The sequence below is a fragment of the Wolbachia endosymbiont of Aedes aegypti genome, assembly GCF_021496215.1.
In the GTDB taxonomy this organism is placed as follows: domain Bacteria; phylum Pseudomonadota; class Alphaproteobacteria; order Rickettsiales; family Anaplasmataceae; genus Wolbachia; species Wolbachia pipientis.
Window position 1 is genome coordinate 1 of the sequence record NZ_CP090902.1, and the last position, 57671, is coordinate 57671.

Genomic DNA, 57671 nt, shown 5'->3' on the forward strand with positions numbered 1-57671 from the left:
TGATCAATTTTAATGTTTTTATACCCTTTACAACCCATCAAAAAATCACCATAATTTTTAGTATGTATTAAGTAGTATTAGCTTTTCATTTTGCAGCAAGCTATTGATTATCTTATATTTTTCTAATTATTGCTTTTTTCTTGGTGTGGTATATGAACTTAACTAGCCCTAAGGTTTCTACTATGTTTTTTGATCAGATTATTACAGTAACGGATCACAATGTTACTTGGGAAAAAATCCAAAATTGTCTTTATAATCTTTATGGAGAAGCAACATATAATAGCTGGCTGAGTTCACTAAAATTTGTCAGTAGCAGAAATGGGGAAGTTCTTTTATCCGTGTCAACAAGGTTTATAAAAGAGTGGATTACAGTTCATTACATGAAAAAAATATTATCATTATGGCAAAGCGAAGATAAAAGTATACGTTCTATTGATATTCAAGTAATTGAGGAGAGGAATTCAAATTTTAATGTTATACTAAAAAACAGAGAGGAAAGTAATCATAATCTTGGTTCGCCGCTGGATCCAAGGTTCACCTTTGATAATTTTGTAGTGGGAAAGCCAAATGAATTAGCATTTACGGCGGCAAAGCGTGTGGCAGAATCTATAGATCCAATATTAGGCAGCAATCCTTTGTTTCTATATGGTGGAGTGGGACTTGGTAAAACACATCTAATGCATGCTATAGCTTGGCACATAGTCAATTCCCCATCAGCAAAAAGAAAAGTGGTGTATTTATCAGCAGAGAAATTCATGTACCAATATATTACAGCGCTGCGAAGCAAAGATATTATGTTATTTAAAGAGCAATTTAGATCAGTAGATGTATTGATGGTAGATGATGTGCAATTTATCAGTGGTAAAGATAGTACACAAGAAGAATTTTTTCACACTTTCAATGCATTGATAGACCAAAATAAACAATTGGTTATATCAGCTGATAGGTCTCCTAGTGATCTTGATGGAGTGGAAGAAAGAATAAAATCACGACTCGGTTGGGGGTTGGTGGCAGATATTAATGAAACAACTTTTGAATTAAGGCTTGGTATATTGCAGGCAAAAGTGGAGCAGATGAATATGTATGTTCCGAAAGATGTCCTAGAGTTTTTAGCAAGGAACATAAAATCTAATATAAGAGAATTAGAAGGAGCATTAAATAAGGTTACCCATACCTCATTAATTGGAAGAAGTATGACGGTAGAATCAGCTAGTGAAACCCTAATCGATCTTCTTAGGTCAAATCATAGGTCAGTCACAATAGAAGAAATACAAAAGAAAGTAGCTGAATTTTTCAATATAAAGGTTGCAGATATGCAATCCAATAGAAGGCTTCGCAGTCTTGCAAGGCCAAGACAAATAGCTATGTATTTTGCCAAAAAATTTACGCAAAAAAGCCTACCAGATATTGGGAGAAACTTTGGTGGCAGAGACCATGCTACTGTTATACATGCAGTAAAACAAGTAGAAAATTTTATAAAGACCGACTCAAAATTTGCTGATGAAATCAATCGATTAAAAAAAATGTTTAAGTAGCGTTTTTAAAATAGCTAATAACAAATCCTAAAATGAATCGACTATAGTTTTAATCCGTTTAAGTTTAAAATCTTCTGTTAGCTTCGCAGAATACATTTCCTTATTGTGTTGATTATAGAAGGTAAATTCGTGATCATCTAAATTTAGTATTGCAAAGCCAAAGCCAAAAAAGTTTCTAACCTCGTGTGCTAAGTAGTTTTTACCATTTGAATAGTCAAATTCTACATTTTGATAAACAGATTCTTGATCTTGAGCGTGTAATGATGCACCACCGTTTCCAACTATAATTTGGTCTGGAACATTATCCATTAATAAAATCTGGGCTATATGAATGTGGCCAGAAACTATGGTAGTAACATTGCTTGGAAATTTATCTCCAAAAGCTTCGATTTGTGTAAGATTACCATGGCTTTTTAATGTCAAAAATTCTTTTTTTGGAGATCTCCAAAGCGGTTTATGAGTTAAAAACCACATGGGCTTGTCAGAACTATTTTGTATCAATTTATCAAATTGCCTCTCAAAAGCATCAATTGTGCTTTGGGTTGTAAAAATATCCTCACCGGATGAAGAGTCGAAGATAAAAAATTTCATCGGTCCAGCATCTAAGGACCAACTAGAAACGAAGTTTCCACATTTTTCAGACGAAAAGGGGTATGAATCTAGATACCTGAACCATCCTTCATAAGCTCTATCACAACTCTCATGGTTTCCACGAACAAAAAGGAAAGGGGATTGTGATAAAATATCCTTTGCAGGCTCAAACCAATCAGCGTACCAAACTTCTTTATTATATCCATAAATATCGCCACACTTTTTTGTATTTCTACATTTTGTTTGTCTATAATGATAATCACCAACATGGATAATTAAATCTGGTTTATGAAGGGCGATTGAATCTAAATTTTTTTTTAAAGGCCAGCTATCTACCGAATTACATTCCTGCTGAAATAACATATTTATTCTACAGCCCGTGTCACCAATGAAAGCAATTTTATTAACCTTTTTTGGTAATATAGGAACCCGTAGATCCTCAATACTAATGTTTTTGGCACTTGTTTGTACTGTCAGTTCACAAACTGTTTCGTTATGACCACCATTGTTAATTGAGCTGCGATTCAGCATTTCTGTTTCCTCGCCATCAACATAAACAATGGGACACATGTCATTGTCCGTAATTGCGCGTATGCTTAGTTTATTTTCTGGGATAACTTGAGACCATGTGTATAATATTTGTGCATGGACGAAATGAAAGCTAGTTATAAGAGAGAGAGCTAAAAAAATAAAGATATTAGCTATATTCATTTGTATAAAAACCTAAGTTAAAAATTAGTAGTAAGGTTATCTTAAATGATTAAAATTTATAATCACAAAATTCATAATCAAATTATACAAACAATTTCTAAATTATTCTAGTATCAGATTGACACTCTAGATGAAAAATTCTAAAATGATTAAGTAATTTAAAATAATTATATAAAAACTAGAATATAGTGCGGCCGTGGTGGAATTGGTAGACACGCAGCGTTGAGGTCGCTGTGGCTCATAAGGCCTTGGAAGTTCAAGTCTTCTCGGCCGCACCAGTTTTTATCGCTGTTTAATATGGGTAAAAATGTTTATAGGAAATCAGAGTAGCAATAAGGTAGAAAGAGCTATCAGCGAAATCAGGCGCGGTCGGCCAATTGTAATATATGATGAAAGTAATTACCTATTGTTTGCTGCTGCTGAGGCTTTAGAAAGAGATTTATTTAATCAATACAAGCTTACATCAAGTAATGTATATGTTACTTTAACTTCAAGTAAGGTAAAATACATATCTCAGAATAAAGAACATAACAGCAAACGTCTGTTGGTGAATAATTTTGATGAACTGCTCTATTTAATAAACTGTTCAAAGGAAGATTGCATAAAAGAGTTGCAATGCTCAAAGACAATAGATGAATGTGCTATTGCCTTGCTTAAGTTCTCAGAATTATTGCCATACGCGTTAGTGGCTGATATGACTTTTGAGAATAACCATGAAATGCGAAATTGGTGCGAGAAAAATGACGTTATTGCACTGGACACGTCATTCATAAATAATTTTCAAGAAAATCAGGATGTATATGAAGTGTGCAAAACATCATTATTTTTAAAACAGACTCAAGAAGTAAATATCATATCTTATAGAACCGAAAGTGGTGGAAGAGAACATCATGCAATTATCATTGGCAATCCAGATAAAGATGACGAACCATTAGTGAGAATTCATTCTTCGTGCTATACGGGTGACTTGTTAGATAGCTTGTCATGCGATTGCAGAAGTCAGTTACATCAAGCAATTCAAATGATAGCTGACTCTGGAAGTGGTATTATATTGTATTTGATGCAAGATGGAAGAGGCATTGGTTTAACTAATAAGTTAAGAGCGTACAGTATGCAAAGAGGACATAATCTTGATACTGTTGATGCAAATAGAATATTGGGTTTTGAAGATGATGAAAGGAGTTTTGCTGTTGCAGCTAAAATGCTTAAGAAATTGAACATTAACAAAATCCAATTACTTACAAACAATGATAGGAAATTGTCAGAATTGGAAAGTAGTGGTATAGGAGTTACAAAGTGTCTACCACTTATTGTGGAACGTAATAAATATAACGATTCATATATGGAGACAAAGTTTGGTAAATTAGGCCATAGATTAAGAGTTTTTTAGCTTTTTTGCTGTAACTACTTTGTTAATTTGCTATGTTTATTAACATAAGTTAAGATTTTTAGGAATACTAAAATGCTAAGATTTTTTAAGCGAGAAAAAAATACTGAATCCTTAGATAAGGATATAAATTGGAATTCAAACCGCTACAGCACAGTTATTGCTCAAAGGAATATTCTACTTTTATTTGCATTAATATTATTAGCAACGATCTCTATCAGCATATTAGTCATATTTAAAATTAGCACAAGTAGCACTATTGAGCCATTTGTTATAGAAATTGACAAGAAATCAGGAATAGTGCAATTGGTTGATCCTGTCACAGTAAAACAGTATTCTGCAGATGAAGCGCTAAACGATTATTTTATTTCAGAGTATATAAAAGCAAGGGAGGTTTTTGATCCATATCATTATAATTATAACTATTATACAAAGGTGAGGTTGTTTTCCTCACCTGATGTGTATAATGAATTTAGAAATTATGTAGGATCGCAGAATATGGATGATCTTTTTAATTTATATTCAGATACCAAAAGTGAATTTAAAATTCGCTCAATTCAAAAGTTGGGTAACGATGCTCTTCAGGTGAGATTTTTTGTGGAATTTACACGGAAAGATGGAAGTTCTACGAGAAAAAATAAGATAGTTATTATGTCATATAGATATGCATCGCTTGAAATGGATAATCAGCAAAGATATATTAACCCATTAGGATTTCAAGTTATTTCATATAGAGTAGATGATGAATATGTATAGGATATTATTAGTTTTAGCTTTACTTGTAAGTGGCAATTTAAACGCATCCATTAATTATAATGAGCCTATTTCTATAGATAGTAGAATAAAGACTTTTGTGTATAGCCCTAATGAAGTATTTACGGTGGTTTTTAGTCAGGGTTACTATTCTTATATTGAATTTGCGGAAGGAGAAAAAGTTAAAAATATCGCTGTTGGTGATGCATCAAGTTGGAAAATTAATCCTTATGACAATAAATTGCTTATCATGCCATTTGAAGTTAGTAGTCGCACCAACATGATTATTACGACAACTAAAAAAAGAAATTACATTTTTGATTTAATCTCAAGGCCAAACTACGATAAATACCCGGATACTGATGCTAAGAAAGTAGATCACGATTATTCTGCTGAAAAGGATATATCTTACGTAGTACGTTTTTATTATCCTCAAGAAGAAGGTGAATTTGATGTTGATTTAGATGAGGTTTCTTTACCTACTCAAATGCAATATACTACAGACAAGCTAGAAAAAATAATACAAGAAAATGATACGAAGTACAATTATACATATATTGATGAAGGTGGTAATGCGGATATAGTTCCGATCGAGTTATTTGATGATGGTTATTTAACCTATTTAAAATTTAGAAATAATAATAAAATACCTCAGGTTTTTGTAGAAGGGGAGGATAAACCTTGTAAAAGGCTGTTATTTGGTGATTATGTTATAATAAAAGGAGTACATAAAAAGCTATTTATGCGTTATGAAGATGGTGAAGTTGAAATTATAAATAGGTCACTTTAGCTGTGGTACATGCAATATGAATAAAGAAAGGCGTAACAATTCAGAAGATGAATCAGAAATAGAGAATAAGGTAGTAACAGTTGGCTCTAATCAAGGTCATAGGGCATTGATGGTCATTATTTTAGTGCTTCTGGCTGGTGGAGTGTATTATCTCTATTTTAGTCCTTCTCCTAAAGAGGGTTCAGAAGTTATTAAAAAAGAGGAAACAAAGCAAAACGTTCAAGAATTGAAAGGAAAGTTGGAACAAGTTCCAGATAATGTAATGGTTCCTGAAAGAATAATAACTGATCCCTTACCACCCTTACCTCCTCTTCCTACACCACTAATCATACCAGAAATAAAACAAATTAGAAAAGAAGAAGTGATGAAAAAAGAAGAAGAGAAACCAAAAGAAACTCCTGTGTCAAATATACCTATTTTGCCAAAGCAAAATTTTCCTTCTAGTAATGTTATGGGCAATTTACCTACCTCGTTTCCTACAATAGGGGGTGGCGGTTATCCTAGAGACAGACGTAGTGCACAGATGTTGACAATTTCAGGTGGTAGTGGAGAGAACAAGGCTGCTGATGCTATTTTATCCGACACTTCAGCACAATCGAGCAAAGCTACCAGAGTGGGAAAGCTTGGTTTAATGATTACTCAAGGTAAAATTATTGATGCTGTTCTTGAAACTGCAATAAACTCTGATCTGCAAGGAATGCTGCGTGCTATGGTGAGTAGAGATGTTTATGCAGAAACTGGTGATACAGTTTTAATACCTAAAGGCTCAAGATTGATAGGCAGTTATTCATTTGACTCGAATGTTGCTAAATCTCGTGTAAATATAAACTGGAATAGAGTGATTCTGCCACATGGAATAGATATTGCAATCTCATCACTTAGTACTGACGAGCTTGGTAGAGCAGGAATAGCAGGAATAGTTGATAACAAAATAGTAAGTGCGTTATTCTCTTCGGTGACACTTGCTGGTGTTTCGATTGGTTCTGCTGTTATAGGGCAAAAGGCTTCTAATCTTGTTGATACGCTAACTGTCAGAGATGCAGTAAAGTCTATCACTGCAACCGAAATAGATTTTTCTTCTCTCCAACTCATTATTGACCCAGAAAAGAAGATATCTAGTGACAAATGGAAATTAGGCCTTGGGGCTATCGGAAGAATTCGGAGTGCCAAAAGCAGACAAGATTTACTAAAAATAATGAAAGAGGAAATAGCAAAAGCACTAGGAATTGAAGAAGACGAGGTAAATATAAGCCTGGAAATTGTAAATCAACTGTTAGAACAAATTCAAAGAAAAAGCAAGTCTGTTTATGATGAAGCAATCGGGAAATCAATCGAGGATTTTTCTAAAGATATGCGGGATGTAGTGGGCAGATATACAGATAAAAAACCAACTATTTATGTTGATCAAGGCACTGCATTGAAAGTATTTGTTAACCAAGATATAGTATTTCCTCCACAGGCAATATTAAATCAATGAAATGAACTATGCTGCACTTGATACATATTTGGAGCCATTACAAGGCATATTTCAAGAAGAAGGCGTAAATGAAATATCAATAAATAAGCCAAAGGAAGTATGGATTGAAAATCGCGGTGAAATAAGGTGTGAAAAATTAGAAGTATTCGATCTTAACCATTTGAAATCTCTTGGCAGACTGATTGCTCAAGCTACAGAACAAAAACTTAGCGAAGAAGCGCCGTTACTTTCGGCAACATTACCAAATGGTTATCGTATACAGATAGTATTTCCGCCAGCATGTGAACCTGATAAAGTAGTCATGTCGATTCGTAAGCCTTCTAGCATGCAGTTAGCACTCGATGATTACGAAAAAATGGGGGCTTTTTCTGAAACTGTTACAGAAGCAACTGATAATCCAGTTGACCGTCATTTGGATTTATTGTTAAGGCAAAAAAAAATAAAAGAGTTTTTAGAATACGCTGTAATAAGTAAGAAAAATATTATAATTAGTGGTGGAACTTCCACTGGTAAGACTACTTTTACTAATGCTACTTTGCGTGCTATTCCAGATGAGGAAAGAATTATTACTGTTGAGGATGCAAGGGAAATCGTTTTGAACGATCATCCCAATAAAGTCCATCTAATTGCCTCTAAAGGAGGGCAGGGCAGAGCAAAAGTAACCACTCAAGATTTGATAGAAGCGTGCTTACGTTTAAGGCCAGACAGAATAATAGTTGGTGAGCTCCGTGGAGCGGAAGCTTTTAGTTTTCTTAGGGCGATAAATACTGGTCACCCTGGATCAATATCAACCCTTCATGCGGATAGTCCAACAATGGCCCTTGAGCAAATAAAACTGATGGTTATGCAAGCAAACCTTGGCATTCCTCCAGACCAAATTATACCATACATTAGAAATGTGATTGATATTGTTATTCAGCTAAAAAGAACCGGTGGGGGCAAAAGAAGCATTTCTGAGATATTATTTACTAGATCTGCGAGTGAAAATGCTTAAATTTATACATAAGTTAAGGAAGAGTAGTTTATGAGTAATAGAAATCACCTACGTAATATTCTCATAGGAGGTGTAGTAGCTTTTAGCGTACTTGAGTTTTGCTTCTATCTATCTGGTATATTGTTTGTTCTGTTTGCTGATGGTCCGGATGCTGTGGATTTTAAGGCAATTAATCCTAGTTTGACGCCTTTCCCTCAAGCTCTTTGGCCAACGATTTTTAATCATATACAATATTGTTGGCATCATCCAGAGTTATATAGCCTTGAGCTCAAAATCACATTAATTATATCTTCTGCACTGCCTATCATTGTTTTAATGATTATCTTATGGAATTTAAGAGAAAGGATAATTGAGTGGCGACCATTTAAAAAGAAGGAATCACTTCATGGAGATTCGCAGTGGGCATCAGAGAAAGACATACGAAAAGCAGGATTAAGAAGCAAAAAGGGATTATTGCTTGGTAAAGATAAAAGAGGATACTTCATTTCTGATAGGTTTCAGCATGCATTGTTATTTGCACCTACAGGTTCTGGTAAGGGTGTTGGCTTTGTAATTCCTAATTTATTATTTTGGACTGACTCGGTAATTGTACACGACATAAAATTAGAAAACTATGAAATAACAAGTGGTTGGCGAGAACGACAAGGACAAAAAGTATACGTATGGAATCCAGCGCAGCCAGATGGAATAAGTCACTGTTACAATCCATTACAATGGATTAGTGAAAAACCTGGGCAGATGGTTGACGATGTGCAGAAAATAGCTAACCTAATCATGCCTGAACAAGACTTTTGGCAGAATGAAGCAAGAAGCTTATTTGTTGGAGTGGTATTATACTTACTTGCTGCACCAGAGAAAGTTAAATCTTTTGGTGAAGTTGTGCGTACGATGCGTAGTGATGACGTGGTTTATAATCTTGCTGTTGCTCTTGATACAATGGGTAAAATACTACACCCTGTAGCATATATGAATATTGCAGCTTTTTTACAAAAAGCTGATAAAGAAAGGTCAGGTGTTGTATCAACCATGAACTCATCACTTGAATTGTGGGTAAACCCATTGATTGATACTGCAACTGCGTCAAGTGATTTTAATATTCTAGATTTTAAAAAGAAGAAAATTACAGTTTATGTTGGTTTAACTCCTGACAACTTGACTAGGCTCAGGCCTTTAATGCAGGTTTTTTACCAACAGGCAACTGAGTTTTTATGTAGAAAATTGCCATCGGATGACGAGCCTTATGGCGTATTGTTTTTAATGGATGAGTTTCCTACACTTGGAAAAATGGAGCAATTTCAAACAGGTATTGCATATTTTCGTGGTTATCGAGTTAGGTTATTCTTAATTGTTCAAGATACTGAGCAGCTCAAAGGAATATACGAAGAAGCAGGGATGAACTCCTTTTTGTCAAACTCGACTTACAGAATAACTTTTGCAGCCAATAATATTGAAACAGCTAATTTAATATCGCAACTTATAGGAAACAAAACTGTACAACAAGAATCGTTGAATAAGCCTAAATTTTTAGATTTAAATCCTGCTTCAAGGTCATTACATATCTCTGAAATACAGAGAGCATTGCTATTGCCTCAAGAAGTTATTATGTTGCCACGTGACGATCAGATAATTTTAATAGAGTCGACTTACCCAATTAAATCAAAGAAAATTTTGTACTACAGTGATACCACCTTCACAAGAAGGCTGCTCAAACAAACTCGTGTGCCTACACAAGAACCATATGACCCAAATAAAGTTCTTTCTGCCGCTGCGAGCAAAGATAAGGTTAATAACGAGGGGAATAATGTTCTTGAGGGACCTAATTCAGTTGATTATCCTGCTGAAACTAAAACCGAAGATGCAGTATATGATGAATCAGATGAATTTGCAGACGAAGATATTGATGATGAAGATATCGACGATAAGTTTGAAGATGATGACGAGGAAGATGAGGATAAATTAAAAAATGACGAGAAGTAAGGTTAACTTTGCCTATTTTTAGCTCAGAAAAGTGCAAGTTATGCAAATAATTAGGTTTTTCATATTAAGCCATTTTTAATTAATTAGTATTAGATTAGCTATTTTAACTAGGGGAGTAGTAATGATTAGTAAAAAAACATTAGCGGTTACAGCATTTGCTTTATTGTTGTCACAACAATCTTTTGCAAGTGAAACAGAAGGGTTTTACTTTGGTAGTGGGTATTACGGTCAATATTTAAATAACACAAGCGTACTAAAAACAAGCACTACAGGTATCAAAAATTTGTCTATAAATGACAGGGGTGCTCAGAACACAGAAGGTCAGTCACTAAGTGAGTATAAAGGAGATTATAATCCACCTTTTGCTGCAAATGTGGCATTTGGTTACACAGGGGAATTGGGTAACAACAGCTATAGGGCTGAATTGGAAGGGATGTATTCTTCTGTAAAAGTGGATAATATTGGTTTAACAAGTAGCCAAATAACTGTTTCATACCTAAAGGAGACTGGTGAGGATCCTGATAAAGAAACTTATCTCTATAGTGCTGCAGTTAGTCATGACCAAATTGAGAACATATCTGTAATGGCAAATGTTTATCATCATTGGAAAAGTGACCGTTTCTCTTTTTCTCCTTACGTTGGTATTGGGATCGGTGCAACAAGAATGACGATGTTTGAAAAACCGTCAATAAGACCCGCAGGTCAATTAAAAGCTGGCTTTGACTATCGCATAAACGAAGATGTAAATATGCATATCGGATATAGAGGTTTTGGTGCTATTGGTAGCGATATTAAGCTTACAGCAAAAAGGTTAGGACAAGTGGTAGACGACCCTAATAATGATAAAAAAAAGAAGCTTAATCCTAGCTCAGGTAGCAAAGTAACTGAGGAAATAAATATAGGTAATCAACTATTTCACACACACGGTATAGAGGCTGGTCTTACTTTCCATTTTGCCAGCAAAGCTTAAACATGTTGCCCTTTAAAAAATGCATAAAACCGTTCCTGTCGTCCTATGGCTTGACCATAGGATCTAGTTAAATATAGATCCAAGTAGTCACGCTACTTGGATGACTAGGTAGAGGGTACTGGGATGATATAGGATAATATGGGATGAAGGCAAAAAAACATTAGCTATGTTCTTTTCACAACAATGCATCTCTTCATTCCCGCTAAGTCATATACATATTCCTGAAAAGCTAATTCGTATGAGGGGATTATTTTGTCAATATTGCTTTGATCTTCACCTATCTCCAATATCGCAAACCCATTTTTTTTAAGGCACTTTCTCAATATTGGAAAAATGCTCAAGTAACAGCTCAAACCATCAATACCACCATCAAGGGCAATTCTTGGTTCCTTTTGCACTTCAGCTTGCAAGTCTTTCAATTTGCTTCTTTTAATATATGGAGGATTACTGATTATAAGATCGAATGAACCTCTGCACTCTGTCCACGAACTTGGAAATATTTTGGCTCTGCTGAGAAGATCATGTTTTTTTGTGTTCTGATAGGCAACTTTATATGCTTCCAAGCTTTTTTCAAAACCGACGCCAACAGCATATTCATACTCACTAAGTACGGATATCAATAAACAACCTGTGCCTGTACCAAAATCTGCAATTTTTAGTTTCTGTTTTTTGTTTGGGTAATATTTTAACACTGCTAGGATTATTGTTTCACTATCTGGCCTTGGATCTAAAACATGCTGGTTAACTATAAAATTTTTACTCCAGAATTCACGATTACCTATTATTTGCGATATTGGATATCTTTCCGCTCTTTTTTTTGTTAATTTCCAAAATAAAAGTTCTTTCTCCATCGGCACTTGATCAGCATGGTTCACAATTATAAATGATCTTTCCACTCCAAGTACGTGCTGCATGATGATTTCACAATCTAAATGTGGTGATTCAACTTTATGTGACGATAATAACTCCGATCCTTCTTGAATTAAAGTGCTGATTGTTTTCATTATTCTAAAAATATGTTTCTTTCAGCCAAAAATAGCAAGATGAGCTTCCAGTTTAGGGTAGCTGCACTAAATCCCAGTGTCAAGCACGCAGCTGTACGAACATTGCAATTTGCAGATCCAAGTAGCTTGACTACTTGGATCCAGCTAAGTTGGTGAGCATAAAAGTATAGCTAATGCGAGCTTTACGTCATACCGTCACGGTATCTCTAGATTCCGCTAACACGTAGCGGGACGACGAGGTCAGGGTGTCATCCTAGTACCTTCTCCTGTCATCCCAGTGCCCTGACTACTTGGATCCAGGAAAAAGAATGGTGTCATCCAAGTAGCCTCCCTCCCCTGTCATCCCAGTGCCCAGACACTGAGATCCAGAAAAGTTTGCTTGTAAGCAAGCAAACTAGCACAGAAAGTGGTTACAACATTTTCGATGAGATTATATGGAAAATTGGATTCCAGTGTCAAGCACTGGAATGACACCTTCCTGCCCAGTTCATGTTGCCATAAATATTAAGAAATTTACCAAGCAAAAAAAAGGCAAAAGAAGCCCTAGTCATTGTCTATTTTCAGTATTGGCGTTTTTTAAGTCTTAAACACTGCAATTTAGCTGCTTTTAAATGCAACTCACCTTAGTTTAAATGTTTAAGAAATTTACTAAGCAAAAAAAAGGCAAAAGATATCCCGTATTAGCTAGTTGTCACTCTCTAATCCTGCAAATTGGCGTACTATACTGTCTTAAACGCTTTATAAGCGCGTTTCAGCTTATATAGGTAAAAACCCAGAAACGTTGTGAAGAAGTAAAGTGTGCATAGTGCAAAAAATTAAAAATAAGACGCCAATTACGTAATACTGTTGTCATTTAATCTGCACAGATTGAAGATAAATAAATACCTTCAGTACCATGATAATGGGGCTGGCGAAGGGTGTCAAGTAAGTTTTTTCGTTTCTACTGAATGACAGTTGTGGCTTGGGAGGTAGTGCAAGAAGTCTACTGATGGCTTTCAAGGCAGTTGAGCTTAATTATTAGAGTAGTAATGTTTATTTTTATATTGACTATTGAGGTTTATTATTTTATAACTAAAAACTTAGTTATTTTAATGAGCTTGAGTTTATAACATATGCCTACGATAAATCAATTAATACGTAAGGGTAGATTAGGATTGACCCATAAGAAAAAGGTACCAGCTTTGGGAGAAAGCAACCCTCAAAGGAGAGGTGTTTGCACTAAGGTGTATACTACAACTCCTAGAAAGCCTAACTCAGCACTCCGTAAAGTAGCCAGAGTAAAAATTAGTGGGTATGGTGAAGTGACGGCTTATATACCTGGTGAAGGTCATAATTTACAAGAACACTCTGTTGTTTTGATACGTGGTGGGCGGGTTAAAGATTTGCCAGGTGTGCGTTATCACATAATAAGAGGTGCCCTTGATCTGCGTGGTGTGCAAAATCGAAAGAAAGCTCGTTCAAAATATGGTGTAAAGAAATCTGGTTAAAGTTTATGGCTCGTCGGAATAAAGCAAAAAAAAGAGAAATAAGTCCTGATTCGCGTTACGGCAGTGTTTTGCTGATGCGTTTCATTAATACAATCATGAAATGTGGTAAAAAATCTACTGCAGAAAAGATTATCTATGACGCTTTGTCTTTAGCTGAAAAGAAAATAGGCGAAGGTGGGTTATCAATTTTTGAGACAGCAGTAGGAAATGTTACTCCTTCTATAGAAGTGCGTTCTCGACGCATTGGTGGTGCAACTTATCAAGTACCTGTTGAAGTTCGACAAGATAGAGCGGTTTCTTTAGCGTTAAGGTGGATTGCTAAAGCAACTTCTGCTGCTCGAAAAAAGAGTGGAAAAACCACTGTTGATTGTTTGCAATCTGAAATACTGGATGCTTATAATAAACGCGGTGGTGCGTTTAAGATGTGCGAAGAAAAATATAAAATGGCTGAAGCTAATAAGGCATTTTCTCATCTTCGTTTTTAATGTTAGCTAATTAATTGTGATATGGAAATTGGAATATCTAAATACAGAAATATAGGGATAATGGCTCACATAGATGCTGGTAAGACTACCACAACAGAGCGTATTTTATTTTATACTGGTAAGCAAAATAGAATTGGTGAAGTGCACGATGGTGCAGCTTCTATGGATTGGATGGAGCAGGAAAAAGAGCGTGGTATTACAATCACATCTGCTGCAACAACATGTTTTTGGAATGATCATAGGGTCAATATAATAGACACTCCTGGTCACGTTGATTTCACTATTGAAGTTGAGAGATCTTTAAGGGTTTTGGATGGTGCAGTTGCTGTATTTGATGGAGTTGCTGGAGTTGAACCTCAATCTGAGACAGTGTGGCGTCAAGCTGATAAATATAGCGTTCCTCGTATCTGCTTTGTTAATAAGATGGATAGAATAGGGGCAAATTTTTATCGATGTGTTGATATGATAAAGACGAAGCTTGGTGCAGCACCTTTAGTTATTCATTTACCAATAGGGAGTGAGAAAGATTTCAAAGGTATAATTGACCTTATTTCTATGAAAGCCATTATATGGCAAGAAGAAACGTTGGGCGCTAAATTTTCTTATGAAGATATTCCTTCTGATTTGCTTGATAAGGCTCAAGAATATCGAAATCTTTTATTAGATGCTGCAGCTGAGATGGATGATGAAGCGATGAATACTTACTTTGAGTCTAATGATCTGCCAGTGGATTTACTGAAAAAATGCGTGAGAAATGGGACCATTAAAGGAAAATTTGTTCCTGTGTTATGTGGATCAGCTTTTAAAAATAAAGGCGTACAACCACTTTTAGATGGTGTGGTTGACTTTTTACCTTCTCCTATTGATGTTGATGTAATTGTTGGAATTGATCCTAAAGATTCAGAAAAGAAAATTGAGGTCAAACCTTCAGAAAAAGAGAAATTTGTTGCTCTTGCATTTAAAGTGATGACGGATAAATTTGTAGGCAGCTTGACGTTTATCCGTATTTATTCTGGTAAATTAAAGTCTAAATCTACCGTTTCAAATGCGTTAAAAAACGAAACTGAAGGGATTGGCAGAATGTTACTTATGCATGCAAATAACCGAGAAGATATAACTGAGGCTAGGGCTGGAGATATAGTTGCTTTAGTTGGGCTAAAGAAAACAACCACCGGAGATACTTTATGTTCTGTTGATTTTCCTATATTATTGGAGCGTATGGAATTTCCTGAGCCTGTTATTGAAATTGCTGTAGAACCTAAAACCACTTCAGATCAGGAAAAATTAGGTATTGCTCTAAATAGGTTGGTTGCAGAAGATCCTTCTTTGAGAATGTCAGTAAATGCGGAAAGTGGCCAGACTATATTGAAAGGCATGGGTGAGCTCCATCTTGAGATTATTGTTGATAGAATGAAGCGCGAATTTAACGTTGAGGCTAACGTCGGTGCTCCTCAGGTTGCATATCGTGAAACTATCACTAAATCTGTTGAAATTGATTACACTCATAAAAAACAATCTGGTGGAGCTGGTCAGTTTGCTAAGGTTAAAATAAAATTTGAACCTCTTGAGCCTGGTTCTGGATTTCAATTTGAAAGTAAAATTGTAGGTGGTGCTATTCCAAAAGAGTATATTCCTGGGGTAGAAAATGGCTTGGAGTTGATAAAAGAAGGTGGTATAATTTCGGGATTTCCGTTGATTGATTTTAAGGCTACCCTTCTTGATGGTGCTTTTCATGAGGTTGATTCTAGTCCTTTAGCTTTTGAACTTGCTGCTAAAGGTGCTTTTAAAGAGATGGCAAATAAAGCTGGTCCAAAAATGCTGGAGCCTATAATGAAAGTTGAAATCATTACTCCTGAAGAATATATGGGTGATGTTATGGGTGATATAAATAGTAGAAGAGGAAATGTTGCTGATATGCTCGATTTAGGTAATAATAGTAAAATAATTACTGCTTCGGTACCTCTTGCAAATATGTTTGGTTATATCAACGTTTTGCGTTCTATGTCTCAGGGAAGGGCGCAGTATAGTATGCATTTTTCTTGTTATGAGCAAGTGCCACAATATGTGGTTGATGAGTTAAAGTTAGAGTATAATTAAGGGTAATAATTATGACAGCAGTAGTGGAAGCATTTGGAAAGCCGCATGTAAATGTGGGAACAATAGGGCATGTGGATCATGGGAAGACGACGTTAACAGCGGCGATAACGAAGCATTATGGAAATTTTGTAGCGTACGATCAGATAGATAAAGCGCCAGAAGAAAGGAAGAGGGGGATAACGATAGCAACAGCGCATGTTGAGTATCAGACGGAAAAAAGGCATTATGCACACGTTGATTGTCCTGGACACGCTGACTATGTAAAGAACATGATAGTAGGTGCAGCACAGATGGATGCGGCGATATTGGTAGTGTCGGGGGTTGATGGGCCAATGCCACAAACGAGAGAGCATATATTGCTGGCGAAGCAGGTAGGTGTTGGATATATCGTGGTGTATATAAATAAAGCTGATGTTGCTGATGCTGATATGATAGATTTAGTAGAAATGGAAGTGAGGGAATTACTGAGTAAATACGGATTTCCAGGGGATGAAGTGCCTGTGGTGGTTGGTTCAGCGCTCAAGGCGCTGGAGGATGACAGCAGCGAATATGGAAAGAAATCAATAGATAAATTGATGGAAAAGTTAGATGAATATGTAGCGGTTCCACCAAGGCCTGTGGATTTACCATTTTTATTGCCAATCGAAGATGTATTTTCGATATCGGGGCGAGGAACAGTGGTAACAGGAAGAATAGAGAAGGGAGAGATAAAGACGGGAGAAGAGATAGAGATAATAGGTCTGAAAGCGACGCAAAAGACGATATGCACAGGTGTTGAGATGTTTAAGAAGTTGCTGGATAAGGGAAGTGCAGGACTCAATGTAGGAATATTGTTAAGAGGAACAAAAAGAGAAGAAGTGGAGAGAGGGCAAGTATTAGCGAAACCGGGGACGATAACACCGCATAGAAAGTTTAAGGCGGAGGTTTATATATTAAAGAAAGAGGAAGGAGGAAGGCATACACCATTTTTTGCGAATTACCAGCCACAGTTTTATTTAAGGACAACGGATGTAACTGGGAGCATAAAATTGCTAGATGGGAAGGAGATGGTAATGCCAGGAGATAATGTGAGTGTAGAAGTAGAATTGCAAGTACCGATAGCAATGGATAAGGGATTGCGTTTTGCGATAAGAGAAGGCGGTAGAACTGTTGGTTCTGGTGTTGTTTCTGAAATTTTGGAGTGAGAGTTTGAGTTATAGGAGTGTAGCTCAATTGGTAGAGCGCTGGTCTCCAAAACCAGAGGTTGTAGGTTCAATTCCTATCGCTCCTGCATTAATGTTGTGGTGGAAATGTTAAAAAGTTTGTGTGGTTTTTTCTGTGATATAAAGCAAGAAATACGAAGAATTGCTTGGGTAAAGAAACAGGAGGTGTTGTCATCTCTATTTGTTGTAATGATTGTTATATTATGCTTTTCGATTTTCTTCTGTTTTGTGGATTTTATGTCTCTTTACGTAATTAAGGCTTTATTTGGAATTATTTATGGAATGTGAATATAAATGGTATATCATTAAAGTTGATTATGGATATGAGCAAAACATACGCGAATTGGTAAGTAATGCTGTTTATTTTAAGGAAGTGTTTATTCCTTATCAAACGGTATGTAATTCAAAGTCTGATATAAAAGAATTATGTGAAGTGTATGTATATATGCATCTGTGTGATGAAAGCAAAAATATTTTGAATCAAACGCCTGGATTCTGCAGTGGCGAATCTGGTGATTTTGAGATGATTTCAGATGATGAGATAAGTTTAAAGTGTAAAGAATTTAATAGATATAAATGGTATATCTTGAGAGTTGCTTCCAATTGTGAAGAGAAAGTGCGCCAACATATATTGGAAAATTCTATGAGATTGGGTGTTAATGATTACTTTAAGGAAGTTTTTATTCCATATGAAGAGCTAAGTGAAGTAGAGTTGAAATCTAAGAAAATTGCTACACGAAGGAAATGCTTTCCTGGTTATGTCTTTTTATACGTGAATTTATGCGATGAAGTATTGAATTTTATCAATAATATACCAAAATCTCTTAAGGTTTATGGATTTTTGAAAAACGGTAATATTCCAAAGGTGATTTTGGATGATGAGATTCACTCAATGTGTAATGCACTTTATAATGCTCAAGAGACAAGGAAGTTAGGTTATGGTTATGAAAAAGGTGAAAAAGTGAAAATTAATGATGGTCTTTTTCAAAATTTTACTGGTAAGGTAAATATGGTAAACGATGAGAAAAAAATTATTAATGTGGAAGTATCGATTTTAGGTAAGCCGACAATAATAGAGCTTGATCTGGCTCAAGTAGAGAAAATAGAGGATTAATTATGAGTGTTATAGTTGCTAAGATTAACTTACTTATGGAAGCTGGGAAAGCAGTTCCAGGACCGAAAATTGCTTCAGTACTTGGTCCACGTGGTATACCTGTTCCTAAGTTTTGTGAAGCTTTTAATAAAGTTACTAGTGCTGCTAACGCTAATTATAAAGTAGGCGATTTAGTAACAGTGCGAATTTCCATAAAGGATGATCGCTCTCATGATTTTACTGTCAGCGGTCCGCCTGTGGCTTATTTACTTAAGCAGGAGGCTAAATTAAGTAAAAGTTCTGGTAATCCTGGTAAAGAATTAGTGGCTAAATTACCTATGTCTGCTATAATTAAAGTAGCAAAGTGCAAGATGGTTGATATGAAAGTGGATAATGAAGATTCAGCAGTGAAAATGGTTGTAGGCACTGCAAAATCTATGGGTATAGAAGTTGTGGAAGGTTAGGTAAATGAATACATATAATGATAATCCTAAGCAGTGTTTGAAGAAGATTGTTGAGTCTGCTTCAGCAAAATTTAATGAATCAGTTGATATTGCGGTCAATTTAGGCGTAGATTCACGTAAATCTGAAGAGCAGGTACGTGGTACAGTAGTTTTGCCTAAAGGTATCGGGAAGAATATTAAAGTAGCTGTTTTCGCTCAAGATAAACATTTATTAGAAGCTGAAAAAGCTGGTGCTGATATTGCAGGAGGAGAGGATTTAGTTGAAGAAATAAAAAAAGGTAGAAAGTTAGATGTTGATTGGTGCATTACTACTCCTGATTTTATGGCAAAAATCACTCCTATTGCAAAAGTATTGGGTGTTAAAGGGCTGATGCCTAACCCTAAATTTGGTACTGTGACTTCTAACATTGCAGAAGCTATTAAAACCATTAAGTCTGGTCAGGTAAAATTTGGAACAGATAAAAATGGTGTTATTCATGGTAAATTAGGAAATATTAAATTTGATATTGATGACTTGCTAGAAAATTTAAAAGCCTTTCTTAAAGTAATTAAAGATAATAAACCTATTTCTGCGAAAGGAATTTACTTTAAGGGTGTTTTTTTAAATTCAACTATGGGTAAAGCTTATAAGATAGGCAAAGTGGAAGATATAATTTAAGGGAGTGATACCGTGAAGCGTAAAGATAAGGATGAATTTATACAGAGCACAATAAACGTATTTGTAAATAATGATTTCTTGATATTAGTAAATTTTAAATCTATAAATGCTAATGATTCATTAACTCTGAGGAATAGTCTGAAGTCTATAGCAGGTGGGGTATTAGTAGTTAAAAACACTCTAGCGCGCTTGGCTTTGGAAAGGACTGGTAAATTCTCTTATTTATCAGGCAAATTTTCCGGTCCTGTTGCTATTATATACTCTAGTGGCATAGTAGAAGCTGCAAAATTAATAGTTGATTTTACTAATGCTAACAAAGAAAAAATGTCTGTGATTTGCGCAGCTCATTTAAATGAATTGTTAACAGTGGAAGATGTTAATAAACTGGCTAAGTTGCCTTCTCTGGATGAATTGCGTGTTAAAATTATGCGTTTAATATCTTATGATATTCCTGCTCGGTTAGCGTTGTCTATTAATTCATCTTCTATGAGGCTTATGAGAGTTTTGGATTATTATAGTTCTAAAAAATAAATTTGTTGTTAAGTAAGGTGGTAATTATGAGTAATGTAACAAGTGATTTGGTTGATAAAATATTATCTTTAAACCTATTAGAGGCTTCTGAACTTGTAAAAGTTTTAGAAGAGAAAATAGGGTTGCCTGCTGGTTCTTTTCTTGGTGGAGCTGTTGGTGCTGGGGCGCCTATTGGTGATAATGCTGCTGCTCCTGCTGCTCAAGAAAAAGCTGAGTATAAAGTTGTGATTAAAGAAATTGATGCGAGTAAAAAAATAGGAGTTATTAAAGCTGTGAGAGAGGTTAATTCTACATTGGGTTTAAAAGAAGCAAAAGAGTTGGTTGAATCTTTACCTAAAGATTTGACTGCTAATGTTCCTAAAGACGAAGCAGAAAAAATCAAGCAAAAACTTATTGAAGCAGGAGCAACTAAAGTGGAGCTTGAATAATATTTAATGTATTAATTTTATATTGATATAGCTCTTTTAATTAGTTTGGGGTATTTTAATGGTTGATTCTTCTTATATGTACGCTTCTGGTGCTTTTGTTCCTAGAGTTTCTTATTCTAGGTCGATTGATTTAAAAGATTCTTTATTGGATTTGGTTAAGGTTCAAAAAGAATCATATGATTCTTTTACTCCTAAGAATAAGGGTAATGAAAGACTTGAAGTTATCTTTCATACAATCTTTCCAATAAATGATCCTTTGCGTAGGGCTACTATTGAGTTTATAAGTTGTAGGGTAGATGATCCTAAGTATGATGAATCTGAGTGTATAAAGCGTGGTGTAACTTTTTCTGCTCAGGTTATTGCTTCTATACGTCTTGTTGTTATGCAGGATGGTATTTCTCTTGATGAATATAAATCGATTAAAGAGAGTGGAGATCATTCTAAACTTGCAACCGTTGTAAAATCTATAGAAGAGCAGAAAGTCCACTTTTGTGGGTTGCCTATGATGACTGATAAGGGCACTTTCATCATTAATGGTGTGGAAAAAGTTATCGTCTCACAAATGCATAGGTCTCCTGGTGTATTTTTTGATAGCGATAAGGGAAAAACTTACAATTCTGGTAAATTGATCTATTCTGCTAGAATTATTCCTTATAGGGGTTCTTGGCTTGATATTGAATTTGATGTTAAAGACCATTTGTATTTTCGTGTTGATAGAAAAAGAAAATTGCCAATTTCAGTTTTATTAAAGGCGTTGGGTCTATCAAATAATGATATACTCGATAGATTTTATGAGAAAATAAAGTATGTAAAACATAAAGATGGTTGGAAAGTGCCTTTTGTTCCTGATAAATTTAAAGGAGTGAGGCTGCCTTTCGACTTAATGGATATTGAAGGTAATGTGCTGCTTAAAGCTAACGTTCGTATTACCTCAAGACTAGCTAAAAAGCTATATGATAATGAATTGAAAGAGTATCTGGTTCCGTTTAATTCTATATGTGGTTTATTCCTCGCAGAAGATTTAATGGATAGTGCTAGCTCTACGAAAATTTTATCTGCTGGTGAATCTATAAAGCTGGAAGACATAAAGAAGCTTGAGTTATTATCTGTAGATGAAATATCAGTGTTGAACATAGATAATTTGTTTGTTGGACCTTATATATTAAATACGCTTTTCTTAGATGAAAACATGTCTTATCAGGATGCACTATATGAAATATATAGAGTTTTGCGTCCTGGTGAAGTTCCTGTTTTAGAGATAGTAGAAGAGTTTTTCCGTAATCTTTTCTTCAGTCCGGAATATTATGATTTGTCTAACATTGGTAGGTTGAAGCTTAACTCTTACCTTGGATTAAATTATGATGAGGATTTAACTGTTTTAACGCATGAAGATATTATTGAAATTGTGAAAAAAATAGTATTGTTACGTGACGGTCAAGGATCTGTAGATGATATTGATCATTTAGGAAACAGAAGAGTAAGATCAGTTGGAGAGTTTATAGAAAATCAATTTAGAACTGGGTTGTTGAAATTGGAACGCGCAATAGTTGATTCTATGTCCACTTCTAGTTTAGATAAAGTTTCTCCATCTGATTTTATTAATCCAAAAGTGTTAACTAATGTCTTAAGAGATTTCTTCAATTCTTCTCAATTATCTCAATTTATGGATCAGACTAATCCGTTATCTGAAATAACACATAAAAGAAGGTTATCCGCGTTAGGTCCTGGCGGTTTAACAAGAGAACGGGCAGGATTTGAGGTGCGTGATGTTCATCCAACTCATTATGGAAGAATTTGCCCTATTGAGACTCCTGAAGGGCAAAATATAGGGTTAATCAACAGCTTAGCTATATACGCGCGTATTAATAAATATGGTTTCATTGAAAGCCCTTATAGAAAAGTAGTCAATAGGGTTGTTACTGATCAAATTGAGTATCTTTCTGCTATAGACGAAGGCTCACATCATATAGCTGACACTAGCGTAAAGCTTGATGAAAATAATTGCTTTGTTGATGACATGCTATACTGTAGATATGCTGGTAGCTTCGTCATGGTAAGTAGCGACCAAGTTAGTTACATTGACGTATCTCCTAAGCAGGTAATATCAGTTGCAGCTTCCTTGATTCCATTTTTAGAAAATGATGATGCTAATAGAGCATTAATGGGCTCAAATATGCAACGTCAGGCCGTACCTTTATTGAAGCCTACCGCTCCTCTGGTTGCTACTGGTATGGAGTCTTTTGTAGCTTCTGGCTCTGGTGCTGTAGTTTTAGCAAAACGCGATGGCATAGTTGATAGTTCTGATAGTAACTCTATAGTTATACGTGCTTTTGATAAAGAAAGGGTTAACTACTTGGACGTAGATATTTATCATCTAAGGAAATTTCAGCGTTCTAACCATAATACTTGTATTAATCAAAGACCGCTAGTGTGCGTAGGTGATTATGTTAAAAAGGGTGATGTAATAGCTGATGGTCCTGCAATTAACAGTGGTGAGTTGGCGCTTGGTAAAAATTTGCTAGTCGCTTTTATGTCTTGGCAAGGTTATAATTTTGAAGACTCTATTATTATTTCTAGTGAAGTTGTTAAAAAAGATCTCTTTACTTCTATTCATATAGAAGAATTTGACTGTGTTGTACATGATACCCCTTTAGGATCAGAAAAAATAACTCGTGCTATACCTGGTGTTAATGAAGAAAATCTATATCACTTGGATGATAGTGGTATAGTGAAAATTGGTACAAGAGTTGGTCCAGGCTATATTCTGGTAGGTAAAGTTACACCTAAACCTTCTCTTTCATTGCCTCCTGAAACGAAGTTATTAATGACAATTTTTGGTGAAAAGTCATTCGATTGTGCGGATTCCTCTTTATATACATCTCCAGATGTTGAAGGGACAGTAATTGATGTACAAGTCTTTACACGCAGGGGGGTTGAAGAAAATGAAAGGGCATTACTCATCAAACAAAAAGAGATAAATGACTTTGAGGAAGAGCGAGATTATATAATCAATGTTACTAGTGAATATTTCTATGATGAACTGAAGAAACTTCTTATTAATTCTGGTTCTCAAGATCGAGAAAAATTTGACTCTATTGAACGTGAGCAATGGTGGGGTATAGGATTAAAAAACCAATCCATTTCTGAGCAAGTTAAGAGCTTAAAAAAAGATTTTGATGAAAAAGTATCACATGCAATAGCACAGTTTAAGCGAAAAGTAGAAAAATTACATGAAGGTTATGACCTGCCTCAAGGTGTGTCGATGTCAGTAAAAGTTTTCATTGCTGTGAAACATAGTCTGCAACCAGGGGATAAAATGGCTGGTAGACATGGAAATAAAGGTGTGATTTCTCGAGTTGTGCCAGTGGAAGATATGCCTTATTTGGAAGATGGTACTCCTGTTGATATTATTCTTAACCCTCTTGGTGTTCCTTCACGAATGAATGTAGGGCAAATACTGGAAACGCATGTAGGTTGGGCTTGTAGAAAATTAGGGGAAAAGGTAAGTAATATTCTCGATGAGATCAATAAGATCAAAAGTGCTTTTTGCAAGGGAATTAGGTCCCTTAACGATGATAATTTTACACAATTTGCAGTAGCATACCTTGATAATAAAAAAATTGAAAATATTGATGATGATGAAATAACGGCTTCTGTTTTAAATACACCTAATAAGAATGCACTAAATGACGAGTTGAATGAGTTAGTAGAGAACTATTTGAACTCTTGTAAAAGTTCATACAGCAATTTACGTAACTTCCTGATTGAGGTTTATAGCTATGGCAGTAACGTATCTATCTGTAATGATATTCGTAATATTAGTGATAATAATCTCATTGAATTTGCACGCAAATTACGTGATGGCGTTCCTGTTGCTGCACCTGTATTTGAGGGTCCAAAAGATGAACAAATAGCAAAATTATTTGAACTTGCTGGTTTAGATAACTCTGGACAAGCTGTATTATATGACGGTTGCAGTGGTGAAAAATTCGACCGCAAGGTTACAGTTGGTTACATGTACATGCTTAAGTTGCACCACTTGGTTGATGGTAAAATTCATGCGCGTTCAGTAGGGCCTTATAGTTTGGTTACTCAACAACCTCTTGGAGGAAAATCTCATTTTGGTGGTCAGCGTTTTGGTGAAATGGAATGTTGGGCATTACAAGCCTATGGTGCTGCTTATACTTTGCAGGAAATGTTAACTGTGAAGTCTGATGATATTAATGGTAGAGTTAAGATTTATGAATCGATAATAAAAGGTGACAGTAATTTTGAATGTGGAATTCCTGAATCCTTTAATGTGATGATAAAAGAACTACGTTCTTTATGTTTAAATGTAGATTTAAAGCAAAATGATGTAGTGATTGAAGATATATCTCACACTAACATTGCACAACCTTTTAATGAGGTTAGCATATCGATTGCTAGTCCTGAAAGTATTAAGCGTATATCTTGTGGTGAGATAGAAGATGTTTTAACTGCAAATTATCGTACGTTCAAAGTTGAGAAAGGTGGATTATTTTGCCCTAAGGTTTTTGGCCCTGTCAATGACGATGAATGTTTATGTGGAAAATACAAAAAAAGAAGACACAGAGGTCGCATATGCGAAAAATGCGGAGTAGAAGTTACATCTTCTAAAGTAAGAAGAGAAAGGATGGGTCATATAGAGCTTGCATCTCCTGTTGCTCATATATGGTTTTTGAAATCGCTTCCTTCAAGAATTGGAGCATTATTGGATATGTCTCTCAGAGATATTGAGAATATTTTATATAGCGATAATTATATCGTAATAGATCCTCTTGTTTCGCCTTTTGAAAAAGGTGAGATTATTAGTGAAAAAGCTTATAATGAAGCTAAAGATAGCTATGGGATCGATAGTTTTGTAGCTATGCAAGGTGTTGAAGCTATAAGAGAGTTGCTAACGCGCCTTGATTTACATGAAATTAGGAAGGATTTAAGACTAGAATTGGAATCTGTTGCTTCTGAGATAAGAAGAAAGAAAATTATAAAGAGATTGCGTATTGTTGAAAACTTCATTAAATCTGGAAATAGGCCTGAGTGGATGATACTTACAACTATACCTATTTTACCACCTGATTTGCGTCCTTTGGTATCGCTTGAGAGTGGTCGTCCTGCAGTTTCTGATCTGAATCATCATTATAGGACTATTATTAATAGAAATAACAGGTTGAGAAAATTGTTGAGCTTAAATCCTCCTGAGATTATGATTCGTAATGAAAAAAGGATGTTACAAGAAGCAGTTGATTCTCTTTTTGATAATAGTCGTCGTAATACTTTGGTAAATAAAGCTGGTGCTGTTGGATATAAAAAGTCCATTAGTGATATGTTAAAAGGAAAACAGGGTCGTTTTCGCCAGAACCTCTTAGGAAAAAGGGTAGACTACTCTGGACGTTCTGTAATAGTTGTTGGTCCAACTTTGAAACTAAATCAGTGTGGATTACCAAAAAGAATGGCTCTTGAACTATTCAAACCTTTTGTTTACTCAAAGCTTAAGATGTATGGTATGGCTCCAACTATTAAGTTTGCTAGTAAGTTGATAAGAGCAGAAAAACCAGAAGTTTGGGATATGCTTGAAGAGGTAATAAAAGAGCATCCTGTTTTGTTGAATAGAGCGCCTACGCTACATAGACTTGGTATTCAGGCTTTTGAGCCAATCCTTATTGAAGGCAAAGCAATACAGCTTCATCCGCTTGTCTGTACGGCGTTTAATGCTGATTTTGATGGTGATCAAATGGCAGTGCATGTGCCAATTTCATTGGAAGCTCAGCTTGAAGCTAGGGTGTTGATGATGTCCACTAATAACGTTTTAAGTCCTTCTAATGGCAGACCGATTATAGTTCCTAGTAAAGATATAGTACTTGGTATATATTATCTGACTTTACAAGAACCTAAGGAAGATAATTTACCATCTTTTGGTGCTTTTTGTGAAGTTGAGCATTCCTTGAGTGATGGTATTTTACATATTCATTCTAGTATAAAGTATAGGATGGAGTATATTAATAGCAGCGGTGAAACTCACTATAAAACTGTTTGTACAACTCCTGGCCGTTTAATATTATGGCAAATTTTTCCTAAGCATGAGAATCTAGGCTTCGATCTAATAAATCAGATATTAACAGTCAAGGAAATAACTGGTATAGTTGATTTGGTATATCGTAACTGTGGTCAAAGTGCTACAGTGGCATTTTCTGATAAATTAATGGTACTTGGCTTTGAGTATGCCACATTTTCTGGTGTCTCTTTTGGTCGTTGTGATATGGTTATACCTGAAACTAAAGCTACACATGTTGATCACGCGAGGGGTGAAATTAAGAAATTCTCTATGCAATATCAAGATGGGCTAATAACTAGAAGTGAGAGGTATAACAAGGTTATAGATGAATGGTCTAAGTGTACGGATATGATAGCTAATGATATGTTAAAAGCAATATCTATATATGATGGAAATAGTAAGTACAACTCAGTGTATATGATGGTTAACTCTGGTGCAAGGGGTTCTACTTCACAGATGAAACAGCTAGCAGGAATGCGAGGGCTCATGACCAAACCTTCTGGTGAGATTATAGAAACACCTATAATTTCTAATTTCCGTGAAGGATTGAACGTATTTGAATACTTTAATTCTACTCACGGTGCGCGTAAAGGTTTAGCTGACACTGCACTTAAAACTGCAAACTCTGGATACTTAACTCGTCGTTTAGTTGATGTATCTCAAAATTGCATAGTTGCAAAGCATGACTGTAAAACAAAAAATGGTCTTGTTGTGAGAGCTACAGTTGAAGGAAGTACTATAGTTGCATCTCTAGAGAGTGTTGTGCTGGGTAGAACAGCTGCAAATGATATATATAACCCAGTGACAAAAGAATTATTAGTAAAAGCAGGGGAATTAATTGATGAGGATAAAGTAAAGCAAATCAGCATTGCAGGTCTTGATGTTGTAAAAATTAGATCGCCTTTAACTTGTGAAATAAGTCCTGGTGTATGTTCTTTATGTTATGGAAGAGACCTTGCAACTGGTAAAATTGTTTCAATAGGTGAAGCAGTTGGTGTTATAGCTGCTCAATCTGTTGGAGAGCCAGGTACTCAGTTAACGATGCGTACTTTTCATATAGGTGGAGTAATGACTAGAGGCGTTGAATCCTCGAATATTATAGCTTCTATTAATGCTAAAATAAAGTTAAACAATAGTAATATAATTATAGATAGAAACGGAAATAAAATTGTGATAAGCCGTTCCTGTGAAGTCGTGTTGATTGATAGCCTTGGTAGTGAGAAGTTGAAGCACAGTGTACCTTACGGCGCTAAGCTTTATGTAGATGAGAGTGGGTCAGTAAAAATTGGCGATAAAGTTGCGGAATGGGATCCTTATACATTGCCTATTATCACGGAGAAGACTGGTACAGTGTCTTATCAGGACTTAAAAGATGGAATTTCGATCACTGAAGTGATGGATGAATCTACAGGAATATCAAGCAAAGTAGTAAAAGACTGGAAATTGCATTCTGGTGGAGCTAATTTACGTCCTCGTATTGTGCTGCTTGACGATAATGGTAAAGTAATGACACTCGCAAGTGGCGTTGAAGCATGTTATTTTATACCAATCGGTGCAGTGCTCAATGTACAAGATGGCCAGAAGGTTCATGCAGGTGATGTTATTACAAGAACACCAAGAGAGTCAGTTAAAACTCGTGATATTACTGGTGGTTTACCGAGGGTTATAGAGTTATTTGAAGCACGTCGTCCTAAAGAGCATGCTATTGTTAGTGAGATAGATGGCTATGTAGCGTTTTCTGAAAAAGACCGTAGAGGAAAACGCAGTATATTAATTAAACCTGTAGATGAACAAATTTCTCCAGTTGAATATTTGGTATCAAGAAGTAAGCATGTAATAGTCAATGAAAGTGATTTTGTACGTAAAGGTGATCTATTGATGGATGGTGACCCTGATCTCCATGATATTTTACGTGTGCTTGGGTTAGAAGCTTTAGCGCACTATATGATTTCTGAAATACAGCAAGTTTATAGATTGCAGGGTGTTCGTATAGACAATAAGCATTTAGAGGTGATCTTAAAACAAATGCTACAAAAAGTGGAAATTACTGATCCTGGTGATACTATGTACTTGGTTGGCGAAAGCATTGACAAGCTGGAAGTTGATAGGGAAAATGATGCTATGAGTAACTCTGGCAAACGGCCTACTCATTATCTTCCTATTCTGCAGGGGATTACTAGGGCAAGTCTTGAAACTAGCTCCTTTATTTCTGCTGCCTCTTTCCAAGAGACAACAAAAGTACTTACAGAAGCAGCATTCTGCGGGAAGAGTGATCCTTTAAGTGGATTAAAAGAAAATGTTATAGTAGGAAGATTAATTCCTGCTGGTACAGGTTTGATTATGAATAAGATCAGAGCACTTTCACTTTGTGATAATGTGGATAAATATGAAAAATATTTTGATATTGAAACTTATGACGAGGAATGGTTGATGGATAATGGTTGTCATTTACACTCTGATGAGGAAGAGAGCGTAGTGGCATACGATCAGTCGAATTGAGTACAGCTAGTGTGTCTCTTGACCAAAAAAGCCAATAATATTTTCTTTCACTTCTGTGCTATCTGTCATGTTATTTACTCTCACACGAAATTCAGATGAGCCTTGAAGCCCGCTACTGTACCAACCTATGTGTTTGCGGGCCATCTTTATTCCTGTGTCATTTCCATAGTACTCAAGAATATTGTCGTAATGCTCGAGTATGATGCTTAATCTCTCTGAAGCTGTTGGCTCAGAAGTTTCACTTCCACTGAGAAAGTTCATTGCTTGATTAATCAGCCAAGGTTTACCGTAGGCACCACGACCTATCATCACTCCGTCTGCTCCAGATTCTTTGAGAGCATTCTGAATATCATTTAAATTTTTAATATCGCCATTTACTATAACTGGAATTTTCACTTGCTCTTTAACATTTCTAACGAATTTCCAATCTGCTTGACCATTATAAAGCTGCGCTCTTGTTCTTCCATGCACAGTGATCATTTTTGCTCCTAAGTCTTCGGCAATTTTCGCAAGTCTCGGGGCATTGCGATTTTCATCGTTCCATCCAGTGCGCATTTTTACCGTAACTGGCATATTCACTGCTTTGACCACAGCTTCAATTATCTCAGCGGCTTTTTTCTCATCACGCATTAGCGCTGATCCTGCATAACCGTTTACAACTTTTTTAACAGGGCAACCAAAGTTTATGTCTATAATTTTTGCTCCCATGTCCTCGTTTAATTTTGCAGCCTCCGCCATAACATCTGGCTCACACCCAGCAAGCTGCACAGCAGTTAATGCATCGACTTTTGCTTTTTGCAAACTCTGGCGAGTTTGCATAATCATAGCTCTGCTTGCGATCATCTCTGAAACTAACAAACTTGCACCAAGTTTCTTCACAATACTTCTAAACGGATAATCAGTCACTCCAGACATTGGAGCTAAAATAACTGGAGAATCAATTGTCAAATTTCCTATTTGGAGGGGCATAAGGTCAATGGTAATTTTTCATTGATTACATAATGCAACACAAACTTGCATTCTCCCTTGAAATAGAAGACTGAGATGTTTTCGTCCTTGGCGGACGCTTACGATTTCTTAGATCTTCCTTACATTTCTCATCTTCCATAAGCGCTCTTGTAAATTCTTCTCTTTTCTCGTTCAAATCAAATTTATATTCTGATAACTTTTTGTCAATTTCGTCAAATGATTTGTCTTCGTTAAGCATTTGTTTAATTTTATGAGCATTTTCTAACGCAAATATTCCACAGTTATACCCGTCACTTTGCTGCTTAGTTGGGGAAATTCTTATGTCTAATACCCATTCCTCTTTTTGCAGTTCTCTTTTAACAATATTTAGCACATTATCTGGCAATTGATTACCAAATGAGTCACAGTAATAAGCTCTAAATTTTTTATCACCTGCATCAGGTTTAATAACCAAAGTTACCCAATGATTGTTGTTAATATGAAGAACCGAAGTAAATATCAATTTAGAATTTTGTTTTAATTCACCTCTATAATTCTGAAGAAATTCTTTGTGAGTTCGTCCCAACCATTAGAATAGCTAGGAGCAAGAAAATAGACATTATTATTACTATGTTCACTTTGTGAGTACCCATACACAACTCTTGCAATATGTGTAATGTCATCATCACATAACCAGTAAGCATAATTTCCTCTGTTTGTCTGATGCACAAGAGTGTCCAAATTTTCATGAAACTCTTTACCACCCAAACCACTATCTTTTGAAGCAATAGAACTTCTGCGACTACTGTTCTCTGAAACAGTTGACCCATCTTCATTATCTGGTCCAGGAAAAATACCACTATCCTCATCTGGAGTTTTTTGCTCACCTTGACTTGCTCTTTTTCCATTAATATAACCCTTCGCTAAGTAAAATAAAGGTTCAACAACCATTTTGTATGCTACTGTAAGAATTGTTCCCATTAAAACCCAAACTACGGGGTTAGAGATGAGCATAGCAAGTGGAAAGGTCAATAGAGGGGTCCTATTACCGCCCCTAAACAGCCAGCAGCGAATGTGGCTGCTAGGCATACACAAGTAGCGTAGATAACGAATTCCTCACCAGCAAAGTAAGTGCTCTCTTTCTGATTATTTTTTGTAATGCCCAACATACTACACCCTATGAACGCTAAGTTAATTAAATTTAAACAAATTCTAACAAAAAAATCAACTATAATAATTTTAGTAGTATGAGAATATATTGAATATTAAGAGCTTTTGGAGTACAGTAACAATGTTAGTAATAGCACAATATATGCACGATATAGAATATATACGCAAAAACCCTGAAGGATTTGAAAAGGCAATGAAAAGCAGGGGAATTAGAGAATCTACTGCGGAAGAGATATTAGAAATCGATCACGAGAAAAGATCATTAACCACTAAACTGCAGGATTTGAATAGGCAGCGCAATGAAATCACAGAGGAAATAAAAAAGCTTAAAATGAGCAAGAGCCCCTGTGAAGAGCAAATAGAGTTGTCAAAAAGCATCACAAATGAGATAGAGGCAATCAGCTTAAAAGAACAAGCAGAAAAGGATAAGTTAGTGAATGTTTTATCTAACTTGCCGAATATTCCTGCGCAAGATGTGCCAATAGGCGCAGATGAGAACTCTAATTTAGAGGTGAGAAGATATGGAGGAAAAAGACAGTTTGATTTTGTACCAGAATCTCATTATGAACTCGGAGAAAAATTAGGTTTAATGGACTTCGAACAAGCGGCGAGAATTTCCGGATCAAGATTTACGATATTAAAAGGACAGTTAGCTAAGCTTGGACGAGCGCTAATAAATTGTATGCTTGAAATGCATGTTAATGAATTTGGCTATACTGAGGTGTACCACCCGGCTTTGGTGAAAAACGAAGCTATGTATAATGTTGGTCAGCTACCGAAATTTTCTGACGATTCGTATTTAACTACCGACGAATTGAGGTTGATTCCCACAAGTGAAGTGTTTTTAACAAATTTAGTTGCTGACAAAATAATGGAAGAAAAAGAACTGCCTATTCGCTTTACTGCATATTCGGAGTGCTTTCGTAAAGAAGCAGGTAGTGCAGGTCGCGATACCAGGGGCATGATAAGGCAACACCAATTTGGTAAAGTGGAGTTGGTAAGCATCACAACTGAAGACCAATCAAATGATGAGCTTGAGCGTATGACGAGTGTTGCTGAAGAGATATTAAAAAAATTAGAATTGCCATACAGAGTAATGCTGCTTTGCAGTGGCGATATGGGTTTTGCTGCACAAAGGACTTATGACATAGAGGTATGGTTACCTGGGCAAAATAAATATAGAGAAATATCAAGCTGCTCAAATTGTGGTGCATTTCAAGCAAGAAGGATGAACACTAAATACTCTTCAGAAACTGATAAAAAGATGAAAAAATATATTCACACTTTAAACGGCTCAGCTTTAGCTATAGGAAGAACGATTATTGCCATAATGGAGAATTATCAAAATTCTGACGGGTCGATTGCAATACCAAACGTGTTGCAAAAATACATGAGTAATGATACTGTTATAAGCAAATAATAATTTTGACATATAGAAAAGCGAGGAAATAAAGATGAAGGTTCTGGTTATAGGTTCTGGTGGGCGTGAGCACGCTCTACTTTGGGCTCTAAAAAAATCTCCTATCTTGACTGAGTTATATGTAACTCCTGGTCGCCAAGCTATGAAAGATCTTGGGGCTCTTGTGGATGTAAATATTCAAAATTCAGTGGATGTTACACAATTTTGCAAGAGAGAAAATATAGAGTTGGTTGTTATTGCTCCAGAACAACCAATAATTGATGGGCTTGCTGATGATTTAGTTGCAGAGGGAATAAATGTTTTTGCTCCAAGTCAAGCAACTGCAAAACTTGAGGGATCGAAGTCTTTCACCAAGGGACTATGTAAGCGATATGGTATACCAACTGCCAAGTACGAGTGTTTTGTTGATGAAGGGTTAGCTAAAGATTTTGTACGTAGCAATAAAATAAAGTTTCCACTTGTAGTGAAAGCAAATGGAATTGCAGCAGGAAAAGGGGTGGTTATATGTAATACAGAAAGCGAAGCTTTTTCAGCAATAAATTCAATGCTAGTGGAGAAAAAATTTGGTGAATCAGGTGAAGAAATAATCATAGAAGAGTTTTTAGTTGGAGAAGAAGTAAGTTTTTTTGCTCTTATTGATGGGTTGAAAGTAGTAACTCTTGGGTGTGCAAAAGATTATAAGAGAGTTGATGAAAGTAATGAAAGCCAAAATACTGGAGGTATGGGGTCGTACTCATCACCTTCAATTATAAGTAAGGACATGGAGCAAAAAATTATCCAAAAAATAATATACCCTACAGCTCAAGCATTGGTTAACATGGGTACGTCTTATAAAGGAGTACTCTTTGCTGGTTTAATGATTTGCAAAGATAGCCCAAAACTTCTCGAGTATAACGTTAGATTCGGTGATCCAGAAACGCAATCTATATTACCTAGATTTGATTCAAATTGCGATTTGTTAAAATTGATGTTGTCAGTTGCAGAAGGAAAGTTAAATGTCAAAATGGTGGAACTTAACAACAAATCTACAGTTTGTGTAGTTGTTGCAAGTAAAGGCTATCCGGGTGATTATCAAAAGGGAGAAGTAATTAAAGGATTAGATAAGATTGAAAGCATTCCTGGTGTGTTGGTGTTTCATGCTGGTACTAAATTCGATGAAAGTGGTAACTTAGTTTCCGATGGCGGAAGAGTGCTAAATATAGTAGCAGAAGGGAGCACTATAGAGGAAGCCAAAAGTAAGGTGTACTCAGCATTAAATTTTTTAGAATGGCCAGGGGGCTTCTTCAGATACGATATCGGTAGTTAATGTTAGCTGTCGGTTAGCAGGTGGTTCACAGAAACGAAAAACTTCCTTGACAAACTCCGCCAGCCCCCTTATCATGAAACTGAAGCTATTGTATTTGCTTTCGCCAATCTGCAGATTAAAAGGTAAGGATTACTTAATGTATCGGCGTCTTATGTTCAATTTTTTGCAGTATATAGATACTGTATGTCTTTACAAAACTTCATCTACATCTAGATTTTTATCTAAATAAGCTGAACGCGCTTATAAAGCGTTACAAGACATCAAAAAATGCCAATACTCGACAGAGATAGTAAAAGACTAGCTAACTCGGGGATTCTTTGTCTTTTTTTCTGCTTGGTAAATTTCTTAAACATTTGCAGCATAGGTGAGTTGCAATTAAAAGCAGCTAAATCTTGCTTGTCAAGCGTTTAAAACATAAAAAACGCCAATATTTTAAAGCAGATAATAACCCCAGGGCTTCTTTTGCCTTTTTTTTCATTTGGTAAATTTCTTAAATATTTATGGCTAAACGACAATCGTCATCCCGCAGCGGGATCTAGAGATACCGCGGCGGTATGACGTAGGGAAACCTTTCTTGGGTTAGCTATAAAACTAATCAGCATCTTGTTTAGCACATATAAATTAAGTTTCACAAATATAGTGCTAAACCTTGAAAATATGTTATAGCTACTTCTTCCAATTTAGTGGTGGGTTTTGACAGTACACATGTTATTTTACTAGCTACCAACTCAAGTGTCACAGAAGTTGCAATCATTTTAAATGTCACAGAAGTTGCAATCACTGCATTTATATTCTGTACTTTAACATTTACTCTACTTTCTATTAGAGGCTTTACCCCCCTTACATCATTACGTACAGCAGTATGATTTATTTCATTTTCAATTCCACTACTATGCTGCAACAAGATATCCCCATTAACTTTTATTTCAACATTTTTGTCACTACTACCATTGTTAAAATTTAATCCCTCATCTCTTCTACTTTGTCTTTTTTCTTTTAATTTTAATTCAGTTTCTCTTTTATCAAGGGTAGGAAATGGGATGTGAGTTTTTTCCTGACCATCTTGATTTATAGCTCTTGTTGTATTAAAAGCTTCGTTGCTTTTACATGATATTGTATAAGTAAGTGGTGTGTAGATTTTTTCTTCACTATCTGGATATTTTATAGTTATTGTTGCATTAAGAATATCTTTCAGAATATCATTTTCTCTAGCTATGTCTAAAATTTTTTGAATAACTTTGCGATCATGTAATGCGGCAAGTAACTTATCAGTTACTTTTTGATTATTTTTATGGTTATTGTTGTGTTAAGAATGTCTTTCAGAATACCGTTTTCTTTAGCTACTCTTAACATTTTCTCAACAGCTATACTATCTTTACGTAGTATAGCATAAGCAAGTGGTGTGCAAGTTTCTTCCTGACCATCTGGATATTTTATAGTTGTTGTTGCGTCAAGAATGTCTTTCAGAATACCGTTTTCTTTAGCTACTCTTAACATTTTCTCAACAGCCATACTATCTTTACGTAGTATAGCATAAGCAAGTGGTGTAACAGTTACTCTCCGACCATCTAGACATTTTATAGTTATTGTTGCGTTAAGAATATCTTTCAGAATACTGTTCTCCTTAGAGATTTTTAAAATTTCTTCAATAGCTATACTATTTTCACGCAGTATAGCATAAGCAAGTAGTGTGTAAGTTACTTCCCGGCTATCTGAATGTTTTATAGTTGTTGTTGCGTCAAGAATGTCTTTCAGAATATCGTTTTCTTTAGCTACTCTTAACATTTTCTCAACAGCTATACTATCTTTACGTAGTATAGCATAAGTAAGCGGTGCGCAAGTTTCTTCATGACCATCTGGACATTTTATAGTTGTTGTTGCATCAAGAATATCTTTCAGAATACCGTTTTCTTTAGAGATTTTTAAAATTTCTTCAATAGTTTTGCTATTTTTACATGATATAGCGTAAGTAAGCGGTGTGTAAATTTCTTTCTGACCATCTAGATATTTTATAGTTGTTGTTGCGTCAAGAATGTCTTTCAGAATATCGTTTTCTTTAGAGACTTTTAAAATTTCTTCAATAGTTTTGCTATTTTTACATGATATGGCGTAAGTAAGCGGTGTGTAAATTTCTTCTTGACCATCTAGATATTTTATAGTTGTTGTTGCGTCAAGAATATCTTTCAGAATACTGTTCTCTTCAGCTGCTACTAGAATTTCTTTAATAATTTTGCCATCCTCCCAGAACATAGCATGAGCAAGTGGTGTGTAAGTCACTTCCCGGCTATCTAAATGTTTTATAGTTATTGTTGTGTCAAGAATATCTCTCAGAATACCGTTTTCTTTAGCTACTCTTAACACTTTCTCAACAGCTATACTATCTCTACGTAGTATAACATAAGCAAGTGGTGTGTAAGTCACTTCCCGGTCTAGATATTTCATGGTTGTTGTTGTGTTAAGAATATCTTTCAGAATACTGTTCTCTTCAGCTGCTACTAGAATTTCTTTAATAGCTTTGCTATCCTTCCAGAACATAGCATAAGCAAGTGGCGCCTAAGTCACTTCCTTGTTATCTGGATATCTTATAGTTGCTGTTGTGTTAAGAATATCTTTCAGAATACCGTTCTCCTTAGAGACTTTTAAAATTTCTTCAATAGCTATACTATCTTCATATAGTATAGCATAAGCAAGTGGTGTAACAGTTGCTCTCCGACCATCTGGATATTTTATAGTTGTTGTTGCGTTAAGAATATCTTTCAGAATACCGTTTTCTTTAGAGACTTTTAAAGTTTCTTCAATAGTTTTGCTATTTTTACATAATATGGCATAAGTAAGTGGTGTGCAAGTTTCTTCCTGACCACCTGGATATTTTATAGTTGTTGTTGCGTCAAGAATGTCTTTCAGAATACCGTTTTCTTTAGCTACTCTTAACATTTTCTCAACAGCTATACTATCTTTACGTAGTATAGCATAAGCAAGTGATATAATAGTTGATTCTTTACCCCGATGTTTACTTACTTCCGTAGTAAGAATCCTTTGTTTTTCCTTTTCAGATATTTTTTCTAGTTCTTCAGCAATGCTACTTTTTTTGCCTTCTATTTTTGATGCTAATTTTAAAATACTTTTTTCATCTTTCTCTTTCAATTTCGAATCGTTTACCTGATGAGTCATTTTTTTTCTCAAGGTCTTTCTTATTAAACTAAGCATAACATTTTCTCTCTTCGTGGTTATAATATTTGCTTTTATGAATCAGTTGTGTTGATAATGTATTAATTGCATAGTTCAGACATTGTTTTATAAAGCAAAATTTTAGTAGACCACCTTACAAGAACGTTTCTTGCTAATTCTGAATCCGAAAAAAGGACGCAGTAAAGTTATTTGTAAGGGAAGAATGAAACTTGTAGCTATAGCTAAACTGACTTACGATAATTTGAAAAACCGTCATCCCGCTGCTTGTTAGCGGGATCTAGAGATACCGCGGCGGTATGACGGTTCGCAGTGGTATGACGGTTCGCGGCGGGATGACGATAAGCTCGTCATCCCGCTACATTAATATTGTATTAATAAAAACTTAATAATAATCCTTAATAATATATGAACTAACATGTTTGCAATTTCGTATGACAGAGGAAACAAAAGATGGATATGCTTCCTTATACGTTGCAATTCAGGAAGGTAATATTGAAGCTGCAGAACTACTAATAAAATGTGGCACAAACGTCAATGATCATTATGAACGCAATCGTACGCCACTGCATATTGCCATCGGACGCAAACAATTAGAAATAGCAAAATTGCTGATAAAAAATGGAGCAAACGTTAATGCAAAAACTCAAAATCATGGTAAAGATGATCTAACACCAATGCACTTTGCAGTTTTTGCAAATACGCCAGAATTTATAGAATTACTAGCTAGCCATGGTGCATTGATTAATGAAAGAGAAAGTACCGAAGGGTATACTCCTCTTCACTTTGCTGCTTTATATGGGAACAAAAATATAATACAAGCCTTAATTGATAAGGGACAAGATATTGAAGATGTGGACAATAATGGGCGAACAGCTCTGTTTTTAGCTGCTAGGCAGTGCACTGAAGCAGAAGATGATAGCAGAATAGAAATTATCAAGTATTTGATAGACAAGCTCAAAGCAGATGTAACAAAGAAAGACAATAATAACAATGCAGTACTCTTTCCTGCCGCTAATAATTGCCCTGGAAAAGTGGTAGAATTCATCATTGAGCAATATATAAAAATCTTTGAGTTAGAGAATTTTATCAACCACAAAAATAATGATGGAATGGATGCTTTGGATATTGCGCTGAATAGTGGAAACGAGAAAGCTATTGAAGTATTAAGATCATATGGAGCAGATATCAAGAATAAGGTAGATGGTAGCATTCAAAAAATTACTGCAGAAAAACCAAGTAGTACCCTAGACAGAGCAGAAAGTGCAGAGGTAGCGCCTCCAATTAAGCAAAGAGTATAAAGCTTTTTATAAAGCGATTATAAATTTCAGTAAGTTGCAGAGGCTTTACAATGGGAAGTGTAGTATGTTAGCAGATACAAATGACTAGATAAATTATATTTCATTAAAGTCATTTATCTTGAAACATAAGCAGGATTTTGTATAGTTGTTTCAATTTGGGTCTATATATTGAAACAACGCGTGAAAATGACAGGTCATTGTACAAGAGGTATCTAATTCACCGACAAGAATGCTAGATAAAGACACTTACATTTCAATTATTTCACAATTTCTGTATAATCTTAAAAACTCAATTAGTGCGTTATGAAGATAATAATAGGTAATGCTAGTAAGGAATTAGGGGAATCAGTAGTTAACCGGCTAGATGTTCAACCATCCTCTGCTTGGATATCAAAGTTTACCGATGGTGAGGTAAATGTAGAAGTAGCAAATGATCTATATAATCAAGAAGTATATATAATACAATCTCTTTCTCCCCCTGTGAATGATAATCTTATGGAGCTTCTGCTTATAATTGATGCAGTAAATAGATTAGGAGCCAAAAGGATAGTAGTAATTATCCCTTATTATGGATATAGCAGGCAAGATAGAATTATCAAGAACAATAATGTGCAGTCTGCTTTAAGTGCCAAATTAGTTGCAAATCTTATTCAAACTGCAGGTGCAAGTAGCGTTGCAGTTATTGATTTGCACTCAAGTCAAATTGAAGGATTCTTTGATGTACCGATAACTAATTTGAACTGCTTTGAAGCATTTGTTGACTCTATACACACAGAAAATTTGGCAATTGTTGCACCTGATGTTGGAGCAATTGGCAGAGCACGTGCTTTTGCAAAGACTTTAGAGGAAAAGTACAAGATAGGGTTAAATGATAAGATTATTGTAGTAGATAAATATAGGGAGAAAGCAGGCACATCTCAAGTAATGAACATAATAGGAGAAGTTGCAAATAAAAATTGTGTCATTGTTGATGATATAGTTGACTCTGGTGGAACATTGTGTAATGCAGCTCTTGCTTTAAAAGGCCACGGAGCAAAGTCCGTAATTTCATGCATCACACATGGCGTGCTTTCAGGAAGTGCAGTTGAGAAAATTTCTTCCTCTTCTTTAGATAAATTAGTGATTACGGATACCATACTGCACAAATTTGAAAAAACTGGTAAAATAGAAGTTGTTTCGGTCGTAGATATTTTAACTCACTTTATCCAAGGAGGTAAAGATGCCAGCTAAGTCAACAGAAGACGTTATTACTTCACTAATAGAATTTGCAAATAAGAGAAAAATAACAATTACCAAAGAAGAAATGCTTAAAATTGCACAGCTTGTAAGGATTAAGTTATCAAATGACGAGATTGATCACTACTCCAAAGAACTGACAATGCTGGATTGGATACATGATACTTTATTGCAAGTTAATACTGAAGGTGTTTCTCCTATGCGTTATGGCAGCATAGACAAGGACATTCATGTACGCGATGATGTTATAAATTCTCAAAACATTAAAAAAGAGATATTGTCCAATACAAAACCTGAGCATGGGTATTTCGTAGTGCCAAAGGTTATAAGCAATTAAAGTAAAATAAGGCTCATATCAAATCTATAATAGATCTACTTTCAAAAATAAGACCAATCCGGTAAAGAAGCATTTGTGGGAGTGGAAACCATTTTTTGATTTTTCTTTACTAAGTCTACTAAATATAGTTTAGAGTTGCTTGGTGATTCTGTTCTTGTAAAAATGATTTCTCTACCATTTGGTAACCATGCCGGGGATTCAATTTTATGCCCCTCTGAAAGCAGACGTTCTTCTTTGCCATCTGGCTTCATAACTCCTATGTAAAATTTTCCTGACTGAATCTTTGTAAAAGCTATCAGATCTCCTTTTGGCGACCAAACAGGCGTAGCATATCTTCCACTTCCAAAACTAATTCTTTTAGGTTTTTTACTTTTGTTAGTAAAATCGATAACGTACAGTTGCTGACTCCCACTTATATCAGAACTAAAAGCCATATACTTTTGATCTGGAGAAAAAGAGGGAGAAGTGCTTATAGCTGAACCTTTAGTAATTTTTTTTGTTCGTTTACTACTTAAATCCAAAGATAATATATTCGTTTCACCACCCAATGAGTGGGAAATTAAAAGAGATTTACCATCGGGAGAAAATCTTGGTGCAGAAACAACTCCTTCAAATGCGCTGATTATTGATTCAGTGTTATCTTTTAAATTTTTTAATATTATATAACTTTTACCATTTGCGTACGAGATGTAAACAATACCCTTTCCATTTGGTGAGAATCTCGGTGTTGACACAAATCTATCGCCATTTGTTAAGTATTTTATATTACTTCCATCTTGATTCATCACAGCAATTTTACGCACAGATTTGTAGTTGCTATCTTTTTCTTCAGCGATATACGTGATTTTTGTGTTGAAGTGCCCTTTCTCACCAATTAATCTATCATGTATCACATCCGAAACGAGGTGACCAATTTTTCTCCAGTCTTTTGCTGGAAAAACAACTGACTGAGTAAGTAATTCTCTTTTTGTAAAAGCGTCAAATAAACGAAATGATAGCTCTAATGCACTACCAGATATTTCGCTTAAACTTACTGTGACTACAGTATCGCTTTTCCAAGATTTAGATTCAGCTTCCGCGCTACGTTTTACATTAAATAAGCCACAATTAGATAAATTTGTTCCTATTACCTTTGCAATATTTTCGCTTAATTCGCTTTCCAACGCTGTTTTACATGTACATTTAGATACAACAAGACCAATGTTACCAACACTGCTTTTTTTTATATCAACATATAAAGCAGCTTTTGTAAAATAAGGAATAAATAACGAAATAAATAACACCAGATGAACGAATAGCTTCATTCATTTCATACCTGTTCTATCTGAACCTCAATTATAGGCCTTTTTAGTAAATATTCCTTTAAGATACTCAATATTGAACTTTCAATCTTATTTTTAATTTTTTTTGTTGGCTGCAAACTAAACAACGACTCAACTTTCTTGACAATTTTCTGTATGGTAGCTGCATCTTCTAGCACTTCAAAAACACCAGGTACAAATACTTTTGGTTTAGCAAGCAATTTATTTTTCTTGTTTACAACTGCTGTTACCACAATAACTCCGGCATCTCTCATTCTTTTACGCATTTTTATAACACTGCTCTCCGGATGACGTAGCAACATACCATCAATACCAAAGTAGTCAACATCAATTGAATCAACCTTTCCTCCGTTCTCCAAATTAACAATATCACCTGGTGCAATCATTATTGCTTTTGCCACACCGCACTCTTTAGCAAATTTTACATGTGCATGCGTGTGAATATATTCGCCGTGAACTGGAATAGACATCTTCGGTTTTATTAAAGAATACATTTCCTTTAGCTCTTCTCTTGTTGGATGCCCAGAAGCATGAACATGCTCTGTTTTTTCAGTAATAACTTCTACCCCCATCTCAATAAAGGCATTGAGCATGTTGTGCGCACGAGTTTCATTTCCAGGAATGATTTTTGACGAAAAGATCATGGTATCACCTTGCTGCATTTTAAATGCTTGATGATTCTTAGCAGCAAGTCTTGCGGTAGCTGCCAGTGGCTCACCTTGACAACCTGTGCAAAGTAGCACCAGTTCTTCCCTTGGAAAATTTACTGCTTCCTTTGCTTCAAGAAACTGAGGAGAATCAGTTAAATAACCACTATCTTGCGCAACTTTCACTATTCTCCATAAAGATCTACCAAGTAAAACTACTTTTCTATTTAGTGCTTTTGCAGCTTGGCTTATCGTTTCAATTCGTGCCACATTTGAAGCGAATAGCGAAACAGCAACTAATTTTTTAGACCGCTTTATTATGTTATAAATATTATTATAAATTTCACCTTCTGACTCAGGGTGATGCTTGCTTAATATATTGGTTGAATCGCAAATTGCTGCAAGCAGGTCACCTTTATCGCCAATTTCTTTTAGACGCTCCATATTAGAAGTTAATCCAACAACAGGTTTTGGATCAAATTTCCAGTCTCCGGTATGGAGTGCACTACCCATTTCAGTGCTAATTAATATTGAATTTGCCTCAGGAATTGAATGAGTTACATTTATAAACTCGACGGTAAAAGGACCCAAATTTATGCTGCCATTTATGTCTACCTCTTTCACAGGCACTATACCTTCCAATCGAAATTCTTTTAGTTTCTCTTTAAGAAAATTAACCGTAAACTTTGTTGTATATATGGAGCACTGCAACTCTTCCCACAAGTGGGGCACTGCACCGCAGTGGTCCTCATGTGCATGTGTAATTATTATTCCAAGTAAATCTTTTTTTCTTTGAGCAATAAAATCTATATCAGCAATGAGCAGCTCAACACCTGGCATAGTTTCATCTGCAAAACCAACACCAAGGTCGATCATAATCCACTTACCTTGGTAATGATATAGGCTAACATTCATCCCGATTCTTCCTACTCCCCCAAGCGGAAGAAATAAAAACTCATTTTTGTTTATATTCATTAAATTTAAATTATTAAAACCTGAGAATAGCAAAACTTCGACCTTAAATAAAGAAATTTATTGCTTTTACATAGTTTTAAGGAACTAAGAAGTTTCTGTTGGCTAATAATAACACTATTGTTAAGTTTTCCATTAATAAGGTCAAAGAATTGCAGGATTAAATGAAAACCCGTAAACAGTTACCCCTTTAATGTCATTTAGCAGATTTCTTATTTTTTTTTTACTTTACTAAAAAACCCTTCAGATTGCTGTTGTACACTTGCATTTTCCTCTTCTTCAAGCGCTTTTAATAGTTCAATTTGCTTTTTAGTTAAATTTTTTGGATTTAAAGTCTCAACTATTACCTGTACGTATAAATCACCACGAGCATGTGAGTTCATATATGGCATACCCTTTTCCCTACAACGTAGTTTGGTACCAGTTTGAGTGCCTTCAGGGACCTTTACTTTTATTTTAGCTCCATCAATTGATTGAATATCGATTTCACCACCAAGCACTGCTAGTGTCATTCTTATAGGCACTTTACAGTGTAAATCTGCTTTATTTCTAGCAAAGATTTTATGGAAAATTATTTTCACGTATACGTATAAATCTCCACTTTTTCCACCTTTTGTTCCAGCTTCTCCTTTACCACTTATCCTTACCTTAGCTCCTTCTTCTATGCCTTTTGGAATTGAAACGGATATATTTACTTCATCTCTTCTACGTCCACTTCCACCACATTTCTTACATTTGTTTTGTATTATTTCTCCTTCCCCATAGCATGTAGTACATGTTCTTTCGATGGTAAAAAAGCCTTGTTGAGTTCTAATCCTACCGCTTCCCTGGCATGTGTGGCACTGAACTGGTTTAATTGCTCCTTCGCCACCTGTGCCTTGGCATGTATCACATTTTACATTTGTCACATAATGTATAGGCGCTTGTATTCCTTTAAATGCATCTTCTAAGGTAATTTCAAGATCATAACGTAGGTCTGCTCCAGATACTCCTGTTGTACTTCTTTTTGCTCTCGATCTACTTGCACCACCACCGAATCCTCCACCAAAGAAGTCATTGAATATGTCGCTAAAATCTCCTGCAGAGCTAAAGCCTTGAAATCCACCAGAAGCACCTTCGTGGCCATAACGGTCATAGCCTGCCCTTTTCTCAGAGTCAGACAGAACTTCATATGCAGCTGTTACTTCTTTAAATTTTTCCTCTGCTTCTTGATTGCCAGGATTTCTATCAGGATGATATCTTAATGCTAATTTTTTATACGCTTTTTTTATCTCATCAATACTGGCATTTCTGCCTACTTCCAGCAGATCATAGTAGTCTTTTTTGCTCATATATAATAGTTTAGTGCTTAACCTTTAAAGATAGGTATTACATATATTAATTTCAAGTGTGACTTCTGTTTCCTATAAAATGTGGCGCACCCTGAGCGACTTGAACGCCCGACCTTTTGATCCGTAGTCAAATGCTCTAATCCAACTGAGCTAAGGGTGCTTTCACAAAGTTAACTTTAGCAGGTTTTGTAGCTTGATTCAATTAATTTGGCTAAAAATAAAACTATTGATTTCTATCATACGTGAACCCCTCACAATTCTCAAACTGCCGTTTCGCATTAGAATTATCAAATTCACTACAAGGAGGAGCAGTTGGAGTAGTATTAGGATCTTGAGAAAAGTAAGGAGGTGGTGCATCATAACGAGAAGAATCTCCATAACCATGCCCTTGTCTAAGACAGCTATCTACCGCTCCTTTAGCTTTCTCGATATTTTCTAATTCTTCCTCATGCTTCATATGAAAAGCTAAACCACCAGCAAAACATACGAGAGAATTAACGCCAAGGATAGCTAAACCCCACACTGGTAAGACTGGGTAAACAGCACAAGCTACCAAAGCTGCCAAAGAAACAACGCCAACCGCAAATTCTATATTTCTGAACGTTTTAAATTTACTATCCAGGTAATCTATTTTTTCTTCTTTTCTAGCCACTTTTCTGCTGCTGTTATACCAAAAACACATACCAGCATGGAAAGCAACACACACAACTGCAGCTACTATACCCAAAGCTAATAGCTTTCTACTGTCTTCTGATTCTTTTTTATTCTCTTTTCTCCCTTGATGAGTGGTATTACCATTGTTAATATTCGTTATATTATTAACCATAGTGTGACCACGTCCACCGAATAAAGAATCCATCCAGCATTGTAATAGCAAATAATCCCAAAAGTCTAAACCTCTATTGTGTACATGTATATGTGTAATCTGAGAGCCTGTAGGTTATGCGTTATTCCCTGCGTTATATTGATCATTTCTGCTTCCTGTATCGTGCCTATTGCTTGAATTTGGATGTGTAAATTCTTCATACACATTTTTAAAATTCTCCTTGCTCCAAGTTAAATTCGGTGTATTATTACATACTGTAGAAACCCTTCAATATTATTATTATTACCTAATTTCTTTATATAGGCTAACGCATACCTTTTTAAAACACTATCACTTGCTACCATAAATACCCTCTTAAGTTAAGATTAAATTAATAAATATTTATTATAACAAGATAACATCTACTTGTCAACTTGAGCCTGATTCAAGTATCCGTTCAGAGTGTGGCAGAAGAACTTATTCAAATAAAGTAGGTGGTAAAATATAAACATTTTATAAAGTGAAAAATGGACTTTTCAGACCACTGCCGAGCTAAAAAAGCCCTGAAAAACGTGATACTTAGGCCACTTCTTGCTTAAGCTGTACAATTTCAGCTTGAGAAAGGCCAGTGGATTCAGCTATTAAATTAACAGATACACCAGCTTTAAGTAAATTTTTTGCAACTTCGATTTTTCCTTTCCCTATACCTTCCTCAAGTTTGTATTCAAGAATGGCTTCTTCTTTCCGCAGATCCATTATTCTTTCTTCATATGCTACTAAATCTTTTTCATTCCAGCTAAACCTGTCTAATTCATCGTAGGCTAACTTTATTATTGGTGATTTTTCTGCTATATTCCTTAGGTCTTCATCTGTAGTTTCATCTGCATACTGTTGTCTAAGTGAAGAAGGTCGCCCCTCCTCACTCGACTTCAAAACCGTACGTGAGACTTTGCGCCTCATACGGCTTCTCTCTAATTTGGTGCTTGTCATGCACACCTCCTGTGTAATTCATCGTGACAATGCCCATGTAACAAAGATAAATTTTTGATCATATTGCTTCGTCTATTCCGGTCTTTATGATGTATTTCTATTATATCATCACTTTCAAACCATAGTCTACAATTACCGCATTTACTTTGTTGTAACTTCAATAGTTTTATTACTCTCGATGGCTTATCTGGTATTTCTCTAAGACGATTACCCCAATATACCCAATCACCATCATATGGAGATCTGGTTTTTTGCACTTTGATATGTCGTTTAATAACATGATCGCTGTGTATAATAAGATGTATCTTGTTACTTGTCATAAAACGCCAGTTATCGTTATTATACTTTTTAAAGTATTTTCTTTTTATCCAGCATTTCCCTTTGTTTGGGTGCCTAAAGACTGCCCACTTCCAGAGCTTTCTATGTATAGTATTATCCAATGAGCTAAAGATTTTACATGAAACTACCGAAGAGTAATATTGACTCCATCCTCTGTTTATTGGATTGAGATTCCTTATTATTACTTCCTGTGGCGCCCCACGCATTTCTCTAAGTTTATGTTTAATAGCAAATGTATGCTGCTTTATAGAATTACGACTTGGTTTTATTAATAATGTGTAACCTTTTTTACTTTCTTTTGTTGGATATTGTCTTAGAGGTTGTCCGGAAACTAGTAAATTCAAGCATATTCCCTCTTTAACATAACCCTACTCATAGCTAGGTATATGAAATTCTCAGTGGATGTTGTGAGTAAATCATACTCCTTCGATAGCCTTCTATTCCTATTAACCCAAGCAAAAGTCCTTTCTACAACCCATCTTCTTGGCTGTACTTTAAACCCTTGTTCTCTTGTTGGTAGTAGCTCAGGTGGCGTATCTTTGTGCACCCAAAATCTACATGGAGGCCTTTTAACAATTTCAATATCTATGTCATATTCTTCCTTTATGTGATTCTTTAAATTTCTTCCTTGGTATCCCATGTCAGCCCACATTTTTTTAACTTTAGTATATTTTGTTCTCATATTGTTTAATGCTATTTTAATACCATCTCTATCATTTTCGTTAGCAGCGCCTACGTAACAACCTAGTATAAAACCCTGAGTGTCTGTAATTATATGCCTTTTTCTACCCTTTACTTTTTTACTTCCATCATAGCCTTTGATCCCCCCTTTTCTGTAGTCTTTACAGATTGACTATCTACTATACAGGCACTCGGCTGCTCATTCCTTCCTATTTTTCTTCTACTATATTTTGTAATTTCATAATTCATTTTCTCAAAAATTCCCTGCTTCTTCCATTGCCTGAACTGCTCATACACAGTCTTCCATAGCGGAAAATCATTTGGTAAATACCGCCATTGACACCCTGTACGCAATACATAGAAAATTGCTTCTAATATTTCTCTTTTGCTATACTTTGGCGGCCTTCCTCCTTTCTTGTATGATACTCTGAAGTGTTTTTCTATTCTTGACCATTCCCTTTCGCTTAGATCTGTTGGATACTTTTTTCTCATCTTTACCCCGTACTAAAATTTCAGATATTATAGCCTTTTACTTGTTTCCGGACAACCTCTTATTGAAAATCCAAGAAAATCAAATCCTGGTTTTGTTTCGTCAATGGTTCTTAATGTATGAGAAATTCTTGTTTTAGAGGGCTTTAATTTTAGTCCAATGGTTTCTAACCATTCTTCAACTAAAATTTTTGCTTTAAGAATAATCTCTTCGTTTTCATGTATGATGACAAAATCATCACAGTAGAAAATTACACTAATAGACTTTTGCGCGTTTTTATGCGATATCCTACCATATTTTCTTTTCATGCATTGAAAGAGTTCGTTTGTTAATGCTTTTTTGACATGTTGCTCTAATCCGTGTAATGCAACACAAGCTAGCAACGGTGCTTCCTTGAATTGTACCACGTTTTGTGGATTGAAGCTTTCCATCTTCCATAACACCCGCTTCTAACCATCCTCTTATGATTTTCTTTAACGCTGGTGTGGTTTTCAAGCAGTTTATTATGGTTAATATTGTCAAAGCATCCAGAAATATCAGCATCTAATACATATGCTGTTTTCTGTTTTAGCACATTAAATATGGCTTCAATTGCATCATGACATGATCTACCAGGTCTAAAACCATAAGTGTTTGGCTCAAGTTTTGCCTCCCATTCTGGTTCCAACACCATTTTTACAAGTGTTTGTTTTGCTCGACACGATATAGTTGGTATACCAAGCGGGCGATATTCCGATGGCTTACCAGGTTTTGGGATCCAGACACGTCTTGATGGCTTTGCTTTCTCTCTTATATCTAAGGAGTTTGCCAATTGCAATCTTTCTTTTTGACTAAGGTTAGCTTTTCCATCAATACCTGCAGTTTTTTTCCCTCTGTTGTCCTGAGTTACCCTTCTAACTGCGATCGTTCTTGCACTTGTTGATTTGAGTAATAATCTCTGAAGGTTGTGCATCTTTTTGATATCATTACATTTAGAGGCTTGGTAAATTCGTTTTTGTAGCTTAAATGAAGATTTCTTCAGCTTTCGCCAAGGAATTCCATTCCATTCATACCTAGCTTTTTGCTGGTCCATAACATATTCACTACTATTCACCACTTTACCTTCCAAATTAAAGTGTTTACGTCTGCATATCCCAGATATTACTTTGGGCATTAGCTTCTTAAACAATCCTTCCACATAGCGGCTTGTGGTTGGCTACCTACTTATATTTAATGAATATAAGAGCTTTTATGTGGTTACTCCGTTCCATAGCTTCGTTTCACGTTAAACTTAGATTCCTACTATTTGCCGGAAGCTGGGAACATCAATAACTAAAGTCTTCAATCTTTAGTTCCCCTTTTGCTTCGTACCATTTTGGTCTATGCGTAGTTCAACCTCTTTTCGCATACTATGCTTTGACGACAATTCAAACATAGGTTCCTCTCGTAATCATATCTAACTCTGTTTGCAGGGATTCACCATGAGGTTTAGTGTTACCTGCTTTTATCTCATGCTTGCATCCCAAAGGTTGCCATCCTTTGAAATGTGAGACATACATTATCCCCGATGTCTAGGGAAGATGGAATTTAACCATCACAAAACCACGGCTTTCCGGGTCGCACTGAAGAAAAATAACCAACGATCCACTATGCTTTCTAGCTGTTCTTCCTTATTCTTAGGAAATTTAGGTAGTTCAATAAATACAAATTGAAAATCTTTTAAGTCATGCTCATTGGTTTTCTCATCTCTTATAGTGTGGCTGGATATATAATCAAGCTTATCAGGAAATAAATTACAATTAGAGATAGCAATAAAGAAAACCTTCTTTAAATCAATGTACTTACCAGATTTATCAGCTTGCCTTGAGTAAGCCTTAGCAGCATATAGTTGAGCTCGTTTCTCAAAACCTTTATCACGAGCAAACTGGTCAGGTAAGGAAGCAGTATTACTACTACTCCCTCCCTTAGAAACCTTACTATTACCCACAAATACGAGGTTCATGAGCAAGTCTCCATCCTTCTGCTAGATCAAAGAGACGTCTCCACCCTTTCCAAAGAGTAATTGGTCCTGGTTTTGGGTCGCTTTTTCTTGCTAAATGACCTTCAAGTTCACGAAACGGCTTCTTTTATAGTAGGGGCTATATTTGGACATGGTTTCCTGTGTATTTTAACATATAAAACTTTCCATTCTTCCTCAGCTAATAAGGCAGTACATAGTAATGTTGGGTTAGTTCTTGCAATTGATGTAATAAAGAAAATTCTCCAAGCAATAATGCTCATGACTGTTAAATACCTCATTAATCTTTCTGCTGTTCCAAGTCTACATTCCTCAACTTTGAGACCAGATTTTAAAATCTTATGCAATATCTCTATTTTCCATCTCAAACAATACCAACTAACTTTTTCAACAGCTTCTTCAAAAGTACTGACCGGAAAAAAGCATCCACTCTAGAGGACTTGCTTCGGGAGGAGAGTTTTTTTCAACAACATGAATTGCGTGAAGTTGTAGACTCTGTCGGTTTATATTTTATGTGACCTTCTTTACATTTTATATGGCCTTCATGTGATAAATTTTCCGAATCTAATTTCTAAAAACGCTGTCCTTTTTTGCTTGTTATCTCTAGCAGGGATTTCAACTTTTCCAGTGCAAGGGAGGCCTTGGATAAATGACCATAATTTTTGCTTGTTCCTGGTATGCATGAATTTTTTATTTACATTTCTGTTGTGGCGAGCTCTTACTAAAATTGCTGAGTTAAGATTATGTGCAAGTTCAAAAAAATCATGCATATCTGCTTCTCTGTCACATACAGTTATAGCTTCGGTTTGGGCCAGATCTATAATATTATTTGTTTTCTTTAAACTTTCTAGCCATTTCATACTTTCTTTATCCTCAATATGAACGTTGTTACGATGGCTCTTTAGTCTTTTTTCTTCTTCAGAAATGAGTTGCCTCGAGTAAATCTTTTGATCCAGTATTCCCAGCTTCCGTACTAACAGCAAGGGCTGTATGCATTACTGCTCCTTTTCCAGCAATAGTTCCCAATCCGCTTATGGCTTGAGTATGAAATATAAGTTGTATCTTGAATCACAAGAATTCTTTTATGAGCTTTTGTTCTTTCGACTGTTTTATCAATGTGTGAAGCTAGAATATCGACTTCTTTTACGTTCTCATTTTGAAAAAAACGTTATGCTGCTTTTGCTTCTGACCAACTTCCGCATGCCTCATTAATTGAGCTTTCAGGTAAACTTATCAAACTATCAGCAATCTTTACTAATCGGTCAGTTAATCTTTTATCTCCAAGTACAGCATCTCCAAATTCATTTTTAGCCCATTCATTACTCTCGTTTGCCATTTTTATACCCTCAATATTTGCAAACTTTAATATTGTAATACTTTATTTATAAGTACATTTATATTTGTGGGTAATAGTAAGATTTGATATGCTGCCAACACTTATGTTCAAATTAAAAATGTCATTTATGATACTAGCCACTTCACGCTTTGAGTTTTTGTAAAATCCGCTGAGTGCTGCAATTATAGACTTAACCCTTGGACCAAATGTATCTGGCGTAACACCTTCTGGTAACTTGCTACTTTTTCTTTTTCTGCATCTCCAACAACGACCATGTTCCAATTACTACATAAGGCCTAATTTCCGGAAGATCAACTTTTTGGTGAACATAAGGTTTTTCGCATATTACAAGCTCTCCTCCGCATTCGCAAATATTAGGCAACTCTATTTTTACTACTTTATCCGCTTCCATTGTGGCATGAAAATTTCCTTTATGCCCAACCTGATCGCCAACATTCCTTTCGCTTTTTGGCTTGTCCTTTTTTGTTTTGTACAATTCTTTAGAGCTCGGTAGAGATGAATTTTTCGAGTTTAAACCAAGCCTTTCCTTTAATTCAGCGTTCTCTATCTTTAAAGCTTTATTTTCTGCTTTTAAGTTTTCTATCTCTGCTTTCAGTTTTTCTATTTTTTGCTGTAAATTTTTGCAAAGTTCTCAAAGGTTTACCACATTACCTCACTTTTGCTCTATGATTATCTTGATTATCTTGCTTTGTCTACCTTATTCTACCACTCCGCTGAACGGATACAATTTACTAAACAGAAAAAAAGGCAAAAGAAACCCTAGGGTAGCTAGTTATTCACTATCCATTTTTTAAGTTGGCGTTTTTTAATGTTTTAAATAGCGCGTTTCAGCTTGTGTAGGTAAAAACCTAGAAATATTGTGAAGACATAAGGTGCACATAGTGCAAAAAATTAAAAATAAGACGCCAACTACGTTGTTTTCTTGCTGTTTAATCTGCACAGATGAAGATAACTGAATACCTTCAGTTTCATGATAAGGGGGCTGGCGAAGGGTGTCAAGCAAGTTTTTTCGTTTCTATTTCCAATAAAAGTTTGTTATATGGTTATGCAAGAAGTCTATTATAAATGAAATGAATGTGAAAAATATCTTGTTAGCACTTTTAGTACAAATGATATTCAGTTTGCCGCTATTTGCAGCTGATCCTGTTTTGCTCAACTGCATTAAAACTCCGGAAATATATGACCTTGATGCAAGGCCAAAAAATTTTAGCTCTTCAAACAATTTAAGAAGGAAACCTGGTTCTCCAAATAGTGCAATAGGGGAATTAATACACATAGTGGGTAGAATTACTGATATAAACTGCTTACCAATACAAAATGCTGTAGTTTCTATATGGCACGCGAATTCACGCGGCGTGAACCATTACGATAAGAATATAGAGGATGATCTGAATTTTGCTGGATCAGGAAGGTTTGTAGTGAATAATCTTGGCTATTATAATTTTATTACGATAGCACCTGGTAAAATTGGTGATAGAGCTCCACATATCAACTTTCTAGTTCAACATCCGGATTTTCCAGAATTCACAACGCAAATGTTTTTTGCTGACCATAATTGCGATAATTGCGCTGATCCTGTTCTTGAAGATTTTGTTAGTAATGGGCTTGCAAGCCTTCTCATAACACCATTTACTTACAGTGATCAGGTCATAAAAACCTATACGTTTAACATTACCTTGGGCGGATATAATAAGTTCTCTAATAAAAGATAAAAAACCTTGCATGTAAGGGAGTCCATAGTAAACTTAAGTGTTATTGTACTTAGGATGTATATGAAAAATATCTTACTGATGTTTTTGCTATGTTTTATGTACAGTTTACAATTATTTGCAACGGAGATACCAGCAATGAAAATAACAATTTCTAAAATTTCGCCCGATTTTAAAACAATAGTAATGGGTTTATTTGAAGACAACGAAACCGTAAATGATGGCGGAGTTTTGCAAGGAAAACAGGTCATAGATAATATAAAGCAATTTAGCGATTTCAATGGAAGTTTTGGTGAATTTTTCTCTACTGCTTTGCCAGAAGAAAAAAATGTTATAGTTGTTGGACTGGGTAAGAAGGATGAATGGAATGAAAATAAAGAATTAAATATTGGTGGTAAAATATATTGTGAGCTAAGCAGATTAAAAATTAAAAAAGCAGCGGTTTTAATCGAAGGTAGTGCAGCAAATGTTGCATATGGTGCGTTTCTGCGTAGTTTTAAGTTTGATAAGTATAAAACTAAAAAGGATGAGAAAATTACAGAGGTAGAGGAGATTACCGTATTAGTAAAAGATGAACAATTAAGTAATGCTGAAAGATCATTTGAGCACTTAAGGCAAGAAGGTGAGAGTATATTCCTTGCGCGCTCTTTTATAACAGAGCCTCCTAACATTCTATATCCAGAATCCTATGCTGATCATATAAAAAAAGAACTTACTAAGCTTGGCCTTGAAATCGAGGTGCTTGATAAAAAGCAGATGGAAGAGAAAAAAATGGGAGCCTTGCTTGGAGTTGCACAAGGAAGTAGTAAAGAACCAAAATTAGTAGTGATAAAATGGAATGGAGCTTCTAAAGAACAAAAGCCTATAGCTTTTGTTGGTAAAGGTATAACGTTTGACACTGGTGGAGTATCACTCAAACCTTCACGTGGTATGGAGTCAATGAAATATGACATGGCAGGCTCTGCTACTGTGGTTGGGGTGATGCATGCTTTAGCAGGACGAAAAGCAAAAGTAAATGCGATCGGTGTGGTCGCACTTGCAGAAAATGCAGTGGGTGGTAATGCTCAAAGACCAAGTGATGTAGTAACTTCAATGTCTGGACAAACAATAGAAGTGTTGAACACCGATGCAGAAGGAAGGCTCATACTTGCAGATGCTTTATGGTATACGCAAGATAGATTCTCACCAAAATTTATGATTGATCTTGCAACTTTAACTGGTGCTATAGTGGTTGCACTTGGAAATAACGAATATGCTGGTCTTTTTTCAAATAATGATGAATTAGCAAACCGTCTGATTGATGCAGGAAATGAAGTAAATGAGAAGTTATGGCGTTTTCCTATGAATGAAACTTATGACAAAATTATTGATTCACCGATTGCTGATGTTCAAAACATCGCTCCTGCAGGCTCTGGTGGAGATAGCATAATGGCTGCACAGTTTTTACAGCGTTTTGTGAATGAAACTTGCTGGGCACATTTAGATATCGCAGGCACTGCTTGGCACGAGAAAGGTACTGACATTTGTCCAAGAGGAGCAGTAGGTTTTGGTGTAAGGTTACTTAATAAGTTGGTTGAGAAGTACTACGAAGCCAATGATTAAAGGTCTTTATACTGGATTTATGGCTTAGCTACATGAACGTTTATTTTCGAGGCGCAGCAAATGAAATTAGCTGATACATATTTCTTTTTTTCTGGATTCCAGTGTCAGCTACTTTCATGACACCCTGACAACCGTCATCCCGCTACTTGTTAGCGGCTGAGATACCGCGAATGAATCGCGGTATGACGGTTCGTGGCGGCGTGACGATAAGCTCGTCATCCCGCTGCTTGTTAGCGGGATCTAGAGATACCGCGGCGGTATGACGTAGGACTGCTGTCATCCCAGTGCTCCTTTTTTTGTCATCCAAGTAGCCTCCTATGGTGTCATCCCAGTGCCCAGACACTGGGATCCAGTTGAGCTATTTCAACAAAAATACTGCATTTTGAGATGAACGTTTATTTTCACCAGATTATTTACAAGTATAACAATTAAAGTCTGGATTCCAGTGTCAAGCACTGGAATGACACCGTCTTGGATGGAAACCAGTGTTGGCTACTCGGATGACATCATAGGGGCGCTGGGATGACACCCTGACAATCGTCATCCCGCTGCTTGTTAGCGGCTAAGAGATACCGCGGCGACATGACGTAGGGAACCGTTTTTTGGGTTAGCTATAACAGTGGTCAGGAAACAATAGCTTAAAAAGAGACTTAGTGTTAAATTTCTAATAGATTACTTATAAAAATAAATCTTATGGAAAGCAGAGCTAAGGCTTGGTTCATTTGGCTGATTAGTAACTTGGTTGTTATATTCAGCAACATGCAGATAATTTATACCTTTATAAGTGTAAATCTCGAAAAGGAACTTGGACTTACAATCGCGCAAGTTGCACTGGCTAATTCAGCATATACTTGGACTTTCGCCATCTTACAATTTTTTAGTGGAGCAACGTTTAATGTTTTTTCCAGTAAAAAAATTTATTTTTTCTCGTTATCAACTATGATCTTGGGGTTTTTTGTCCTTATTAATAGTGACAATTTCTCCCACTTGATTTTGTCTCAAGTGTTGATTGCAACTGGAGCATCATTTGGTTTTATTGGTGCTGCTCACACAAGTAGCATATGTTTTTCCGCTGCCCAATTTGGACTAATGTTTTCACTAGTGCAGACAATTTCAAGCCTTTCTGCTTTGGTAATTCAAATACTGTTCTCTAACTTGCTTGCCGAAGATGCATATTGGAAAAATCTGATTGTATGCATAATACTATTTGGTGTGTTGATATTTGTACTTACGCTTTTTTGTCCAAACACACTTCCAAAAAGCAGCTCAGAAAAGCGCACAATAAAAAGCTCTATGAAGACAGTAATGTGCTCTATATTAACAGTGCTAAAATTAAGAGATATCTGGATAACTTCAGTGGTGGGTGCTATTACTTTTGGAACATTTTTAGCACTTAATACCTTGTGGGCTCCAAGGTTACTGGGCAACTCAGAACTCAATGCAATGGAGTCAGGTATAGCAACTGCAATACTATGGCTTGGTCTTGCAGTTGGTGCTCCAATTGCAGATCGAATCTCAAACTTATTTAAAAATAGGAAACATGTAATTTCTGCTTTTGCTTTATTGCAAGGCGTCTCAATTATTATTTTACTATACAGCCATTTAACAGTCCACGTTGTGTACTTTTGTATGTTAATGTTCGGGTTTTTTGCGGGAGGACATATGCTTAATTTTACTGTCGGCAGCGAGATTGTGAAACGAAAATACATCAGCACATCATCATCCATTATCAATGGATTTATGTTTATTGGCAGTGGAGTTATAGTGTCAATGTTAGCACTTTTTACAGATCATAAAATGGAACTTTTTGCAATATTTGCGATATTGATAGTTGCCGGTATTTTAAATTATGCAACAAAAGAGACATACTCTAAAAAATAAAGTAGCTGAATCTCGAGTCGATTGCTATATTATATTTACGTATTGTAATATTTATCAATAATGGATCACGTTACAACAAAAGACACAACAGTAACTAAGGCAACGATAGCTGGAGATATAAACCAAGAAATAGGATTATCAAAGGAAGACTCTGTTTCGATAATAGATGATATATTGGACGAAATAAAGACAAGCTTGGTAAAGGATGGAATAGTAAAAATATCGTCATTTGGAACATTCTTGGTTAAGAAAAAGAAGGAAAGACCAGGAAATATACCAAATACATCGGAGAAAGTGATGATTCAGGCAAGAAATTCAGTTTCTTTTAGGCCTTCAAAAATTATAAAAAAATCAATCAATAATTAATGAACAAGGAAAAATTATTTTATACGATTGGGGAAGTAGCTGAAGAGCTACATTTGGAACAGCATGTTTTGAGATTTTGGGAAGGTCAATTTCATCAAATTAAGCCTACAAAGCGTAAAGGAAGAAGGCTATATGATCGCAAGTGTATAGAGGCCATAAAGAAAGTAAAATACATGCTATATGATAAAGGATATACAATAAAAGGAGTGCAAAAAGAATTTGGTAATGATATAAAAGTCACAAAGAATTTGTTGCAAGAACTCACCGATTTGAGGGACTATTTAACTAGTAAAATAAATAACGAGGAAAGTAACAAGCAGGCGTGAAACACTACGTCTCGCTAGAATTTTGGAGTTTTGTGAGAGTTTAAAATGTGGCATATAGCCTCATTTCTTATGTTATTAGCAATATTAATAGGCTGTGGCCTGCAAAAACCTGCACCTGTGCTGCTTAAAGGCGAAGAATTTTACGGAAAAAGAGATCTGGAATATACAAGAGAGTACCATTTAATTAGGGAGCCTTCAGTGCAAAAAGAAAGTAGAAAAGCCATCATAAATAGGATATACAAAGATAACAATAATACACAAAATGTGGGGGTAAATTGTAAATTTGTAATGCCAGTTAAAGGTTCAGCTACCTCTTCTGATGAAATGTGTAAGGATGGCATAAAAATTGCTGCTCAAAATGGAACGAACGTAGTTTCCTCTGCACCAGGCAAAGTGATATATGTAGGCAAAGGGCTGAGATGGTATGGGAATTTAATTATAGTGGAACACAAAGATAATTACATGACTGTGTACTCCTATTTAAAAAACATACATGTTGAAATTGGCGATAAAGTAAAGCAAGGTCAAGTAATTGGATCTGCAGGTAAATCAAGCACACAAGATAAAGATCCACAGATGTGTTTCACAATACGACATAATGGCCAAGCGGTTGATCCTTTGATGCATATGAACTGTAATTGAATTTGGATTCATATGAAATATGATTTTAAAAGTGTTGAAAAATTTTATCAAGATAAATGGGATTTTTCTGTAAGCAAGAGTGGTAAACAAGAAAAGTGTTACGTG

The 57671-nt window shown here is 35.6% G+C and carries 49 protein-coding genes, 3 tRNA genes and 5 pseudogenes (1 of these 57 running past the window's edge); 35 read left to right on the forward strand and 22 right to left on the reverse strand.

The features are described 5' to 3' along the window. The first annotated feature begins 152 nt into the window (after window positions 1–152). On the forward strand, window positions 153–1535 hold the full coding sequence (dnaA, locus tag L0Z58_RS00005; protein WP_010962298.1) for a chromosomal replication initiator protein DnaA: 1383 nt from the start codon (window positions 153–155) through the stop codon (window positions 1533–1535). 27 nt (window positions 1536–1562) lie between these two features. On the opposite strand, the gene L0Z58_RS00010 is transcribed toward dnaA, so the two are convergent. Beyond that, window positions 1563–2837 carry a metallophosphoesterase gene (locus L0Z58_RS00010; protein WP_022626184.1) on the reverse strand — a complete coding sequence of 425 codons (1275 nt, stop codon included), beginning with the start codon at window positions 2835–2837 and terminating at the stop codon, window positions 1563–1565. Window positions 2838–3027: 190 nt separating this feature from the next. On the opposite strand from L0Z58_RS00010, the gene L0Z58_RS00015 reads away from it, so the two are divergent. The 8 genes from L0Z58_RS00015 to L0Z58_RS00050 all read left to right on the forward strand — a co-directional run bounded on the left by L0Z58_RS00015 (window position 3028) and on the right by L0Z58_RS00050 (window position 11185). Continuing rightward, window positions 3028–3115: transfer RNA gene (locus L0Z58_RS00015), tRNA-Leu, on the forward strand. Window positions 3116–3144: 29 nt separating this feature from the next. Beyond that, entirely contained in the window at window positions 3145–4227 is a 1083-nt protein-coding gene (locus tag L0Z58_RS00020) for a GTP cyclohydrolase II (RefSeq protein ID WP_010082649.1), read from the forward strand. Window positions 4228–4299: 72 nt separating this feature from the next. Further along, the gene (locus L0Z58_RS00025; RefSeq protein ID WP_010962299.1) at window positions 4300–4980 is read left to right on the forward strand and encodes a VirB8 family type IV secretion system protein; all 681 of its coding nucleotides are present in this window, start codon (window positions 4300–4302) and stop codon (window positions 4978–4980) included. Continuing rightward, the gene (virB9, locus tag L0Z58_RS00030) at window positions 4967–5767 is read left to right on the forward strand and encodes a P-type conjugative transfer protein VirB9 (RefSeq protein WP_173862889.1); all 801 of its coding nucleotides are present in this window, start codon (window positions 4967–4969) and stop codon (window positions 5765–5767) included. The genes L0Z58_RS00025 and virB9 overlap by 14 nt, the downstream gene beginning before the upstream one ends. A 16-nt stretch (window positions 5768–5783) precedes the next feature. After that, window positions 5784–7244 carry a TrbI/VirB10 family protein gene (locus L0Z58_RS00035; protein ID WP_010962301.1) on the forward strand — a complete coding sequence of 487 codons (1461 nt, stop codon included), beginning with the start codon at window positions 5784–5786 and terminating at the stop codon, window positions 7242–7244. Between the two features lies 1 nt (window position 7245). Further along, entirely contained in the window at window positions 7246–8238 is a 993-nt protein-coding gene (gene virB11, locus L0Z58_RS00040) for a P-type DNA transfer ATPase VirB11 (protein ID WP_010962302.1), read from the forward strand. Window positions 8239–8268: 30 nt separating this feature from the next. Continuing rightward, window positions 8269–10215 carry a type IV secretory system conjugative DNA transfer family protein gene (locus L0Z58_RS00045; RefSeq protein WP_010962303.1) on the forward strand — a complete coding sequence of 649 codons (1947 nt, stop codon included), beginning with the start codon at window positions 8269–8271 and terminating at the stop codon, window positions 10213–10215. A gap of 121 nt (window positions 10216–10336) precedes the next feature. Then, a complete protein-coding gene (locus L0Z58_RS00050; RefSeq protein ID WP_010962304.1) occupies window positions 10337–11185 on the forward strand; it encodes a P44/Msp2 family outer membrane protein in 849 nt (282 codons plus the stop codon). A gap of 164 nt (window positions 11186–11349) precedes the next feature. On the opposite strand, the gene prmC is transcribed toward L0Z58_RS00050, so the two are convergent. Next, entirely contained in the window at window positions 11350–12189 is an 840-nt protein-coding gene (gene prmC / locus L0Z58_RS00055) for a peptide chain release factor N(5)-glutamine methyltransferase (protein ID WP_010962305.1), read from the reverse strand. Between the two features lie 434 nt (window positions 12190–12623). Here prmC and L0Z58_RS00060 point away from each other — a divergent pair, with 434 nt between their 5' ends. From L0Z58_RS00060 to L0Z58_RS00120, 13 genes are all read left to right on the forward strand, one after another. Then, the gene (locus L0Z58_RS00060; protein WP_007549315.1) at window positions 12624–12776 is read left to right on the forward strand and encodes a hypothetical protein; all 153 of its coding nucleotides are present in this window, start codon (window positions 12624–12626) and stop codon (window positions 12774–12776) included. A 525-nt stretch (window positions 12777–13301) separates the two neighbouring features. After that, window positions 13302–13676 (forward strand): 30S ribosomal protein S12, encoded by a 375-nt coding sequence (rpsL, locus tag L0Z58_RS00065; protein WP_006279787.1) that lies wholly within the window; start codon window positions 13302–13304, stop codon window positions 13674–13676. A gap of 5 nt (window positions 13677–13681) precedes the next feature. Then, window positions 13682–14161, forward strand: a complete 480-nt coding sequence (rpsG, locus tag L0Z58_RS00070) for a 30S ribosomal protein S7 (protein WP_007549313.1) — start codon at window positions 13682–13684, stop codon at window positions 14159–14161. Window positions 14162–14182: 21 nt separating this feature from the next. Continuing rightward, window positions 14183–16258 (forward strand): elongation factor G, encoded by a 2076-nt coding sequence (gene fusA / locus L0Z58_RS00075; RefSeq protein ID WP_010962308.1) that lies wholly within the window; start codon window positions 14183–14185, stop codon window positions 16256–16258. 11 nt (window positions 16259–16269) lie between these two features. Continuing rightward, window positions 16270–17442, forward strand: a complete 1173-nt coding sequence (tuf, locus tag L0Z58_RS00080) for an elongation factor Tu (protein WP_010962309.1) — start codon at window positions 16270–16272, stop codon at window positions 17440–17442. Between the two features lie 13 nt (window positions 17443–17455). Next, window positions 17456–17528: transfer RNA gene (locus tag L0Z58_RS00085), tRNA-Trp, on the forward strand. A gap of 19 nt (window positions 17529–17547) precedes the next feature. Beyond that, entirely contained in the window at window positions 17548–17748 is a 201-nt protein-coding gene (gene secE / locus L0Z58_RS00090) for a preprotein translocase subunit SecE (protein ID WP_022626186.1), read from the forward strand. Then, window positions 17738–18574 carry a transcription termination/antitermination protein NusG gene (gene nusG, locus L0Z58_RS00095; RefSeq protein WP_041580602.1) on the forward strand — a complete coding sequence of 279 codons (837 nt, stop codon included), beginning with the start codon at window positions 17738–17740 and terminating at the stop codon, window positions 18572–18574. Before secE ends, nusG begins: the two co-directional genes overlap by 11 nt. A gap of 2 nt (window positions 18575–18576) precedes the next feature. Continuing rightward, window positions 18577–19017, forward strand: coding sequence for a 50S ribosomal protein L11 (locus tag L0Z58_RS00100; RefSeq protein ID WP_006279541.1), 441 nt, complete (start codon window positions 18577–18579; stop codon window positions 19015–19017). Window positions 19018–19021: 4 nt separating this feature from the next. Further along, the gene (gene rplA / locus L0Z58_RS00105) at window positions 19022–19675 is read left to right on the forward strand and encodes a 50S ribosomal protein L1 (RefSeq protein WP_010962311.1); all 654 of its coding nucleotides are present in this window, start codon (window positions 19022–19024) and stop codon (window positions 19673–19675) included. 12 nt (window positions 19676–19687) lie between these two features. Continuing rightward, window positions 19688–20206, forward strand: coding sequence for a 50S ribosomal protein L10 (gene rplJ / locus L0Z58_RS00110; protein WP_006279539.1), 519 nt, complete (start codon window positions 19688–19690; stop codon window positions 20204–20206). Window positions 20207–20232: 26 nt separating this feature from the next. Continuing rightward, on the forward strand, window positions 20233–20634 hold the full coding sequence (gene rplL / locus L0Z58_RS00115; RefSeq protein WP_007551887.1) for a 50S ribosomal protein L7/L12: 402 nt from the start codon (window positions 20233–20235) through the stop codon (window positions 20632–20634). 58 nt (window positions 20635–20692) lie between these two features. Next, window positions 20693–29206, forward strand: coding sequence for a DNA-directed RNA polymerase subunit beta/beta' (locus L0Z58_RS00120; protein WP_010962312.1), 8514 nt, complete (start codon window positions 20693–20695; stop codon window positions 29204–29206). Between the two features lie 6 nt (window positions 29207–29212). Here the strand turns inward: L0Z58_RS00120 and dusB are convergent, their stop codons facing one another. From dusB to L0Z58_RS00135, 3 genes are read right to left on the reverse strand one after another with little or no spacing between them, the layout of a single operon-like run. Beyond that, on the reverse strand, window positions 29213–30175 hold the full coding sequence (gene dusB / locus L0Z58_RS00125; protein WP_010962313.1) for a tRNA dihydrouridine synthase DusB: 963 nt from the start codon (window positions 30173–30175) through the stop codon (window positions 29213–29215). A 25-nt stretch (window positions 30176–30200) separates the two neighbouring features. Then, entirely contained in the window at window positions 30201–30740 is a 540-nt protein-coding gene (locus L0Z58_RS00130) for a Ulp1 family isopeptidase (RefSeq protein ID WP_081420797.1), read from the reverse strand. Further along, entirely contained in the window at window positions 30692–31135 is a 444-nt protein-coding gene (locus L0Z58_RS00135; RefSeq protein ID WP_050707706.1) for a hypothetical protein, read from the reverse strand. The genes L0Z58_RS00130 and L0Z58_RS00135 overlap by 49 nt, the downstream gene beginning before the upstream one ends. Window positions 31136–31466: 331 nt before the next feature. Here L0Z58_RS00135 and serS point away from each other — a divergent pair, with 331 nt between their 5' ends. Both serS and purD read left to right on the forward strand, forming a co-directional pair. After that, window positions 31467–32744: a serine--tRNA ligase gene (serS, locus tag L0Z58_RS00140; protein ID WP_010962316.1), complete on the forward strand. Its 1278-nt coding sequence runs from the start codon at window positions 31467–31469 to the stop codon at window positions 32742–32744. 34 nt (window positions 32745–32778) lie between these two features. Next, window positions 32779–34050 (forward strand): phosphoribosylamine--glycine ligase, encoded by a 1272-nt coding sequence (purD, locus tag L0Z58_RS00145; protein WP_010962317.1) that lies wholly within the window; start codon window positions 32779–32781, stop codon window positions 34048–34050. A 628-nt stretch (window positions 34051–34678) separates the two neighbouring features. On the opposite strand, the gene L0Z58_RS00150 is transcribed toward purD, so the two are convergent. From L0Z58_RS00150 to L0Z58_RS00160, 4 genes and pseudogenes are all read right to left on the reverse strand, one after another. Next, window positions 34679–34954: a hypothetical protein gene (locus L0Z58_RS00150; RefSeq protein WP_010962319.1), complete on the reverse strand. Its 276-nt coding sequence runs from the start codon at window positions 34952–34954 to the stop codon at window positions 34679–34681. Between the two features lie 234 nt (window positions 34955–35188). Then, a pseudogene (locus tag L0Z58_RS06945) lies at window positions 35189–35284 on the reverse strand (WD_0033/WD_0034 family tandem repeat-containing protein); the annotation flags it as partial. Between the two features lie 38 nt (window positions 35285–35322). Continuing rightward, the gene (locus L0Z58_RS00155; protein WP_010962320.1) at window positions 35323–36585 is read right to left on the reverse strand and encodes a WD_0033/WD_0034 family tandem repeat-containing protein; all 1263 of its coding nucleotides are present in this window, start codon (window positions 36583–36585) and stop codon (window positions 35323–35325) included. Between the two features lie 18 nt (window positions 36586–36603). Beyond that, on the reverse strand, window positions 36604–37257 hold the full coding sequence (locus L0Z58_RS00160) for a WD_0033/WD_0034 family tandem repeat-containing protein (protein WP_010962321.1): 654 nt from the start codon (window positions 37255–37257) through the stop codon (window positions 36604–36606). Between the two features lie 413 nt (window positions 37258–37670). On the opposite strand from L0Z58_RS00160, the gene L0Z58_RS00165 reads away from it, so the two are divergent. From L0Z58_RS00165 to gatC, 3 genes are all read left to right on the forward strand, one after another. Continuing rightward, window positions 37671–38537, forward strand: a complete 867-nt coding sequence (locus L0Z58_RS00165; protein ID WP_006280296.1) for an ankyrin repeat domain-containing protein — start codon at window positions 37671–37673, stop codon at window positions 38535–38537. Window positions 38538–38840: 303 nt separating this feature from the next. Next, the gene (locus tag L0Z58_RS00170) at window positions 38841–39767 is read left to right on the forward strand and encodes a ribose-phosphate diphosphokinase (protein WP_010962322.1); all 927 of its coding nucleotides are present in this window, start codon (window positions 38841–38843) and stop codon (window positions 39765–39767) included. Then, complete coding sequence (gene gatC / locus L0Z58_RS00175; RefSeq protein ID WP_010962323.1) at window positions 39757–40110, forward strand: Asp-tRNA(Asn)/Glu-tRNA(Gln) amidotransferase subunit GatC; 354 nt, start codon at window positions 39757–39759, stop codon at window positions 40108–40110. Before L0Z58_RS00170 ends, gatC begins: the two co-directional genes overlap by 11 nt. Window positions 40111–40151: 41 nt before the next feature. Here gatC and L0Z58_RS00180 read toward each other — a convergent pair whose 3' ends face one another. The 13 genes and pseudogenes from L0Z58_RS00180 to L0Z58_RS00240 all read right to left on the reverse strand — a co-directional run. Beyond that, window positions 40152–41414 carry a Tol-Pal system protein TolB gene (locus L0Z58_RS00180; protein ID WP_010962324.1) on the reverse strand — a complete coding sequence of 421 codons (1263 nt, stop codon included), beginning with the start codon at window positions 41412–41414 and terminating at the stop codon, window positions 40152–40154. Window positions 41415–41419: 5 nt separating this feature from the next. Beyond that, window positions 41420–43054, reverse strand: coding sequence for a ribonuclease J (locus L0Z58_RS00185; protein WP_010962325.1), 1635 nt, complete (start codon window positions 43052–43054; stop codon window positions 41420–41422). Window positions 43055–43263: 209 nt separating this feature from the next. After that, entirely contained in the window at window positions 43264–44382 is a 1119-nt protein-coding gene (gene dnaJ / locus L0Z58_RS00190; RefSeq protein ID WP_010962326.1) for a molecular chaperone DnaJ, read from the reverse strand. An 82-nt stretch (window positions 44383–44464) separates the two neighbouring features. Then, a tRNA-Arg gene (locus tag L0Z58_RS00195) sits at window positions 44465–44542 on the reverse strand. Window positions 44543–44605: 63 nt separating this feature from the next. Then, window positions 44606–45208 (reverse strand): hypothetical protein, encoded by a 603-nt coding sequence (locus tag L0Z58_RS00200; RefSeq protein WP_099606213.1) that lies wholly within the window; start codon window positions 45206–45208, stop codon window positions 44606–44608. Between the two features lie 558 nt (window positions 45209–45766). Further along, window positions 45767–46078 (reverse strand): annotated as a pseudogene (locus L0Z58_RS00205) (nuclease/transposase family protein); the annotation flags it as partial. 95 nt (window positions 46079–46173) lie between these two features. Beyond that, window positions 46174–46860, reverse strand: a complete 687-nt coding sequence (locus L0Z58_RS00210; RefSeq protein WP_010962329.1) for a group II intron maturase-specific domain-containing protein — start codon at window positions 46858–46860, stop codon at window positions 46174–46176. Further along, a protein-coding gene (locus L0Z58_RS00215) for an IS5-like element ISWpi1 family transposase (protein ID WP_099606204.1) occupies window positions 46857–47689 on the reverse strand; the annotation gives its coding sequence in 2 pieces (ribosomal slippage) (window positions 46857–47320 and window positions 47320–47689; 834 coding nt in all). The genes L0Z58_RS00210 and L0Z58_RS00215 overlap by 4 nt, the downstream gene beginning before the upstream one ends. A 27-nt stretch (window positions 47690–47716) precedes the next feature. Continuing rightward, a complete protein-coding gene (locus tag L0Z58_RS00220) occupies window positions 47717–48118 on the reverse strand; it encodes a reverse transcriptase domain-containing protein (RefSeq protein ID WP_099606205.1) in 402 nt (133 codons plus the stop codon). Continuing rightward, window positions 48064–48840, reverse strand: coding sequence for a reverse transcriptase N-terminal domain-containing protein (locus L0Z58_RS00225; protein ID WP_167513688.1), 777 nt, complete (start codon window positions 48838–48840; stop codon window positions 48064–48066). Before L0Z58_RS00225 ends, L0Z58_RS00220 begins: the two co-directional genes overlap by 55 nt. Window positions 48841–49260: 420 nt before the next feature. Next, window positions 49261–49593, reverse strand: a pseudogene (locus L0Z58_RS00230) (PD-(D/E)XK nuclease family transposase); the annotation flags it as partial. Between the two features lie 52 nt (window positions 49594–49645). Next, window positions 49646–51019: pseudogene (locus L0Z58_RS00235) on the reverse strand (IS4 family transposase). A 54-nt stretch (window positions 51020–51073) separates the two neighbouring features. Further along, window positions 51074–51644, reverse strand: a pseudogene (locus tag L0Z58_RS00240) (DUF6444 domain-containing protein); the annotation flags it as partial. Window positions 51645–51982: 338 nt separating this feature from the next. On the opposite strand from L0Z58_RS00240, the gene L0Z58_RS06550 reads away from it, so the two are divergent. From L0Z58_RS06550 to leuS, 8 genes are all read left to right on the forward strand, one after another. After that, a complete protein-coding gene (locus tag L0Z58_RS06550; protein ID WP_255322264.1) occupies window positions 51983–52105 on the forward strand; it encodes a hypothetical protein in 123 nt (40 codons plus the stop codon). A gap of 5 nt (window positions 52106–52110) precedes the next feature. Beyond that, a complete protein-coding gene (locus L0Z58_RS00245) occupies window positions 52111–52752 on the forward strand; it encodes a protocatechuate 3,4-dioxygenase (RefSeq protein ID WP_010962336.1) in 642 nt (213 codons plus the stop codon). Between the two features lie 96 nt (window positions 52753–52848). Beyond that, window positions 52849–54351, forward strand: a complete 1503-nt coding sequence (locus L0Z58_RS00250) for a leucyl aminopeptidase (RefSeq protein ID WP_010962337.1) — start codon at window positions 52849–52851, stop codon at window positions 54349–54351. A 693-nt stretch (window positions 54352–55044) separates the two neighbouring features. Continuing rightward, window positions 55045–56232: an MFS transporter gene (locus L0Z58_RS00255; protein WP_010962338.1), complete on the forward strand. Its 1188-nt coding sequence runs from the start codon at window positions 55045–55047 to the stop codon at window positions 56230–56232. A 60-nt stretch (window positions 56233–56292) separates the two neighbouring features. After that, the gene (locus L0Z58_RS00260; protein ID WP_006279881.1) at window positions 56293–56598 is read left to right on the forward strand and encodes an integration host factor subunit alpha; all 306 of its coding nucleotides are present in this window, start codon (window positions 56293–56295) and stop codon (window positions 56596–56598) included. After that, complete coding sequence (locus tag L0Z58_RS00265) at window positions 56598–56924, forward strand: MerR family transcriptional regulator (RefSeq protein WP_006279880.1); 327 nt, start codon at window positions 56598–56600, stop codon at window positions 56922–56924. Before L0Z58_RS00260 ends, L0Z58_RS00265 begins: the two co-directional genes overlap by 1 nt. Before the next feature lie 45 nt (window positions 56925–56969). After that, a complete protein-coding gene (locus L0Z58_RS00270) occupies window positions 56970–57566 on the forward strand; it encodes a murein hydrolase activator EnvC family protein (protein WP_006279879.1) in 597 nt (198 codons plus the stop codon). 12 nt (window positions 57567–57578) lie between these two features. Next, window positions 57579–57671, forward strand: partial view of a leucine--tRNA ligase gene (gene leuS / locus L0Z58_RS00275; protein ID WP_010962340.1) — the start only. Its footprint extends 2424 nt past the window's final position; the window shows 93 of its 2517 coding nt (coding positions 1–93); its start codon is at window positions 57579–57581; the stop codon falls past the right edge of the window.

Excerpts from the sequence above, each read along its gene's own strand:
- gatC (WP_010962323.1), top strand. The coding sequence starts at position 39,757 with ATGCCAGCTAAGTCAACAGAAGACGTTATTACTTCACTAATAGAATTT.
- L0Z58_RS00220 (WP_099606205.1), bottom strand. The coding sequence starts at position 48,118 with ATGGAAAGCTTCAATCCACAAAACGTGGTACAATTCAAGGAAGCACCG.
- dnaA (WP_010962298.1), top strand. The coding sequence starts at position 153 with ATGAACTTAACTAGCCCTAAGGTTTCTACTATGTTTTTTGATCAGATT.
- L0Z58_RS00155 (WP_010962320.1), bottom strand. The coding sequence starts at position 36,585 with ATGTTCTGGAAGGATAGCAAAGCTATTAAAGAAATTCTAGTAGCAGCT.
- virB11 (WP_010962302.1), top strand. The coding sequence starts at position 7,246 with ATGAACTATGCTGCACTTGATACATATTTGGAGCCATTACAAGGCATA.
- L0Z58_RS00020 (WP_010082649.1), top strand. The coding sequence starts at position 3,145 with ATGTTTATAGGAAATCAGAGTAGCAATAAGGTAGAAAGAGCTATCAGC.
- L0Z58_RS00060 (WP_007549315.1), top strand. The coding sequence starts at position 12,624 with ATGGAAAATTGGATTCCAGTGTCAAGCACTGGAATGACACCTTCCTGC.
- L0Z58_RS00265 (WP_006279880.1), top strand. The coding sequence starts at position 56,598 with ATGAACAAGGAAAAATTATTTTATACGATTGGGGAAGTAGCTGAAGAG.
- L0Z58_RS00100 (WP_006279541.1), top strand. The coding sequence starts at position 18,577 with ATGAGTGTTATAGTTGCTAAGATTAACTTACTTATGGAAGCTGGGAAA.
- L0Z58_RS00025 (WP_010962299.1), top strand. The coding sequence starts at position 4,300 with ATGCTAAGATTTTTTAAGCGAGAAAAAAATACTGAATCCTTAGATAAG.
- L0Z58_RS00255 (WP_010962338.1), top strand. The coding sequence starts at position 55,045 with ATGGAAAGCAGAGCTAAGGCTTGGTTCATTTGGCTGATTAGTAACTTG.
- L0Z58_RS00260 (WP_006279881.1), top strand. The coding sequence starts at position 56,293 with ATGGATCACGTTACAACAAAAGACACAACAGTAACTAAGGCAACGATA.
- L0Z58_RS00165 (WP_006280296.1), top strand. The coding sequence starts at position 37,671 with ATGACAGAGGAAACAAAAGATGGATATGCTTCCTTATACGTTGCAATT.
- dnaJ (WP_010962326.1), bottom strand. The coding sequence starts at position 44,382 with ATGAGCAAAAAAGACTACTATGATCTGCTGGAAGTAGGCAGAAATGCC.
- purD (WP_010962317.1), top strand. The coding sequence starts at position 32,779 with ATGAAGGTTCTGGTTATAGGTTCTGGTGGGCGTGAGCACGCTCTACTT.
- L0Z58_RS00270 (WP_006279879.1), top strand. The coding sequence starts at position 56,970 with ATGTGGCATATAGCCTCATTTCTTATGTTATTAGCAATATTAATAGGC.
- L0Z58_RS00225 (WP_167513688.1), bottom strand. The coding sequence starts at position 48,840 with ATGCCCAAAGTAATATCTGGGATATGCAGACGTAAACACTTTAATTTG.
- rplA (WP_010962311.1), top strand. The coding sequence starts at position 19,022 with ATGAATACATATAATGATAATCCTAAGCAGTGTTTGAAGAAGATTGTT.
- L0Z58_RS00010 (WP_022626184.1), bottom strand. The coding sequence starts at position 2,837 with ATGAATATAGCTAATATCTTTATTTTTTTAGCTCTCTCTCTTATAACT.
- L0Z58_RS00200 (WP_099606213.1), bottom strand. The coding sequence starts at position 45,208 with ATGGTTAATAATATAACGAATATTAACAATGGTAATACCACTCATCAA.
- fusA (WP_010962308.1), top strand. The coding sequence starts at position 14,183 with ATGGAAATTGGAATATCTAAATACAGAAATATAGGGATAATGGCTCAC.
- L0Z58_RS00035 (WP_010962301.1), top strand. The coding sequence starts at position 5,784 with ATGAATAAAGAAAGGCGTAACAATTCAGAAGATGAATCAGAAATAGAG.
- L0Z58_RS00120 (WP_010962312.1), top strand. The coding sequence starts at position 20,693 with ATGGTTGATTCTTCTTATATGTACGCTTCTGGTGCTTTTGTTCCTAGA.
- secE (WP_022626186.1), top strand. The coding sequence starts at position 17,548 with ATGTTAAAAAGTTTGTGTGGTTTTTTCTGTGATATAAAGCAAGAAATA.
- serS (WP_010962316.1), top strand. The coding sequence starts at position 31,467 with ATGCACGATATAGAATATATACGCAAAAACCCTGAAGGATTTGAAAAG.
- virB9 (WP_173862889.1), top strand. The coding sequence starts at position 4,967 with ATGAATATGTATAGGATATTATTAGTTTTAGCTTTACTTGTAAGTGGC.
- rpsL (WP_006279787.1), top strand. The coding sequence starts at position 13,302 with ATGCCTACGATAAATCAATTAATACGTAAGGGTAGATTAGGATTGACC.
- L0Z58_RS00250 (WP_010962337.1), top strand. The coding sequence starts at position 52,849 with ATGTACAGTTTACAATTATTTGCAACGGAGATACCAGCAATGAAAATA.
- L0Z58_RS00245 (WP_010962336.1), top strand. The coding sequence starts at position 52,111 with ATGAATGTGAAAAATATCTTGTTAGCACTTTTAGTACAAATGATATTC.
- dusB (WP_010962313.1), bottom strand. The coding sequence starts at position 30,175 with ATGCCCCTCCAAATAGGAAATTTGACAATTGATTCTCCAGTTATTTTA.
- L0Z58_RS00170 (WP_010962322.1), top strand. The coding sequence starts at position 38,841 with ATGAAGATAATAATAGGTAATGCTAGTAAGGAATTAGGGGAATCAGTA.
- L0Z58_RS00045 (WP_010962303.1), top strand. The coding sequence starts at position 8,269 with ATGAGTAATAGAAATCACCTACGTAATATTCTCATAGGAGGTGTAGTA.
- rpsG (WP_007549313.1), top strand. The coding sequence starts at position 13,682 with ATGGCTCGTCGGAATAAAGCAAAAAAAAGAGAAATAAGTCCTGATTCG.
- L0Z58_RS06550 (WP_255322264.1), top strand. The coding sequence starts at position 51,983 with ATGAAGATAACTGAATACCTTCAGTTTCATGATAAGGGGGCTGGCGAA.
- L0Z58_RS00185 (WP_010962325.1), bottom strand. The coding sequence starts at position 43,054 with ATGAATATAAACAAAAATGAGTTTTTATTTCTTCCGCTTGGGGGAGTA.
- L0Z58_RS00180 (WP_010962324.1), bottom strand. The coding sequence starts at position 41,414 with ATGAAGCTATTCGTTCATCTGGTGTTATTTATTTCGTTATTTATTCCT.
- tuf (WP_010962309.1), top strand. The coding sequence starts at position 16,270 with ATGACAGCAGTAGTGGAAGCATTTGGAAAGCCGCATGTAAATGTGGGA.
- L0Z58_RS00160 (WP_010962321.1), bottom strand. The coding sequence starts at position 37,257 with ATGCTTAGTTTAATAAGAAAGACCTTGAGAAAAAAAATGACTCATCAG.
- prmC (WP_010962305.1), bottom strand. The coding sequence starts at position 12,189 with ATGAAAACAATCAGCACTTTAATTCAAGAAGGATCGGAGTTATTATCG.
- L0Z58_RS00050 (WP_010962304.1), top strand. The coding sequence starts at position 10,337 with ATGATTAGTAAAAAAACATTAGCGGTTACAGCATTTGCTTTATTGTTG.
- rplL (WP_007551887.1), top strand. The coding sequence starts at position 20,233 with ATGAGTAATGTAACAAGTGATTTGGTTGATAAAATATTATCTTTAAAC.
- nusG (WP_041580602.1), top strand. The coding sequence starts at position 17,738 with ATGGAATGTGAATATAAATGGTATATCATTAAAGTTGATTATGGATAT.
- L0Z58_RS00135 (WP_050707706.1), bottom strand. The coding sequence starts at position 31,135 with ATGGGAACAATTCTTACAGTAGCATACAAAATGGTTGTTGAACCTTTA.